Origin of the sequence: Streptomyces sp. SPB074, from assembly GCF_000154905.1 — a bacterium.
Lineage (GTDB): Bacteria > Actinomycetota > Actinomycetes > Streptomycetales > Streptomycetaceae > Streptomyces.
The window spans coordinates 1391598-1449268 of record NZ_GG770539.1 but is presented as its reverse complement, the minus strand read 5'-3'; the positions used below and the strand labels follow the sequence as shown (position 1 = coordinate 1449268).

The 57671-nt window shown below is 71.6% G+C and carries 38 protein-coding genes, 2 pseudogenes and 1 riboswitch (1 of these 41 only partly in view); of the genes and pseudogenes, 32 read left to right on the top strand and 8 right to left on the bottom strand.

Annotation, left to right across the window (positions count from 1 at the left end; translation table 11 throughout):
- The 5 genes and pseudogenes from SSBG_RS05795 to SSBG_RS05775 form a co-directional block, all read left to right on the top strand.
- Positions 1-137 (top strand): annotated as a pseudogene (locus tag SSBG_RS05795) (diaminobutyrate--2-oxoglutarate transaminase family protein) (it extends 1233 nt beyond the left edge of the window).
- Positions 138-222: 85 nt separating this feature from the next.
- Entirely contained in the window at positions 223-2451 is a 2229-nt protein-coding gene (locus SSBG_RS05790; RefSeq protein ID WP_008745272.1) for an IucA/IucC family protein, read from the top strand.
- Positions 2452-2586: 135 nt separating this feature from the next.
- Entirely contained in the window at positions 2587-3291 is a 705-nt protein-coding gene (locus SSBG_RS05785; protein ID WP_037869034.1) for a GNAT family N-acetyltransferase, read from the top strand.
- 215 nt (positions 3292-3506) lie between these two features.
- Positions 3507-5786, top strand: a complete 2280-nt coding sequence (locus SSBG_RS05780) for an IucA/IucC family protein (protein WP_037869032.1) — start codon at positions 3507-3509, stop codon at positions 5784-5786.
- A gap of 12 nt (positions 5787-5798) precedes the next feature.
- A complete protein-coding gene (locus SSBG_RS05775) occupies positions 5799-7850 on the top strand; it encodes an ATP-dependent DNA helicase (protein WP_008745269.1) in 2052 nt (683 codons plus the stop codon).
- A gap of 350 nt (positions 7851-8200) precedes the next feature.
- Here the strand turns inward: SSBG_RS05775 and lexA are convergent, their stop codons facing one another.
- Positions 8201-8989, bottom strand: a complete 789-nt coding sequence (lexA, locus tag SSBG_RS05770) for a transcriptional repressor LexA (protein WP_008745268.1) — start codon at positions 8987-8989, stop codon at positions 8201-8203.
- A gap of 851 nt (positions 8990-9840) precedes the next feature.
- Between lexA and nrdR the strand changes: the two genes are divergently transcribed.
- The 4 genes from nrdR to SSBG_RS05750 all read left to right on the top strand — a co-directional run bounded on the left by nrdR (position 9841) and on the right by SSBG_RS05750 (position 16077).
- The gene (gene nrdR, locus SSBG_RS05765; protein ID WP_078491223.1) at positions 9841-10317 is read left to right on the top strand and encodes a transcriptional regulator NrdR; all 477 of its coding nucleotides are present in this window, start codon (positions 9841-9843) and stop codon (positions 10315-10317) included.
- Between the two features lie 459 nt (positions 10318-10776).
- The gene (locus SSBG_RS05760) at positions 10777-13653 is read left to right on the top strand and encodes a vitamin B12-dependent ribonucleotide reductase (protein ID WP_037869030.1); all 2877 of its coding nucleotides are present in this window, start codon (positions 10777-10779) and stop codon (positions 13651-13653) included.
- 218 nt (positions 13654-13871) lie between these two features.
- A complete protein-coding gene (locus SSBG_RS05755; protein ID WP_008745263.1) occupies positions 13872-14987 on the top strand; it encodes a hypothetical protein in 1116 nt (371 codons plus the stop codon).
- A 715-nt stretch (positions 14988-15702) separates the two neighbouring features.
- Positions 15703-16077, top strand: coding sequence for an integrase (locus tag SSBG_RS05750; protein ID WP_234010389.1), 375 nt, complete (start codon positions 15703-15705; stop codon positions 16075-16077).
- A gap of 404 nt (positions 16078-16481) precedes the next feature.
- Here the strand turns inward: SSBG_RS05750 and SSBG_RS05745 are convergent, their stop codons facing one another.
- The gene (locus SSBG_RS05745; protein ID WP_008745261.1) at positions 16482-17018 is read right to left on the bottom strand and encodes a TerD family protein; all 537 of its coding nucleotides are present in this window, start codon (positions 17016-17018) and stop codon (positions 16482-16484) included.
- Between the two features lie 165 nt (positions 17019-17183).
- Here SSBG_RS05745 and SSBG_RS05740 point away from each other — a divergent pair, with 165 nt between their 5' ends.
- From SSBG_RS05740 to SSBG_RS05720, 5 genes are all read left to right on the top strand, one after another.
- Positions 17184-17789, top strand: coding sequence for a YdbC family protein (locus SSBG_RS05740; RefSeq protein WP_008745260.1), 606 nt, complete (start codon positions 17184-17186; stop codon positions 17787-17789).
- A 94-nt stretch (positions 17790-17883) separates the two neighbouring features.
- Positions 17884-18543 (top strand): histidine phosphatase family protein, encoded by a 660-nt coding sequence (locus tag SSBG_RS05735; protein ID WP_008745259.1) that lies wholly within the window; start codon positions 17884-17886, stop codon positions 18541-18543.
- Positions 18544-18631: 88 nt separating this feature from the next.
- Entirely contained in the window at positions 18632-19606 is a 975-nt protein-coding gene (locus tag SSBG_RS05730) for an ADP-ribosylglycohydrolase family protein (protein WP_008745258.1), read from the top strand.
- Between the two features lie 70 nt (positions 19607-19676).
- Positions 19677-20378 carry a ribonuclease HII gene (locus SSBG_RS05725; RefSeq protein WP_008745257.1) on the top strand — a complete coding sequence of 234 codons (702 nt, stop codon included), beginning with the start codon at positions 19677-19679 and terminating at the stop codon, positions 20376-20378.
- A gap of 67 nt (positions 20379-20445) precedes the next feature.
- A complete protein-coding gene (locus SSBG_RS05720; RefSeq protein ID WP_008745256.1) occupies positions 20446-21036 on the top strand; it encodes a hypothetical protein in 591 nt (196 codons plus the stop codon).
- Positions 21037-21140: 104 nt separating this feature from the next.
- On the opposite strand, the gene SSBG_RS05715 is transcribed toward SSBG_RS05720, so the two are convergent.
- A complete protein-coding gene (locus SSBG_RS05715) occupies positions 21141-21944 on the bottom strand; it encodes a hypothetical protein (RefSeq protein WP_420790263.1) in 804 nt (267 codons plus the stop codon).
- Between the two features lie 319 nt (positions 21945-22263).
- Complete coding sequence (locus tag SSBG_RS05710) at positions 22264-24429, bottom strand: RecQ family ATP-dependent DNA helicase (RefSeq protein WP_008745253.1); 2166 nt, start codon at positions 24427-24429, stop codon at positions 22264-22266.
- Between the two features lie 789 nt (positions 24430-25218).
- On the opposite strand from SSBG_RS05710, the gene SSBG_RS05705 reads away from it, so the two are divergent.
- From SSBG_RS05705 to SSBG_RS05680, 6 genes are all read left to right on the top strand, one after another.
- The gene (locus tag SSBG_RS05705; RefSeq protein ID WP_008745252.1) at positions 25219-27450 is read left to right on the top strand and encodes a DUF4192 domain-containing protein; all 2232 of its coding nucleotides are present in this window, start codon (positions 25219-25221) and stop codon (positions 27448-27450) included.
- Between the two features lie 403 nt (positions 27451-27853).
- Entirely contained in the window at positions 27854-29770 is a 1917-nt protein-coding gene (locus SSBG_RS05700) for a glycogen debranching N-terminal domain-containing protein (RefSeq protein WP_037869027.1), read from the top strand.
- Positions 29771-30164: 394 nt separating this feature from the next.
- On the top strand, positions 30165-30938 hold the full coding sequence (locus tag SSBG_RS05695) for an NUDIX hydrolase (RefSeq protein ID WP_037871151.1): 774 nt from the start codon (positions 30165-30167) through the stop codon (positions 30936-30938).
- 405 nt (positions 30939-31343) lie between these two features.
- On the top strand, positions 31344-32231 hold the full coding sequence (locus SSBG_RS05690) for a FadR/GntR family transcriptional regulator (protein WP_008745248.1): 888 nt from the start codon (positions 31344-31346) through the stop codon (positions 32229-32231).
- Positions 32232-33200: 969 nt separating this feature from the next.
- Complete coding sequence (locus tag SSBG_RS05685; RefSeq protein ID WP_078491222.1) at positions 33201-34745, top strand: RNA polymerase sigma factor; 1545 nt, start codon at positions 33201-33203, stop codon at positions 34743-34745.
- A 196-nt stretch (positions 34746-34941) separates the two neighbouring features.
- Positions 34942-35772: a S1 family peptidase gene (locus SSBG_RS05680; RefSeq protein ID WP_008745246.1), complete on the top strand. Its 831-nt coding sequence runs from the start codon at positions 34942-34944 to the stop codon at positions 35770-35772.
- A 273-nt stretch (positions 35773-36045) separates the two neighbouring features.
- On the opposite strand, the gene SSBG_RS05675 is transcribed toward SSBG_RS05680, so the two are convergent.
- The gene (locus SSBG_RS05675; protein ID WP_008745245.1) at positions 36046-36273 is read right to left on the bottom strand and encodes a DUF7455 domain-containing protein; all 228 of its coding nucleotides are present in this window, start codon (positions 36271-36273) and stop codon (positions 36046-36048) included.
- A 440-nt stretch (positions 36274-36713) separates the two neighbouring features.
- Between SSBG_RS05675 and SSBG_RS05670 the strand changes: the two genes are divergently transcribed.
- The 6 genes from SSBG_RS05670 (at position 36714) to SSBG_RS05645 (ending at position 44274) form a co-directional block, all read left to right on the top strand.
- The gene (locus tag SSBG_RS05670; RefSeq protein ID WP_008745244.1) at positions 36714-38837 is read left to right on the top strand and encodes a DNA gyrase/topoisomerase IV subunit B; all 2124 of its coding nucleotides are present in this window, start codon (positions 36714-36716) and stop codon (positions 38835-38837) included.
- A 465-nt stretch (positions 38838-39302) separates the two neighbouring features.
- Positions 39303-39839: a DUF1453 family protein gene (locus SSBG_RS05665; RefSeq protein WP_008745243.1), complete on the top strand. Its 537-nt coding sequence runs from the start codon at positions 39303-39305 to the stop codon at positions 39837-39839.
- The gene (locus SSBG_RS05660) at positions 39836-41338 is read left to right on the top strand and encodes a histidine kinase (RefSeq protein WP_008745242.1); all 1503 of its coding nucleotides are present in this window, start codon (positions 39836-39838) and stop codon (positions 41336-41338) included. Before SSBG_RS05665 ends, SSBG_RS05660 begins: the two co-directional genes overlap by 4 nt.
- Positions 41335-42114 (top strand): response regulator transcription factor, encoded by a 780-nt coding sequence (locus tag SSBG_RS05655; protein ID WP_008745241.1) that lies wholly within the window; start codon positions 41335-41337, stop codon positions 42112-42114. The genes SSBG_RS05660 and SSBG_RS05655 overlap by 4 nt, the downstream gene beginning before the upstream one ends.
- Positions 42115-42169: 55 nt before the next feature.
- Entirely contained in the window at positions 42170-42685 is a 516-nt protein-coding gene (locus tag SSBG_RS05650) for a DUF485 domain-containing protein (protein WP_037871148.1), read from the top strand.
- The gene (locus tag SSBG_RS05645; RefSeq protein ID WP_008745239.1) at positions 42682-44274 is read left to right on the top strand and encodes a solute symporter family protein; all 1593 of its coding nucleotides are present in this window, start codon (positions 42682-42684) and stop codon (positions 44272-44274) included. Before SSBG_RS05650 ends, SSBG_RS05645 begins: the two co-directional genes overlap by 4 nt.
- A 134-nt stretch (positions 44275-44408) precedes the next feature.
- Here SSBG_RS05645 and SSBG_RS05640 read toward each other — a convergent pair whose 3' ends face one another.
- Positions 44409-45347: a sucrase ferredoxin gene (locus SSBG_RS05640; RefSeq protein WP_008745238.1), complete on the bottom strand. Its 939-nt coding sequence runs from the start codon at positions 45345-45347 to the stop codon at positions 44409-44411.
- A 294-nt stretch (positions 45348-45641) separates the two neighbouring features.
- On the opposite strand from SSBG_RS05640, the gene SSBG_RS05635 reads away from it, so the two are divergent.
- Both SSBG_RS05635 and SSBG_RS05630 read left to right on the top strand, forming a co-directional pair.
- Entirely contained in the window at positions 45642-46649 is a 1008-nt protein-coding gene (locus tag SSBG_RS05635; protein ID WP_008745237.1) for a LacI family DNA-binding transcriptional regulator, read from the top strand.
- 168 nt (positions 46650-46817) lie between these two features.
- Complete coding sequence (locus tag SSBG_RS05630; protein ID WP_234010388.1) at positions 46818-48008, top strand: CobW family GTP-binding protein; 1191 nt, start codon at positions 46818-46820, stop codon at positions 48006-48008.
- 91 nt (positions 48009-48099) lie between these two features.
- On the opposite strand, the gene SSBG_RS05625 is transcribed toward SSBG_RS05630, so the two are convergent.
- Both SSBG_RS05625 and SSBG_RS05620 read right to left on the bottom strand, forming a co-directional pair.
- A complete protein-coding gene (locus SSBG_RS05625) occupies positions 48100-49353 on the bottom strand; it encodes an IS701 family transposase (RefSeq protein WP_037869003.1) in 1254 nt (417 codons plus the stop codon).
- A gap of 137 nt (positions 49354-49490) precedes the next feature.
- Complete coding sequence (locus SSBG_RS05620) at positions 49491-51959, bottom strand: DNA gyrase/topoisomerase IV subunit A (protein ID WP_008745235.1); 2469 nt, start codon at positions 51957-51959, stop codon at positions 49491-49493.
- A gap of 584 nt (positions 51960-52543) precedes the next feature.
- On the opposite strand from SSBG_RS05620, the gene SSBG_RS05615 reads away from it, so the two are divergent.
- The 4 genes and pseudogenes from SSBG_RS05615 to SSBG_RS05600 all read left to right on the top strand — a co-directional run.
- The gene (locus tag SSBG_RS05615; protein WP_008745234.1) at positions 52544-53917 is read left to right on the top strand and encodes a M16 family metallopeptidase; all 1374 of its coding nucleotides are present in this window, start codon (positions 52544-52546) and stop codon (positions 53915-53917) included.
- A gap of 20 nt (positions 53918-53937) precedes the next feature.
- A complete protein-coding gene (locus tag SSBG_RS05610) occupies positions 53938-55323 on the top strand; it encodes a M16 family metallopeptidase (protein WP_199781434.1) in 1386 nt (461 codons plus the stop codon).
- A 647-nt stretch (positions 55324-55970) separates the two neighbouring features.
- Positions 55971-56121, top strand: a riboswitch (cyclic di-AMP (ydaO/yuaA leader).
- 12 nt (positions 56122-56133) lie between these two features.
- Positions 56134-56892, top strand: a pseudogene (locus tag SSBG_RS05605) (M23 family metallopeptidase); the annotation flags it as partial.
- 269 nt (positions 56893-57161) lie between these two features.
- Positions 57162-57671 (top strand): GntR family transcriptional regulator (locus tag SSBG_RS05600; protein ID WP_037869021.1); only part of this gene is annotated, 510 nt, incomplete at its 3' end.

The following is a 57671-nucleotide window of genomic DNA, read 5'->3' as shown; positions in this document are numbered from 1 at the left end:
CGGCCGTGGTCCGGCTGCTCCCCCCGCTCACGATCACCGACGATCAGGCCACCGCCGTCCTGGACCGCTTCGCCGACGCGCTCGACGCCGTGGACCGCGATCCGCTCGTCCGGGCGCCGCGCACCCCGCCCGTCTGAGCGCGTCCCACCGCCTGACAGTCCCCCCACCGGCCCCGTCCCCTCAGCCGCGGGGCCACACGATCCGTCCCTCAAGGAAGCGCCCGTGAACCCGAACCCCGCACCCGACGGCCGGTACCCCCTCGCATCCGAGGCCGGAAGTACGAGTTCGGCATCCCCCGAAGACGGTGTCGTCCCCCGGCAGCACACCGCCGCTCCCACGGAACACCTCGACGGTGCCGCGGCCGATCTGCTCGAACACCCGGACGTGCCCACCGCCGCCGAGGCCGCGGCGCTGGAGTCGCTGCTGCGCTGCTGGGTGCGCGAGACGGGCGTCGAGGCGGCCGGGCACGGGCCCCTGCGCATCTCCCTGCCGGCACAGGAGGCGACCCTCGTCGTCCCGGTGCGGTACTGGTCGGCCGCCGGACTCCACCGCTTCGGGCTGCCGCGCCTCGAACACCACGGGCCCGCGCCCGCCCCCACCGGCACCGCCTTCCCGCGCGCCGTGGTCCGCCAGGGCAGGGCCCCCCGCCTCACCGCCCCGCTGGACGCGGCGACGGTCGCGGAGGTCCTGAGCGCGGAGGTCCGCGCGGGGACGCTGACGAACGGGACGGAGCCGGACGCGACGGGGACGGTGCCGGGCACCGCGACGCCGGGCACCGCGGCGGCCGGCGGGACGGCATCGGACGGTACGGCGCCAGGCGTCGCGGCCTCCGACGGTACGGTTCCGGCCGGTACGGCGCACGACGGGACCGACGGCGCCGCGCGACCCGCCCCCGTACCGCCCACCGCCCCTGACGAGGCCGTTCCCACCGTTCCCCGGCAGGCCGCGCCCGCCCCCGACGACGACCTCGTCGCCCGGGTGCGGGACTCGGTCCGCCGTACCGCCGTGTTCCTCTCCTTCCGCCGCCGCCACGCCGAGGACTCGCCCACCCCCTTCCTCGCCGCCGAGCAGGCACTGCTCCTCGGCCACCCGCTCCATCCCACGCCCAAGAGCCGGCAGGGACTCAGCGAGGCGGAGTCCCGCCTCTACTCGCCCGAACTGCGCGGCGCCTTCCCGCTGCACTGGCTGGCCGTGCACAAGGACGTCCTCGCCACCGACTCGGCCTGGACCGAACGCGGCAGGACCGTCTCGGCCGGACAGCTCACCGAACGCCTCGCGGGCCCCGGCCTCGCCCTCCCGCCCGGCACGGTCGCGCTGCCCCTGCACCCCTGGCAGGCCCGCGACCTCGCGCAACGCCCGGAGGTGCACGCGCTGGCCGACGCCGGGCTGCTCACACCGCTCGGCCCGCACGGTGAGCCCTGGTCACCGACCTCCTCGGTCCGCACCGTCTACCGCGCCGGGGCCCCGGCGATGCTCAAGCTCTCGCTCGGCCTGCGCATCACCAACTCGCGCCGCGAGAACCTCCGCAAGGAACTCCACCGGGGCGTCGAGGTCCACCGCCTGCTGCGCACCGGCCTCGGTGCGGAGTGGCACGCCGCGCACCCCGGCTTCGACATCGTGCGCGACCCGGCGTGGATCGCCGTCGACGGGCCCGACGGAACACCGCTGCGCGGCGTGGACGTCATGATCCGCCACAACCCCTTCGCCCCGGACACCGACGCCGCCTGCCTCGCCGGTCTCGTCTCGCCCCGCCCCCTGCCCCCGGTCGGCGGACGGCCAGCCGGACCGGCGGGGTTGCTCGCGCACGGGTCGCAGGACCAGCAGCCCATGCGCTCCCGGCTCAGCGAGCTGATCACCCGGCTCGCCCAGCGCACCGGCAGGCCCCGCGGCACGGTCGCCACCGAGTGGTTCCTGCGCTATCTGGAGCACGTCGTCCGGCCGATCCTCTGGCTCGACGGACACGCGGGCATCGCCCTGGAGGCGCACCAGCAGAACACCGTCGTCCTGCTCGACGCGGACGGCTGGCCCCACGGCGGCAGGTACCGGGACAACCAGGGCTACTACTTCCGCGAGGCGCACCGCGAGGCCCTGGAACGACGACTGCCCGGCATCGGCGCGGAGAGCGACACCTTCGTCCCCGACGACGTGACGGACGAGCGCTTCACCTACTACCTCGCCATCAACAACGTGCTCGGACTCGTCGGCGCCCTCGGCTCCCAGGGCCTCGCCGACGAGCAACTCCTGCTCGCCGCCCTGCGCGGCTTCCTCACCGAGGCGGCCCACGGCCCCGACGCCCTCGGCTCCGCGGTGCCCGCCCTGCTGCTCGACAGCCCCGTCCTGCGCTGCAAGGCCAACCTCCTCACCCGGCTGCACGGCCTCGACGAACTCGTGGGGCCCGTCGACACCCAGTCCGTGTACGTACGTTTCGGCAACCCTCTGCACAAACCCTGAACCCATGCGGGGCGGGACCACCCCGGCCCCGTCCCGCACCCGCACCGCCCGGCCAGGCCCGTACCGCTCAGCCCAAGCCCGCACCGCCCGGCCAGGCCCGTACCTCCGCACCCGCCCCCGAACCGAGGAGTGCACATGCCCACAGCGGACACCCCCGTCGCGGGGGCCGCACCGCCCGCGGCCGACAGCGAGGCACCGGGCCCCGGCATAGCCAGGGCCGGTCGTCCCGGCCCCCACCCCGCCCCTGTGACGCCGTCAGCCGCACATTCCGTCGCGGACACCGGGCCCGGCGACTGGCCGCCCGTCCCGACACCGCACGGCCTCTTCCGGCTGCGACCGGTCGCGCTGCCGCGTGATCTCGCCCTGCTCACCGGCTGGATGAACGATCCCGAAGTGGCCGCGTTCTGGGAGCTCGCGGGGCCGCCCGAGGTGACGGCGGCACACGTGCGCCCGCAGACCGCGGGCGACGCGGGCAGCCTGCCCTGCCTCGGGCTCCTCGACGGGCGCCCCATGAGCTACTGGGAGATCTACCGCGCCGATCAGGACGTCCTCGCCCCGTACTACGCCGCCCGCCCGCACGACATCGGCGTGCACCTGCTGCTCGGCGGCGGTACGGACCGCGGGCGCGGCCTCGGCACGACGCTGCTGCGCGCCGTCACCTCGCTCGTTCTCGCGCAGCGCCCCCACGCCACCCGCGTCCTCGCCGAACCGGACGTGCGCAACGTCCGCTCCGTCGCCGCGTTCCTGCGCGCCGGCTACCGCAAGGACCGTGAGCTGGACCTGCCCGGGAAGCGCGCCGCCCTGATGATCAGGGACCGCGCCCCGGCGCCGCCCGCCTGACCCGTACGCGTCCCACCGCTGCCACCTTCCGCAACGGTGCCCCGCCCGCGTGCTTCCTCGCGCGGCACGGGTAACCACCCGGCAGTCATCCGTACCGGCCGGGGCCCGTCGCGCGGGCCCCGGCCGCCCATGGCCCGCGCCCCGCCGCCGTACGCGCCCGCCTTCCGCCGTACCCCCGCACGTCCGCACACCGGTCGCCACCGAAGGAGCCCTCCGTGCAGAACGTCCCCGCCCCGCGCCCCTGGCCCCCCGCCGACGAGCCCGCGGGCCCCGTGCTCCCGCCCCTCACCGCACCCGAGGGCCCCCCGCCGCACGGCCTCCTCGCCCCGGCCGAGCTGACCCCCGAGCTGTGGCGCGAGGCGGGCCGGCGGCTCCTCGCCAAGATGGTCTCGGAGTTCTCGTACGAGGGCCTCCTCGCCCCGCGCCCCGAGGACCCCGAGTCGCCCGACATCCCCTTCCACCGACGCGCGTACCGCCTGACGCTGGCGGCGGGGGAGGGGGAGACGGTGCCGGAGCGGGAGGCGGTGCCGGGGGAGCGGGAGACGGCGCCGGGACCAGAGACGACGCCGAGGCGCGAGACGACTCCGGAACCCGAGGCCGACCCCGCACCGGACGCCGCCCCGGAACCCGGCGCCGCCCCCGAGCCGTCGGCCGCGCTTCTCTTCCACGCCGCCCGCAGCGCCTACGGCCACTGGGAGATCGACCCGGCGAGCCTGCGGCTCGACGCGATAGGCACCGGCGCCCCGCACGATCCCGCCGCCGACCCGTCCGCTCGCCCCGCTCCGCTCCCGGCCACCGATCCGCTCGACTTCCTCGTCCGCGCCCGCCACATCCTCGGTCTGGACGGCGCGACGCTCGGGCACCTGCTGCGCGAGCTCAACGCGACGCTCGCCGCCGACGCGCGCCTCCTCCACACCGCCGTGACCGCCGCCGAACTCGCCGATCTCGACTACGCGCGGCTGGAGGGGCACCAGACGGGGCACCCCTGGATCGTCCTCAACAAGGGGCGTCTGGGCTTCGGCGCCTGTGACGCCGCGCGCTGGGCCCCCGAGAGCCGCGTCGAGGCGCGCCTGCCGTGGCTCGCGGTCCGCACCCATCTCGCGACCTACCGCGGCGTCCCCGGCCTCGACACGCCCGAGCAGCTGTACGCCGCCGAACTCCCACCCGCCGTACGGGAGTCCTTCGACGCCGTTTTGACCGCACGCGGCCTCGACCCAGCCGATTACCTCTACCTGCCCGTGCATCCCTGGCAGTGGGACAGCACCGTGCTGCCCCTCCACGCCGCCGGCGTCGCGGCCGGGGACCTCGTGCCGCTGCCCTCCGACGGCGTCCGGCGTCTGCCGCAGCAGTCGATCCGCACCTTCCTCAACCTGGACGACCCCACGCGGCACACGGTCAAACTGCCCCTCTCGATCCTCAACACCCTCGTCTGGCGCGGCCTGCCGACCCGCCGCACGCTCGCGGCGCCCGCCGTCACGGCATGGGTGCAGTCGGTGCGTGACCAGGACCCCTTCCTCCGCGAGGAGTGCCGCGTCGTCCTGCTCGGCGAGGTGGCCTCCGTCGCCGTGCGGCACCCGTTCTACGACACGCTGCCCGAAGTCCCGTACCAGTACAAGGAACTCCTCGGCGCGATCTGGCGCGAACCGCTCGCCCCGCTTCTCGACGCGGACGAACGCGCGCGGACCCTCGCCTCGCTCCTGCACGTGGACCACGAGGGGCGCGCCTTCGTCGCCGAACTCGTGGCGCGCTCCGGCCTCGCGCCGCGCGACTGGCTGCGGCGCCTCTTCGGCGCCCTGCTGCCGCCGCTCCTGCACTTCCTCTACCGCCACGGCACGGTCTTCTCGCCGCACGGCGAGAACGCGATCGTCGTCTTCGACGCGCGCGACGTGCCCACGAGGCTCGCCGTCAAGGACTTCGTGGACGACGTCAACCTCAGCGGCCGCTCACTCCCCGAGCACGAGGACATGCCCCCGGAGGTGCGCGACACCCTCCTGACCGAGGACCCCTCCTTCCTCCCGCAGTTCATCCATTCCGGTCTCTTCGTCGGCGTCTTCCGCTACCTGGCCCCGCTGTGCCGCGCCCAGCTCGGCGTGCCGGACGAGGACTTCTGGGGCCTGGTCCGCGCCGAGATCCTGGCCTACCAGACGCGATTCCCCGAACTCAAGGAACGCTACGAACTCTTCGAACTGCTCGGGCCGGAGATCGAGCGACTCTGTCTCAACCGCAACCGCCTCCACCTCGACGGCTACCGGGACCGCGCCGAGCGGCCCCACGCGGCGGTGGACGGCGTCGTCGCGAACCCTCTGCACGTGGGCGCCTTCCGGCCGCGTGAGGCGTGGGGGCGCGAGACGGGGGACAGCGCGGAGAGGGACCGCCTCGCGACCGGCACCTCCGCCGGGAGCCCTTCGGGAGCGGGGATGCCCGACGCGGACAGGTCGCATGATCGGACCGGGCCTGTGAACGGAGCGGCGGGAGCTGTCGGTGCCGCGTCGTAGGGTGGTCGGGCTATGACGAAGCCCTCACTCCCCGAGCTCCTGCACGCCGCTGTCACCGCCGTGGGCGGTACCGAACGGCCCGGCCAGGTGGCCATGGCCGAGGCGGTCGAAGCGGCCATCGACGACGGTTCCCACCTCCTTGTCCAGGCCGGCACCGGCACCGGGAAGTCGCTCGGCTACCTCGTGCCCGCACTGGCGCACGGGGAACGGGTGGTGGTCGCGACGGCCACCCTGGCGCTCCAGCGCCAGCTCGTGGAGCGCGACCTGCCCCGCACGGTCGACGCCCTGCAACCCGTGCTGCGCCGCCGCCCCGAGTACGCGATGCTCAAGGGCCGCTCGAACTACCTCTGCCTGCACCGCGTCCACGAGGGGATGCCGAAGGACGAGGAGGAGGCGCTGTTCGACCAGTTCGAGGCGGCACCGTCCAGCAAGCTCGGGCAGGACCTGCTGCGGCTGCGGGACTGGGCCGACGAGACCGAGACGGGGGACCGCGACGGGCTGAGCCCGGGCGTCTCCGACCGCGCCTGGGCGCAGGTCTCCGTCTCCTCGCGGGAGTGCCTGGGGGCGAGCCGCTGCGCCTACGGCGCGGAGTGCTTCGCGGAGACGGCACGCGAGCGCGCCAAGCTCGCGGACGTCGTCGTCACCAATCACGCGCTCCTCGCGATCGACGCGATCGAGGGCGCGCCCGTGCTCCCCTCGCACGAGGTCCTCATCGTCGACGAGGCGCACGAACTCGTCGGCCGCGTCACGAACGTGGCGACCGGCGAGCTGAACCCGAACCAGGTCAACCGGGCCGCCCGCCGCGCCGCCAAGCTCGTGGACGAGAAGGTCGCGGACGCCTTTCAGGCCGGGGCCGAGGGCTTCGAACGCGTCATGGAACTCGCGCTGCCCGGGCGCCTCGAAGCACTCCCCGAGGATCTCGGGTACGCGCTCGCGGCGCTCCGCGACGCCGCCCGGCAGGTCATCACCGCCATCGGCAACACCCGCGATCGCTCGGTGCAGGACGAGGACGCGGTACGCAAGCAGGCGCTCGCCTCCGTGGAGACCGTGCACGGCGTCGCCGAGCGGATGACCGGCCTCTCCGAGTACGACGTGCTCTGGTGCGAGCGGCACGACCGTTTCGGCGCCTCCCTGCGGGTCGCGCCGCTCTCGGTCTCGGGGCTTTTGCGCGAGAAGCTCTTCGCCGATCGCTCGGTCACGCTCACCTCCGCGACACTCAAGCTGGGCGGCGACTTCAACGGCGTCGGGGCCTCGCTCGGCCTCGCCCCGGAGGGCGTGGCGGGCTCGGGCGCCCCGGAGACGGACGAACTGCCCGTCTGGAAGGGCATCGACGTCGGCTCGCCCTTCGAGTACCGCAAGCAGGGCATCCTCTACGTGGCGCGCCACCTGTCCCCGCCGGGACGTGAGGGCACCCGTACGGACATGTTCGACGAACTGGCCGAGCTGGTCGAGGCGGCGGGCGGCCGCACGCTGGGGCTCTTCTCCTCGATGCGCGGCGCGCAGGCGGCGGCGGAGGAACTGCGCTCCCGGCTCGACGTGCCGGTGCTCCTCCAGGGCGAGGAGACGCTCGGCGAGCTGATCCGCGCCTTCGCCGAGGACCCGCGCACGTGTCTGTTCGGCACGCTGTCGCTGTGGCAGGGCGTGGACGTGCCGGGGCCGAGCTGCCAGCTCGTCGTGATGGACCGGATTCCCTTCCCGCGCCCCGACGACCCCCTGATGAGCGCGCGGCAGAAGGCGGTCGAGCAAAGCGGAGGCAACGGCTTCATGGCGGTCGCGGCGACGCACGCGGCGCTGCTGATGGCCCAGGGCGCCGGCCGTCTCGTCCGGGCGACCGGGGACAAGGGCGTCGTCGCGGTCCTGGACCCCCGCCTCGCGACCGCCAGGTACGGAAGCTACCTGCGGGCCTCGCTCCCGGACTTCTGGTACACGAACGACCGCAACCAGGTCCGCCGCTCCCTGGCGGCGATCGACGCGGCGGCGAAGGCCGCACCGGCCGGAGGGGCGAGCGACCCGGAGCCGGGAGCGGATGCGGGGGAGCGGGTGACGGCCGAGGCGGGTGAGTGACGCGGACGACGGCCGGAAGGGCTTCCCGTCAGAGCACGGGCGGGCTTTCTACGGAGCCTGGGAACGGGTGGGGCGAGCCCGCGCAGCGGGCAGGCGCGCGTGCGTGGCGCCGGGGCGCCCGTACGCCCGGCCCCGGGGTACTCGTACGGGGATCGACCGGCTCACGCCTGGCGTCGCGCGCCCCGCTGGTCCCGTGCTCCCCGCGCTGGCACCCTGACTCCACGGCTTCGGGCCCGTGAGCGTGCGCGATTCCGCCGCTCGGCCCCGCGTGCGCGACGGGCCCCGAGACCGGCGCAGTGAGTCTCAGGGCCCTGCTGGGGGCGGCGGTGCCGTACCGCCGGACGTGCCGGTCAGATGCGCCGGAGGACAGCGACGACCTTGCCGAGGATGGTCGCCTCGTCACCGGGGATGGGCTGGTACGCGGCGTTGTGAGGAAGCAGCCAGACGTGCCCGTCCTCGCGCTTGAAGCGCTTCACGGTGGCCTCGCCGTCGAGCATCGCGGCCACGATGTCGCCGTTCTCGGCCACGGGCTGCCGCCTCACGGTGACCCAGTCCCCGTCGCAGATGGCTGCCTCGATCATGGAGTCGCCGACCACCTTGAGGACGAACAGCTCCCCGTCGCCCACGAGCTGGCGCGGAAGCGGGAAGACGTCCTCGACGGACTCCTCGGCGAGGATGGGGCCACCGGCCGCGATCCGGCCGACCAGGGGTACGTAGGAGGCGGCGGGCTTTCCGGCCGTGTCGGCCGGCTGCGGGCTCGGCTGGTCCGAGCCCCGTACCTCGTAGGCGCGGGGGCGGTGGGGATCGCGTCGCAGGAAACCCTTGCGTTCGAGGGCCATGAGCTGATGGGCCACGGACGAGGTGCTGGAGAGCCCGACCGCCTGCCCGATCTCGCGCATCGACGGCGGGTAGCCCCGTCGCTGAACGGAATCCCTGATCACCTCGATGACCCGGCGTTGCCGGTCGGTGAGTCCTGTGCTGTCCGCGCGGATGCCAGGAGGTCGTCCAGGGAGTGAGCGCGCGGGCTTCCCGCCCTCCTGGTGCTTGGCGCTCTCATTGCCGAGCGCCCGGGCCGGCTGGAATTGTCCCTGGGAGCGGTCCTGGGCAGTGATGGTGGCACTGTCGGCTGCGGTGGTCACATTGGGCCCCTCTCGAATGGTCTCCCTGGCTGCACAACGGTAGTGGCTTTCGAAAGGTTGCGCCAAACACACGTTCGAGTGAAAAAACCGTACTTACCTGTTGAGAACGGAGTTTCAGGTGTATAGAAGCGAGGCTATTTCGTGCAGGTAAAGGGGAATTGCCCGCAGCCGACCCCCCTTTCCGGAGCTCGCCCCTCGGTCGGTACTCGAACACCTGCGGCGGCGCTGAGCGCGTGAAGACCGAGCGCGAGGAGGGGGGGGAGGGCGTGGGGTGTTGACGAATGCGATTGCTCTCCTCCGTCGGCGCACGTCTCCCGCTGTTCCTGAGCGGACCCGGCGCTGCGGCGGACACGGCGGTGCTGCGGGAGCTGCGGGCGCGGCGGGAGAAAAAGGGCGACGTCAGTCTGTCACCCGCCCTGGCGTCCCCCCGTGCCGCCCCCGGCCTCGCGGCGCACCGCGCGCCGCGTACGCTCGGACCGCCCAGAGTGCGGCACGGCGTCACACTCCGTGCTCGCTGCGTCGTCGCGAGCCGGGCGGTGCGAGCGCTGCCGCCCGCGCGGTCCCGCCCTGCGCGGACGGCGAGTGCGCACCTGAGGTGGCCGGCGGTACTCGCGCGCCGTGCTTCGGCCCGCGTGCCGCGCGGGGGCGCCGCACGCGACACGCGGGGGTCGATCTCGTCCGCGAGGCCCCACGAGGCCCAAGATCTAGTGGTCAGTCGTGTGGAGCGACCTAGAGCTTGTGGTCCGGGTGCTCGGCCGCCCTCCGCATCACCTATGCTGGGGAGTGCTTCCAGGGGCTCAAGTTCCTGGTGAGCGCAGAGCGTCGTGTCGTCTTGGAGGGTGGGGAGTCCCGTGCACTGTCCCTTCTGCAGGCATTCCGACAGTCGGGTGGTGGACAGCCGGACCACTGACGACGGGGCGGCCATCCGCCGTCGCCGGCAGTGCCCGGATTGCTCCCGCCGATTCACCACCGTCGAGTCCTGCTCACTGATGGTGATCAAGCGGAGCGGTGTGACGGAACCATTCAGCCGTACGAAGGTGATCAACGGCGTGCGCAAGGCATGTCAGGGCCGCCCCGTCACGGAGGACGCCTTGGCGCTGCTTGGCCAACGGGTCGAGGAGGCACTGCGTGCGACGGGCAACGCCGAGCTGAGCACGCATGACGTCGGTCTCGCCATACTGGGGCCGCTCCAGGAGCTGGACCTCGTCGCCTACCTGCGGTTCGCGTCCGTCTACCGGGCGTTCGACTCGCTGGAGGACTTCGAGGCCGCCATCGCCGAACTGCGCGTGAGCCCCGAGGCACCGGCCCCCGCGGGCGCCGGGCAGTGAGAGCGCGAAGCCTGGCGGCCGGTCCCTGACACGGCCCCGGCGGACCGATGGCGGCATCGCGCCTGGGAGTCTTCCGGCGGGATGCCGGGAAACTCCGAGGTCACCCCTTGTCGTCGCCGTGCGTCTCTGGGTGATGGATTGCGGCTGATCCCGCCTCTGGTGACGGGGCGTGGTCGCGCGTGCGCCGGAACTCCCGGACGGCCGTATGCGTCGTGCGAGGAAGCGACACGTGCGGAGAGACATGAAAAGCGGGGGCCCGGGCCGATGACGAAGCCCGGGCAAGCGGTACGGAACGCTTCACCGGCGTTCCGCACCAGGTCGGGCTCCTGCGCGCCGCCCCGGCGGCGCGTCGCACGGGGCCCATGTTCCCCGGGAGGCCCCGGGGAAGGCGGAGAAAACCGCGCCAGGACGGAAGTCCGAGGCGCTACGAGGCGTTGAAGCCTGGTACGAGGAGGCGGCATGACAGAGACGGCGAGCGGTCCGGCACGCGGGACCCGCAAGAACGCGAAGGCGGGCAAGGGCCTCAAGGTCGAACGCATCCACACCACGCCCGGGGTCCACCCCTACGACGAGGTGAACTGGGAGCTGCGCGATGTCGTTATGACCAACTGGCGTGACGGGTCGATCAACTTCGAGCAGCGTGGCGTCGAGTTCCCCGATTTCTGGTCGGTCAACGCGGTCAACATCGTCACCAGCAAGTACTTCCGCGGCGCCCTCGGCACCCCGCAGCGCGAGACCGGGCTCAAGCAGCTCATCGACCGCATCGTGAAGACCTACCGGAAGGCCGGCGAGGACAACCAGTACTTCGCCTCCCCGGCGGACGCCGAGATCTTCGAGCACGAGCTGGCCCACGCCCTCCTCCACCAGATCTTCAGCTTCAACTCCCCGGTGTGGTTCAACGTCGGTACCCCGCAGCCGCAGCAGGTCTCCGCCTGTTTCATCCTCTCCGTGGACGACTCCATGGAGTCGATCCTGAACTGGTACAAGGAAGAGGGGATGATCTTCAAGGGCGGCTCCGGAGCCGGCCTCAACCTCTCCCGTATCCGCTCCTCCAAGGAACTCCTCACCTCCGGTGGCAACGCCTCGGGGCCCGTCTCCTTCATGCGTGGCGCCGACGCCTCGGCCGGCACCATCAAGTCGGGTGGCGCCACGCGTCGCGCGGCCAAGATGGTCATCCTCGATGTCGACCACCCGGACGTGGAGGGCTTCATCGAGACCAAGGTCAAGGAGGAGGAGAAGATCCGCGCCCTGCGCGACGCGGGCTTCGACATGGACCTCGGTGGCGACGACATCACGTCGGTCCAGTACCAGAACGCCAACAACTCCGTCCGCGTGAACGACGAGTTCATGACGGCCGTCGAGACCGCCGGGAAGTTCGGCCTGCGCTCCCGCCTCACCGGCGAGGTCATCGAAGAGGTCGAGGCGAAGAGCCTCTTCCGGAAGATGGCCGAAGCCGCCTGGGCCTGCGCGGACCCCGGCATCCAGTACGACGACACCATCAACAACTGGCACACCTGCCCCGAGTCCGGCCGCATCAACGGCTCGAACCCGTGCAGCGAGTACATGCACCTGGACAACACCTCGTGCAACCTCGCCTCGCTCAACCTCATGAAGTTCCTCAAGGACGACGGCAACGGCAACCAGTCCTTCGAGGCCGAGCGCTTCGCCAAGCTCGTCGAGCTGGTCATCACCGCGATGGACATCTCCATCTGCTTCGCGGACTTCCCCACCGAGAAGATCGGTGAGAACACCCGCGCCTTCCGGCAGCTCGGCATCGGCTACGCCAACCTCGGCGCCCTCCTCATGGCGACCGGCCACGCCTACGACTCCGAGGGGGGTCGCGCGCTCGCCGGAGCGATCAGCTCGCTCATGACCGGCACCGCCTACCGCCGCTCCGCGGAGCTCGCCGCGGTCGTCGGCCCGTACGAGGGATTCGCCCGCAACGCCACCGCCCACAAGCGCGTCATGAAGCAGCACGCCGACGCCAACGGTGCCGCCGTCCGCATGGACGACCTCGACACGCCGGTCTGGGCCGCGGCCACCGAGGCATGGCAGGACGTCCTCCGCCTCGGGGAGAAGAACGGTTTCCGCAACGCGCAGGCGAGCGTGCTCGCCCCCACCGGCACCATCGGTCTCGCGATGTCCTGCGACACCACCGGCGTCGAACCCGACCTCGCCCTGGTCAAGTTCAAGAAGCTCGTCGGCGGCGGCTCGATGCAGATCGTGAACGGCACCGTCCCGCAGGCCCTGCGCCGCCTGGGTTACCAGGAGGAGCAGATCGAGGCGATCGTCGCGCACATCGCCGAGAACGGGAACGTCGTCGACGCCCCGGCGCTCAAGACCGAGCACTACGAGGTCTTCGACTGCGCGATGGGCGACCGCGCCATTTCACCGATGGGCCACGTGCGCATGATGGCGGCGATTCAGCCGTGGATCTCCGGGGCCATCTCCAAGACGGTGAACATGCCCGAGTCGGCCACCGTCGAAGAGGTCGAGGAGATCTACTTCGAGGCGTGGAAGCTCGGCATCAAGGCCCTCGCCATCTACCGCGACAACTGCAAGGTCGGTCAGCCCCTCTCCGCCAAGAAGAAGGAGGAGAAGAAGACCGAGATCGCCGAGAAGTCCGAGGAGACCATCTGCGCCGCGGTCGAGAAGGTCGTGGAGTACCGCCCGGTCCGCAAGCGCCTTCCCAAGGGCCGTCCCGGCATCACCACCTCCTTCACGGTGGGCGGCGCCGAGGGCTACATGACCGCCAACTCCTACCCGGACGACGGTCTCGGCGAGGTCTTCCTCAAGATGTCCAAGCAGGGGTCGACCCTCGCGGGCATGATGGACGCCTTCTCCATCGCCGTCTCGGTGGGCCTCCAGTACGGCGTCCCGCTGGAGACGTACGTCTCGAAGTTCACCAACATGCGCTTCGAGCCCGCCGGTATGACCGACGACCCGGACGTGCGCCTGGCGCAGTCGATCGTCGACTACATCTTCCGGCGCCTGGCGCTGGACTTCCTCCCCTTCGAGACCCGCTCCGCCCTCGGCATCCACTCCGCCGAGGAACGGCAGCGCCACCTCGACACCGGTTCCTACGAGCCTTCGGAGGAGTCCGACACCGAGACGCTCGCCCAGTCCGCGCCGGTGCAGAAGACGACGGTCGTGACCGGCACCGACGAGGCCGCCTCCCCGGCCCCGCGCGAGGCGCACACGTCAGCCGAACTGGTCGAGATGCAACTCGGTATCAGCGCCGACGCCCCCCTCTGCCTCTCCTGCGGCACGAAGATGCAGCGCGCCGGCTCCTGCTACATCTGCGAGGGCTGCGGCTCCACGAGCGGATGCAGCTGACACCGGGCCCTTCCAGGGCGTGAACCAGCTGGTCAGGGCGGTGGAGCCGGTCTCGCGGCTCCACCGCCTTCGGCGTGCGACGCTCACTGTCGTGTGTGAGGCACGCTCTCGTATGTGAGGCGTCACGTCGCCGCCGCCGCGTCGAGGGCTCGTGGTGGCGATCGGTCTCGTGACAGGCTCCGGGCCATGATCAAGAGAATCGAGTCCTCCGTCCGCCGATGAGCAGGACGACCGGGACGGCACTGCCCGGATCACCAACAACACTGTTCGACCACGCGCTGCGGCTGCATCGACAAGCCCCGAATGAACGGCTTCCGCGCGACGGGTATCCCTTCCCCGACGACGCGTCGCACGCTCGCCGAGGCCCGGAGGCACCCGAAGACCGGTACTCGGCCGGCACGGAAATTGCGCTCATTCTGGATGCGCATTTCGCGAGGGCCGCTGCCCAGCCCAGCGAACTGGCCGACGCTTTTCACGACCTCTACGTCCCGATTCACCAGAACGAGCACATTGCCGCAGCCGCTTCGCGGGTGGACTCTGCACGCGCTCGTCAAACGGGCCGCTGGCTCGTCCGGCACGGCACCGATCGTTGTTCAGTGACCGTCGGGCTCGCCCTGCTCGCCGTTGTGGCAACCGCTGACGACACCCCACTGGTGCAGACCATCGGGCTCCTCTCCGATCACTTCGGGCCGCTGGCGGCGCACGCCTTGGAGCGGCAGGCAGGTGGAGTCGAAGCCCTGATCTGGCTCGCCGAGAGAGTTACTGGCTGGGGCCGGGTCTATGTCGTCGAAGCTCTCTGCCGACTCGACGACCCGGCTGCACGGCGATGGCTGCTGCGCAGGGCCTGTGACGGCGATTTCCTCAACGCGTACTTCGCCGGCAAGGTCGCCGCAGTCGCCAGACTCCATGAGGCGCTTGCAGAGCTGGACAATGACAGCGAGATGGTGGAAAACACCGGTCGACTGCTCCACCTCATGAGCGATTGCGGGGGGATGGGACTCACCCTCGCCAATTACCCCCATTCAGGAGTGGTCCTGGAAGCCCACGCTCGCCATGCGGGGCTGCTCCGCCCGACGATCGAGCGCTATTTCACGATCGCGGCGCTCGCCCAGCACCTGACGACAAAGCCTCCAGAGACCGTGGGATGCACCGCGGCGCAGCAGGAATTGCTCCTGACGACCTATCGTGAGGTGCTCGACCGTGAACAGTGGACCCGGGTCGCACGTGTCGGGCTCGTCCTGAATGACAACCGGATGCGATGGCTCGCCGACCACCGGGCACCACAGCTGAGGCTGCGTGCGTTCCCCGATCAAGAGCCGAATACCGAGGAGTAGCGCATGCCAGGAAGCAGTGCCCTCCGCCGGTACGCCGGTCGCAACACGCACCGGCCGAAGGTGCGCACCCGCCTCCGGAGCGATGCGCCGGGAGGATCGCCTGCGATGTGACACGCGGGCGAGCACGCACGCGGGTAGGAATGAGCTGAGCAGTGAGGGGGCCGTGCCGCCGGGACGGCCCCCTCCTGCGTGCTGTGAGCTGCCGCATTTCCTGCCACGACCGGTGGCCCGCTGACGGTCGGCGCTGGACCGTCCGAGGCCACTCGGGGGTGCGGGGCATCGCACCTCGGGGAAAGCGCGCACCACCGTTGGCCGGACGGTGGCCCGGTCCTCGCTTGCCGTAACCCTGCGCGGGTATCGACGTACGAGGCATTGACCGGCTGCGGGAGGGAGCGGGCGAAAGGCCGATCGGGCAGGGCAGCGCCGGCGAGGCCACCGCTCGCTCGCCCGCCTGCCCGGACGTGGCGCTGTACCGGGGAAGGTCCGGTCCCGTGCCTCACTCCTGTGCTCATTTCGCCACCCGGGACGGCACCCGCCACATAGGGCGGCTGGAAGACCCCCGGGGTCCGCAGCAACCCCGGGGAACGCCCCCGCCCGCCGATGCCCGCCACTTTGTATGACCAGCAGGTCAGCGCGCCGCCTGCGGGTGTCTTCTTTTGCGTGTCGCTCCTCCTTCCGGGCGTAACCACGCCCGCTCCCGCGCGTTGTGCGCGTCGTGACCAGTGCAGCCCACAGCCCCCATGCCCAGCCGGTTTTCGAAGCGATGCTGGACGGCTGGACACGCCAGCAACGGGCGGGCTCCCTGCCGTCGTACACCGTCCAGTCGCGACTCGACCTCGTCTATCGCTTCGCGGTCTACACCGACCGCTATCCCTGGGAGTGGGAACCGGGACAGGCGGACGCCTTCCTCGACCACCTGCTCTCGGCCCACCTCCGCACCGCCCAGCGTCCCATCGGGCTCTCCACCATCAGCACGTACCGGCTCGCGCTGCGGCTTTTCCTGGAGTACGTGACCGATCCCCGGCACGCATGGCTGCGGGAGTGCCAGGAGAAGTTCGGCCGTGTGCCCGTACCGATTCCGCCTGAGTGAGAGCGTCGGCTCACCGGCGTGCGTCGGGACGACCTCGGTGCGGGACCAAGGACCCCGGGAGGAGAAGCGTCGGCGGACCGGCTCCTCCCGGGGTGTACGAGGCCATGTCCACGGCGAAGGTTTCAACGTCCGCAGTGGCGCAGCGGGCCTCGTGAGAGCAATCCTGCCAGCGAAAAATCCGCTGAAACGGTCCTGCGATCGAATCCTCCTTCGAAAGGGTGACGGAGCGGGCGTTGAGGCAACGCACGGCTCGGCGCGGCGCGTCTTCGCCCCTCTTGTGTGCTGGGGAGCGCTCCCAAAGTGCAGGACCGGTCGCCTCCCACCGCTAGGTGGGGAGTGCCGGCCCCGCCTCCGCCTCCGCCGATACGCCGGCCGATCGGCCTCGGTGCGCGGAGCCGACCCGATCAGCGGGCCTCTGGCTTGCCGCTCAGCAACGCCATGAAGTCGGGGAGTTCGGCGTCGTACCCCCGCACCGTCGGGCGGTACTCCCACGTGCCCTCCTCGCCGCGCCAGAACTCGGCCACCACGGCTCCGGTGGCGTCTGCCAGGGGCGTGAAGTCCACCGGGCCGAGCTCGTCGTAGCCCTCGCGCAGCCGGATGCCGGGCTCGTGCACGTCGGCGAAGGTGCGGTGGCCCCCGTTCTGCTGGATCACCACGCCGACCGCGACCCTGCCGTACGCCTCGGAAAGCCGGTTCAGCTCCAGAACCATGATCTCGTCGAAGCCCAGGCCCTGCCCCGTGCGGCTGTCACGGTTGAGAGCGATCGTGCCGTCCGGAGCGCGGTGGTCGAAGTGCACGTCGTAGGCGGGCACCCCGTGCGGGTCGCTCAGGGTGAACACCGCCGCGACGAGGTCCAGGTCCATCGCGGGCGCACCGTGCGGACTCGGGTCCCATTTGAGGGCGACCTCGATCTTCGCGAGTCCTTTGCTCAAGCTCTCCATCGGGCCTTCCCTTCGCGTGGGACGGATGACACGACCGCAGTACTGACAGGTCGTCAGACAAGCGGTCGGCCATATTCGTTGTCCATGGTGGCACGAGAACCGAACGAACGTCGGGGCCGATGCGGAGGATGACCGGTACCTGTCCCACCGCCGTACGATGGCGCGGTGCTGCTGAAGTGGATTCGCTGCGATGTCGCCGACCGGAACCGGTTCGACCGAGGTCAGCGCCGGTGGGCGGAACTCGCCGACGTGCGGGGATTCAAGGGGCAGGCGGGAGGGTGGAGCCGCGAGAACCCCGGGCAGGCCCACATCTTCGGCTTCTGGGAGAGCCGGGCCTTCTACGACTCGTTCATGGCACGCGCCCACGACCGCCTGGCCGCCGCCCAGGCCGGCAGCTGCACACAGGTGCGCAGCACTCTCTTCGACCACCGTTTCGACGTGAAGACGGGCTTCGAACCGCTCTTCCACGACGTGGACCTGGTGCGGATCGCGCACACCCGCGTACGCCCCGAGCGGGTCGAGCACTTCACCCTCGCCCAGCGTCGCATCTGGAATCCGGCCATGGCCGGCTCGCCCGGGATGGTACGGGGCTTCTTCGCGGAAGCTCCCGGCAGCGAGTTCCTGGTCCTGTCCATGTGGCAGTCCGCGGCCGAGCGGGGCAAGTACCGCCCCGAGGGGCTGCGCCGGCTCTCGACCCGGGCCGAGGCGGAGGAGGACCTGCTCGGCCTGGACGGGGCCGTGGTCGGTCTGGAACCGTCCTGGACGGTCTGAGCCCGCCCGCCTCCCCCTCCCCGCGTTCGGCACTGCTCCGGATGGACCCTGCCCCGCCGCACTTGCACGCGCGGTGCGTCCTAGGCTGGAGGACATGGCACAACCCCGACGCATCGTTCTGGTCCGGCACGGTGAGTCCGATGGCAACGCCGACGACAGCGTGTACGAACGCGAACCCGACCACGCCCTGTGCCTGACCGCCGCCGGGCGCGCCCAGGCCCTCGCCACGGGGGACAGGCTGCGCGGCCTCTTCGGCGACGAACGCGTCAGCGTCTACGTCTCCCCGTACCGCAGGACGCACGAGACCCTGCGGCTCTTCCACCTCGACCCGGAGCACGTCCGGGTCCGGGAGGAGCCGAGGCTGCGGGAGCAGGACTGGGGAAACTGGCAGGACCGCGACGACGTGCGCTTGCAGAAGGCGTACCGGGACGCGTACGGGCACTTCTTCTACCGCTTCGCGCAGGGTGAGTCCGGCGCGGACGTGTACGACCGGGTCGGCGCCTTCCTGGAGAGTCTTTTCCGCAGCTTCGAGGCCCCGGATCACCCGCCGAACGTGCTCCTGGTCACGCACGGACTGACCATGCGGCTCTTCTGTATGCGCTGGTTCCACTGGACGGTGGCCGAATTCGAGTCCCTCTCCAATCCGGACAACGGCGAGACGCGTTGCCTCGAACTCGGCTCCGACGGCCGCTACCACCTTGACCGTCCCTTCGCGAAATGGCGCGAGCCGGAGCCGTACGGAGTCACCAGCTAGCCTCCCCGGAAACGTGCTGGCGGCCGAGAAGAGAAATCCTTTCTTCTCTCTCGGCGCGCGAGGCGTCACTGGATAGGGTGAAGCGGTCATGACCGCTGAACGCATCCCTTCACCCGTTTCCCCCTCTGCTCCCGCACGCCTCGCTCGCGCCCGCGCCAGTCTCTGCGGCCTGCGGATCGGCGACGCCCTCGGCTCGCAGTTCTTCGTCCCCGACAACCGGTCCCATCTCGCTGCCGAGGAGCTCCCCGCGGGGCCCTGGCAATGGACCGACGACACCGAGATGGCGTGCTCGGTCGTCACCGTCCTCGCCGGCGAGGGACGGATCGAGGAGGACGTTCTCGCGCACTCCTTCGCCCGCCACCACGACTTCGACCGCGGCTACGGCCCGGGCGCCAACCGGCTGTTGCGCCTCGTGCGCGAGGGAGGCGACTGGCGGGAACTCTCCACCGGGCTCTTCCGCGGCCAAGGCTCCTGGGGCAACGGCGCCGCCATGCGCGTCGCCCCGCTCGGAGCCTGGTACGCCGACGACCCGCGCGAAGCCGCCCGGCAGGCCGTGCTGTCCGCTCGTCCCACTCATCAGCACCCCGAGGGGATCGCGGGAGCCGTGGCCGTGGCGGTGACGGCCGCCCTCGTCGCGGCTTCGGGAACCACCCCGCCGGAGCCCGCCGCACTGCTCGACGCCGTGCTCGCGCTCGTACCGCGCAGCGCCGTGGAACTCGGCATCCGCCGAGCCGCGTCGATGCTCGACTACGACGACGTCGCGACCGTCGCCGCCGTCCTCGGCTGCGGTCGCCGCACGACGGCCCAGGACACCGTGCCCTTCACCCTCTGGGCCGCCGCCCGTTCGCTCGGTGACTTCGAGCGCGCGTTCTGGACGACCGCCCGCGCGGGCGGGGACATCGACACGACCTGCGCCATCGTCGGCGGGATCGTCGCGGCGAGCCCCTCCGGTGTCCCACCGCGCGCCTGGCACCGGCAGACCGAACCCCTGCCCGGCTGGGCCGAACCAGCCTGCGAGGAGCACGCCGACGAGGCTGCTCCGCCGGGGTCAGGTCTCCGCTAGGTCTCATTACGGCGGCGGAGGGGAGCCGGGGTTTCGTACCGGATGAAGGGCGCGTACGCTGTCATCCGCTATGCCGTACGAAGCACCCACCCACAGCGTCGAGCGCTCGCTCCGCGCCACGACCGGAGCCAAGGTCGTGGCGGGCATCGATGAAGTGGGACGCGGGGCCTGGGCCGGGCCCGTCTCGGTCTGTGCCGCCGTCACCGGTCTGCGGCGGGCCCCCGAGGGGCTGACCGACTCCAAACTCCTCACTCCCAAACGACGTGCCGCGCTCGTCGTGGAGCTGGAGAAGTGGGTCACCGCCCACTCGCTCGGGCACGCCTCGCCGGAGGAGATCGACGCGCTCGGTATGACGGCCGCCCTGCGGCTCGCCGCCGTCCGCGCACTCGACGGGCTCCCGGTACGTCCCGACTGGGTGATCCTCGACGGCAACCACGACTACCTCGGAGCACCGTGGAACGTCCGCACGGTGATCAAGGGGGACCAGTCCTGCGTGTCGGTCGCCGCCGCGTCCGTACTCGCCAAGGTCGCCCGTGACCGCCTGATGGCCGAACTCGGTGCCCAACACGAAGACTTCGCCTTCGCCGCCAACGCCGGATACCCTTCGCCGGCGCACAAGACGGCCCTGGCGGAACGGGGTCCGACCCCGTATCACCGCCTTTCCTGGTCGTACCTCGACGCGATGCCGCGGTGGCGGCATCTGAAGAAGGTGCGTGCCCGGACGGACGGGAGCCCGGCGGCGATCGAAGGACAGCTCGGTTTCGAGTTCTGATCGTTCGGTCGCCCGTACGGGCAGCGTCGCCGGGGCGGACCCCGGCGAACAGTTCACCAGCCATGTCATGCCTCTCAGTCCCGAGGAGCCTCAGATTCCCGAGAGTGCCCAGGGTCCCAGCGCCACCACGGCCCCAAGCCGCAGCGCCCAGACCCCCCGCCCCGTACCCGGCCCGCGTCCCGCGGCGCCGCCTCGCCCCGCCCGCCCGGGGCCCCCGCGCACGGCTTCGGCCCAGCGCGAGCAGCAGCCGAAGCCCCCGGCCCCGGCCGCCGCGCAGATCCAGCTCATCCCTTCTCCCTCCGACGGCGCGCTCGACGCAGCCGAAGAGGCGGTGGACCTGCTCCTCGACTCGGGCCGCGCGCCCGGCGAAGTGCTGGTGCTGACCACAGGGGAAGCGCACCCGTGGACCGTCCACGAGTTGTCGTTCGGCGAAGCCGCCTACTGGGCTCAGCAGGACGCCGGTGACGACGTCTTCTACGTCGACACCGCCCACGTCGCTCGCGTCGCCGCCCGTCCGGTCGTCGTCGTGGCCCTCAACGGTGGCGCGGAAAGCACCGTGGCCACGGTCCTGCCCTTCGCCCGTGAACGCGCCAACACCCTGCTGATCGTCTGCGGCGACCCGCAGCGCGTCAACGCGGTGCTGGGCGCGGGCGTCTGACCGACACCGCCCCCGCCCGGCCGTCACCGGCCGGGCGGAGCGGAGCCCGTCACCACCGTCCCCCGTTCCCGTACGGAACCCGCACGGCGGCGAGGACCTCGCTGTCAGCGTGCGGCGGTACGCGGCCACTGCTCCCGCGGCGTGTCGATCGGCCGCGACAGCAGCCCGGCTGCCCGCTCCGTGAGCGAACCCCCGCGTCCGGCGCGCTGCTCCGGCATTTCGTCGCCGGGCGCCAAGCGCTCCGCGCTCTCGACCCGTTGCTCCGGCAACGGCCCCAACTGCCCCGGGCGGGTGGGAACCTCGTCCGCAGCAGGTACGAACAAGGTCGTACGGGAGCCGAGCCGGGGATGGCGGCCACCACGTCCCTCCCCGAGAATTTGCCAGCCCGCGCCGGTGAGTGTCACGTACGCTCCGCAGCGCAGGCCGTGCAGTGTGCAGGCGTCTCGCAGCCCCCACATCCAGGCGCCGTCCTCCGCTGTCCAGCGCGACTCGCCCTCCCGGCAGTGCAGCAACACGGCCGTGCGTACCGGTACCCGGCGGCGAAGGTCGTGGGGGATGACCCTGCGCAGCTGGGCCAGCAGCGTATTGCGGAAGACCCAGCCGTCGGAGTCGCCGGGGCGGCGAGTGAAGGACGCGCTCGCCCGCAGCCGCTCGTCCGGGTCGAGCACTCCCACCACCACGGTCCCGGCCGCTGGGCTGTGACGTTCGTACAGTCCGGTCACGACCTCGCGCGGATTGCCGAGCAGGGGCACGTTGGCGGCGGTCCACTCCTGCGGACCGATCGCACGGGGTGGAGAGCTGGCCGGCTCGGCAGGCAGGGAAGGAACCGGCACCAACGGCGAGGGGGTGGTGGACGGGGGCGGTGGCGTCTTCCTCGACGCGGCGGACGGAGCGAATCCGAAGGTCACGGTCCTCCCTTCGGCTACGCGCCCGCGCTGCGGGCGGAATCGGGACGTGGGAGAGCGCACCACCGGACGGCAGCACCGGAGCCGGAATCGCCGTACGGGGAGCGACTTCAATTCTCGTACGCCGAGAGGGCTGCGGCAACGAGCATTCGTCAAGCCGCACCCATATCTGACGATGCATTCCCTATTTCCCCCTCTCCTGTCCGCCCGCTCAACCTGCGGCTGTCCGCCATGCGGTACGTCTCCCACGCCCGATGAGTGCTGCTGCCATCCAGTTCTTGGGAGCCGTCGGCCAACGCTCGCGAACCGTTGCCTCCCGGCCTCAGCCCTGAACCGCGAGTACCAGCGGCAGCACCTCCTTCGCGCCCGCGTCCTTGAGCAGGCCCGCCGCCACGGCGATCGTCCAGCCGGAGTCCGTGAAGTCGTCCACGAGAAGGACGGGGCCGGGATGCTCCGTCAGGGCCTCGGCGAGCGGGGCGGGCACCGCGAGAGTTCCGCGCAGTGAGAGGAGCCGCTGCGCGCTGTTCCCCCGGTGCGCTCGCCCGGGCTCGGCGTCCTCGCGCAGGACGAGTCCGCCGAGGAAGGGCAGTTGACCGATCCGGGCGACACGGGCGCCCAGCGAATCCACCAGCTCGGGGTGAGTCCGGGAGGGAAGTGTGACCACTCCGGCAGGCCGCGTGAGGGCGTCCTTGTCTCCCGAGGCCCACCCGCCCGGTCCCTTGGCCCAGTCGGCGAGCACCGCCACCGTCGCTTGGAGCACGTCGTCGGGTACCGGTGCGTCCTTCGCGTCGGGGCCGAGGAGCGGACGGAGCCTGTTGCCCCAGCCGATGTCCGAGAGCCTGCCGAGTGCCCGGCCGGTCTCGGCCCGCTGCGAGGCCGGAATGCGTCCCTTGAGAGATACGCCGACGGCACTCAGCCCCGTCGGCCACATACGGCGCGGCTCCACATCGACTCCGGGGCGCTCCAGTTCGCCGTGCGCGGAGGTGAGCGCGACCGGGGACACCTCCGTACCGAATCGCGGGCCGGCGCAGTTGTCGCAGCGGCCACACGGCGCGGCGGCCTCGTCGTCGAGCGCGCGACGCAGAAACTCCATCCGGCATCCGGTACTCGCCACGTAATCCCGCATCGATTGCTGCTCCAGCGCCCGCTGCCCGGCCACCCAGGCGTACCGCTCCGCGTCGTAGACCCACGGCCGCCCGGTGGCGGTCCAGCCACCCTTCTCCTTTTTGACAGCCCCATCCACGTCGAGCACTTTCAGCATGGCTTCCAGCCTGGTGCGCCGCAGATCCACGAGAGGTTCGAGGGCCTGGGTCGACATGGGCCGGGCGGAACCCGCCAGGACATCGAGGGTGCGCCTGACCTGTTCTTCGGGCGGGAACGCCAGAGACGAGAAGTACTTCCAGATCGCCTCGTCCTCCTTGCCCGGCAGCAGCAGTACCTCGGCGTGCTCCACCCCGCGGCCCGCACGGCCCACCTGCTGGTAGTAGGCGATGGGCGAGGACGGCGCGCCGAGATGGACCACGAAGCCGAGGTCGGGCTTGTCGAAGCCCATGCCGAGTGCCGAGGTCGCCACGAGCGCCTTCACGCGGTTCGCGAGGAGAGCCTGCTCGGCCTCCAGCCGGTCCGCGTTCTCCGTACGCCCGGTGTAGGCGGTTACTTCGTGACCCCGCTGGCGCAGATACGCGGCCACCTCGTCGGCCGTGGCGACGGTCAGCGTGTAGATGATTCCCGAGCCCGGCAGCTCCTCCAGGTGATCCGCGAGCCAGGCCAGGCGGTGAGCGGCGCCGGGAAGGCGCAGCACGCCCAGACTGAGGCTCTCGCGGTCGAGGGGACCCCGCAGGACGAGCGCGCCGTCCGCGGCCCCGCCGGTCCCGAACTGTTCCGCCACGTCGGCGGTCACCCGGGCGTTCGCCGTCGCCGTGGTGGCCAGCACCGGGACCCCGGCCGGCAGGTCGGCGAGCATGGTGCGCAGCCGACGGTAGTCCGGACGGAAGTCGTGCCCCCAGTCGGAGATGCAGTGCGCCTCGTCGACCACGAGCAAGCCCGTCGCCGCGGTGAGACTCGGAAGGACCTCGTCACGGAAGGCGGGATGGTTGAGGCGTTCCGGGCTCACGAGGAGCACGTCGACCTCCCCGGCGCGGATCTCCTCCTGCACGGCGTCCCACTCCTCGCGGTTCGCCGAATTGATGGTGCGCGCCTTGATCCCCGCCGCAGCCGCCGCCTCCACCTGATTGCGCATGAGCGCGAGCAGCGGAGAGACGATGACGGTCGGCCCGCCACCGCGCCGCCGGATGAGCGCCGTGGCCACGAAGTACACGGCGGACTTGCCCCAGCCCGTGCGCTGCACGACCAGGGCCCTGCGGTGGTGCACGACCAGGGCTTCGATGGCCTGCCACTGGTCCTCTCGCAGCCGGGCACGGCCACTGGCGTCCCCCACGAGTTGGGCGAGGATCGCGTCGGCGGTGGGACGGAGGTCTTCGTCGTTCATGCCCCCATGCAACCTGATGAGACCGACAACCGGCGAACGAGGGCTGCGCGGGCTGTGGATAACCAGCCCTCCGGGAGATCATCGGATGAGCGCGTGCGGGCTGATCTGTTTAATCCGATAAGGGGTTGTGCGAAAAAAAGCAATGCAACTAGTTATCCACAGGCGGGCAAGCGGGGAATTCGCTTTCCGTGCACAGTGCTCTCCATGACCCACCGCAACGAGAAATCCGATTCGGCCGCCCTCCGCTCTACGCAGCACCGCGCAGCCCCCTCGCCCGAGCAACCCGTCGTCCCTACCCACGAGCAGCCGCCCATCGCTTTCGCCGAAGAGCGCACCGCGCCGCCTGTGGGAGAGACCTCCGACCCGCCTACCGAAAAGATGTCGAGCGTCCCGCGCACGGCGGATGTGTCGCCCCCGCCCCGCTCCGACCCGGCTGGATGCCGGCCTTCAGCGCCCGCTCAGGTTCCTTCACCCGACACGGCTGGGGAAGGCGCCACTCGCTCGCGACGGGACCAGTCCTCTGTGTCCACGGACAACCCCGCCGTCGCTTCCGTTGAGAATCCGCCCTCCGCGTGCGCCGATAATTCGCCGCCCAGCTCTGCCGCCGAATCCTCCCGTGCCTGCCAGCCGCCCAGCCGCCCCGGGGCAGAGGGAAAGCCCGACGCCGTGATTCCCGCGCAACGTTCAGGGGGAGACCGCCCGGTGTCACCGGCCCGGGACACCGGCGTCCCCGTGCAACGACGCTCACCCGAGAACGACTCCTCGCGTGACGGGGAAGACCCCCGGTCTTTGGCGGCTGTCGGCGCCGGCCCCTCCGCCTCCCTGCCCGACGCGGAGCCCTTCGGGAAGGCCTTTCCGGGACGACAGGCGATCTCGCTGAAATCCATCGCTGACCTGGCCGATTCCCTCCCGTACCTGCTGGGCTACGTGCCGGGCAACAGCGTCGTCCTCCTCGCGTTGCACGGCGAGTGGGGCCGGCTCGGCCGGCGCACGGCGCTCCGCATCCCCGCTGATCCGACGCGGTGGCCGCAGGCCGCCGAGCGGGTGGCCACGATGCTCCTCGGTTCTCCCGGGCGCGGTCGCGGTTCCGGAGCGACGGCTCTCCTGCGCAGGCGGTGCGATGAATCCCTGCCCGATGGTGTCATCGCTTTCCTGTTCCAGGAGCCGCACGAGGCGAGGCCCGGCACCGTCCCGCAGCCCGGAGCCGCCGAGGTGCGCGAGGGACTGCGTCCCCTCGCCCAGCACATCCGCGTCGCCTGCGGCAGTCTCGATGTACCTGTGGTCGAAGCACTCTGTGTCTCCACCGGTCGGTCCTGGTCCTACGTGACCCCGCTCGCGGACCAGGAACAGTCGGGTGTCGCCCTGCTGCCCGTCGGCAGCTCTGTTCTCGCCGCGACCTCTGTGTACGAGGGAACGCCGGCTCCCCTCCCCGCGGCGCGTCTGGAGAGCAGGCTCCTGCCCTGGAGCACCGCCGCCGCGCGAGAACAGGAGCGGGTACTCGACCGGATCGCCCTCGACCTTCTCCCGCAGATCCTCGGCGGCAGGGAGAACGTGCTCAAGATCCGCAGGGGCACGATCGGGTTGCTCGACAACGTGCTGACACGATTCGCAACCGTCCCCGTCCCTTCGGACCGGCTCAAAGCCGACCTCGCGGACGACGCGGCACTTACCCACGAAGAGGCCGCGCGGCTCGTCATCGGTCTCCAGGACAGGGAGGCCAGGGACGAGGCGGCGAGTTTCCTCGCGTTCCCCGACGCCGCCCTTCGCTTGTGGCGCGCGCTCGCGCGCCGGTGTGTGCTCTCGTACAAGGAGCACGCGGCAGCACCGCTGTCGCTGGCGGGCTGGACGGCCTGGTCGCAAGGCGAAGAGAGCGAGGCACGGCTGTCCCTGCATCTCGCGCTCGCGGTAGACCCCCACTACGTCTTCGCGGCGCTGCTGGACCAGGCGTTCGACAAGGGAGTGGAGCCCGAGGAGATTCGGCAGCGCCTCTGCGGCTCCCCGAGGCGGCCGACCGCGCACCGTTCGTCCGCTCGTCCTGCGTCGGCACGTACCGGCTCCGCTGCCGACGGGGCGGGACGAGGGGCCACGAGTGAACAGGAAGCCGGAGTGTCCCGGAGCGCAGCGGGAGCATCGGAGGGCGCCCCGGAAGGAGAGGTGGCCGAGCCCGGGACCGGCGACGGGCGACGCCGCGTGCGCTCGGCATCTCGTACGGGTTCAGCCTCCCGTTCCGCTGCTTCCCGTTCTGGCGTCTCCGCTCGTACGGGTCCGACGGCGCGTCCGTCGACGCGGCGGCGTGACACCAGGCGCCCGGGCGGCCCCGCACAGGCGCGGCCCAGCAGTGGCAAGACCAACGGGACGGGGGACGACGCGGGGAGGACGGCGTACGCACGAGCGCGGCGGCGCGTCGCCGCATCGCCTCCTGGACGTGAGAGCACGCGAGCGAACGAGAGGGAAGCGGACCGCGAGAGGCACGAAGGGGAGAACGAGTTGATTGATGTGCGTGGTCGTCGGGCTGCCTCCGATCGCTTTCCGCTCGCTGGGCTCCCGCATCCGGAATCCGATGCCTCGGACGCCGTCATTCCGGTCAGGGCGGCGGTACGACCGGTGACGCATCGGACGGACCGCGCGGCGCCTTCGAACATGGGCGATTCACACGTGGGTGATTCACCGGTGGCCCGCAGTGGATCTAGCCCGGTGCTGCCTGTTCGGGAGAGCTCTGCGCAGAACGTGGAGGTACGCGAGGGCCAGGGGACTGTCCCGAGTGTGGGGCAGGAGGGCTCCGTGGTTCTCGCGACGGGTGCACGGCCGGGTAGTCAGGAGGCTTGTAGGCGCGCTCAGAGGCAGGGGAGCGGGACAGACAGCAGGACTGGTTCTGCGAATGCCGGTCAGGAACAACTTCCGGCCGGCCCGGAGGCGGGCAACGGGGGTGGGCTTGTAGAGACGCCTGCGTCCGTACAGGAGGCGGAAGCGCGCTGTTCGCGCCGTGGTGGTGGTTCCGAACCTGCGGGCGGCGCGGGGTAGCTGGGAGGTGCCGGGGGCGAGGAGGGAGAAAACGCGCGGACGTGGAACGGCCCCTCTCGCGGGACAACTGCTCGGCAGATCTGGGCGGGAGCCGGAACGGAGAGCGGATCGGGGCAGGCGCGTGGCGGAGAGGCGGAGGAATGTCGGGGCAAGTGGCCCGGCGCCCGTGACCCGTAGCCCTCTTCCGGCGTTCATTCGGTGGCGGAGTCGCCGGGGGCCTGCCCACCGGCCCGCCCCCTCCTCCCGATCGGCACGCGGAAGAAGCTCCCTGATGTCCTTGACCGCACCACGGCCCGGTGGTCGCGAGTACCGAGCGGCACCGGACAGATCGGTGCCCGTACCCGGTCCGGCGCGCGGCAGCGGGAGCCTTCCTCTTGCGGAACCGCCCGCGACGCACCGGACGTTGACCGCCGTCTCGCTGCCGGGGCTGGCAATTTCCGCCGAGCACGGGCAGTTGACCGGGCAGGGGCTGGAGGGCTTCTACTCCGCGGGGAAGAGACTGCTGTCGCTGTGCCGGCTCCGGATCGCGGGGCGGGACCCCCTGCCGGTGGAGGCGCGCGCGGTGGGGGCGGACCGCACGCGGTTCGTGGGAGTGCTGCGTGGGCTGGGAGGGCCTGGGCCCGACCCGGATCTGCTGGTCGAACGTGAGCGGCACGCCGAGGGCAGCGAGCGCATCATTCTGCGGAGCACGACGGCGAGCACGTTGCGGCTCGTGGTCGAACTCACCCTGGGCTGCGATCTCGCCGACCTCGGTGCCGTGGCCGCCGGACACAGAATTCCGGTCCTGCGGGCCTCCGTGCACGGTGCCGGCTTGCAGTGGTCGTCCCCTGCGGGGAAGGTCGCGCTCACCGCTGAGCCGCCTCCCGCCGACGTCGTGGCCGCATCGGGATCGCTCCGCTGGGAGCTGGAGATTCCGGCCGGCGGCAGACGATCCATCGAGCTGCGATTGAGGCCGGAACTGCTGGGCGGCGCGCGCTCGGTGGCACGTGGAGGAACGCCGGTCTTCACGGCGGCGGACGCCGCAGGGGACGATCCCCGGGCCGCCGCTCTCCTGCGGGCCTCCCTCGGTGATCTCAACGCGCTGCTGGCGCGGGAGCCGGGAGAGGCGGGGGAGGCGTACCTCGCGGCGGGGGCGCCCTGGCGCTGCGGCCTCGCCCCCGCGGAGGCGCTGGCCGCCGCGCGCATGGCCCTGCCTCTCGGTACCCGCCTCGCGGCGGGGACCTTGCGGGCCGTGGCCCGTACGCAGGTTTTGCAGGGGGCTGAACAAGGCCGTATCCCCGGCCCTTTGCGCGATGCCGGTCCTCACCTGCCGCCGGGAAGTACGAGTGCCGAGGCGACTCTGCTCTTCCCGGCTCTGCTGGCCGAGGCGTGGAGGTGGGGGCTCGACGCCTCCGTCGTGGACGAACTCGCCCCGGCTGCCGAGTCCTGCCTCGGGTGGCTGCGGCGCGAGACGGAGCGGCACGTCTACGTGCGGGACCGGGAGACCGGCGGCATGGCGCGTGTGGAGACACAGGCACACGCCTATCGCGCCGCTCTTCTCGGAGCGGGACTCCGGGACGGGCTCAACCGGCCCGGAGGCGAGGAACTCCGCGACTGGGCGGCGGAATTCGCCGACCGGTTCCGGGCGGACTTCTGGTGCGACGATCCGAGCGGAGGCCGTCCACCGGCCGCGCTCGACGCCACGAGGCGGCCGGTGCCACAGCTGGGCAGCGCGGTGGCGCACCTGCTCGACACCGGTCTGGGCGCGGCTGGCCAACTGGCGCCCTCCTTGCTCGACTCGACGCGGACGGGGCAGGTGGCACGGCTGCTCGGTTCCCCGGTCATGGACAGCGGCTGGGGGCTGCGGAGCCTCGGCGCGAAGGAGCACGGGTACAGCCCCTTCGGGCACCGGGGCGGGGCCGTGCGTGTCCACGAGACGGCGATCGCCGTGACGGGTCTCGCCGCTGCCGGCCACGAGAAGGAGTCCCACGCTTTGCTGCGCGGGTTGCTCGCGGCGGCCGAGACCTTCGAGTACCGCCTGCCGGAAATGTTCGCGGGCGAGCAACGGACGGAGGGAAGCCGGCCGTGGCCGCATCCTGCTGCCTGCCGCCCGGCCGCTGTGGCCGCCGCTGCCGGCGTGCACGTGATCGCGGGGCTCGTGGGTATCCGCCCGGATGTTCCAGAAGGGTCCGTCGCGCTGCGTCCGGTGCGCGGTGCTCCGCTCGGTGAGCTGGGGCTCACCGGACTCGGTGTAGCCGGGGAAAGCTTCTCCGCGCGAGTCACCCGGCTGGGGCTCGCGATGGTGGAGGAGGCGCCCGAGCGTCTGCAGTTGCGGGCGTGAGGGCGCGGTTCGCGGCCGTCGCTCCCGATGCCGACTCGGGAGCGACGGTTCGCGGCCACGCGAGACCGGTTTCAGGAGCTCGAAGCTGCGAGGTGTCGAGCTTCGGGACCTGCAGGGGCGGCGGCTGAGTTGGCGCCGGGCTCCGCAGCCGCTTCGGGGCAGGGGGCGCGCGGCAGTACTGAGCTGACTCGGGGTGGCCAAGAGCGCCGGATGGTGTGGGCCTGTGCCGGAGCGGCTTGAGGTTGTGCGAGATCGTTTCGCGTGACGGGCAGGAACCTGCTGTTGGGCCACGGCCTCATAGCTGGGGACGGAAGGGGCCGTTCAGACGGCTGTGCTGGCGTGGGCTTCGACGAACGACGTGCTTATCGTCAGGTAGACGACTATGATCAGCCGCATGTCTCCCTATGACCCCTCCGACTTCCCAGCCTTCGCTGTCACCGTGGATCTCGTGGTGCTCACGGTGCGGCACAACGGGTTGCGGGCGCTCCTCGTCCGCCGCGGGGAGGCCCCGTACCAAGGGCAATGGGCCTTGCCCGGGGGGTTCGTCCGTCCTGGCGAGGACCTTGCGTCCGCGGCAGGACGCGAGCTGGAAGAAGAGACCGGCCTGCGCGCGCACGACGGGGACGCGGTGGGGGCCTCCGGCGAGGAGCGGCACGGCGCGCACCTGGAACAGCTCGCCACCTACGGCGATCCGGAGCGCGATCCGAGAATGCGAGTGGTGAGCGTGGCCCACCTCGCGCTCGCCCCCGACCTGCCCTCGCCCATCGCTGGCGGTGACGCGAGCGGTGCCAGGTGGGCACCCGTTGAGCGGCTTCTGGGGGAGGAGAGCGCGGGACGTGACGACGAACAACTGCTGCCGCTCGCCTTCGATCACGCGCGCATTCTCTCCGACGGGATCGAGCGCGCGCGCTCGAAGATCGAGTATTCCTCGCTCGCCACCGCTTTCTGCCCCACGGAATTCACGGTCGGTGAACTTCGCCGGGTCTACGAAGCGGTCTGGGGGGTGGTGCTCGACCCCCGGAATTTTCATCGCAAGGTGACAGGGACGCCAGGTTTTCTCGTCCCCGCCGGTGGTACGACGACCCGGCAGGGGGGCAGGCCGGCGCAGCTTTTCCGCGCCGGAGGCGCAACTCTGTTGAATCCGCCCATGCTGCGTCCGGAGATCTGACGGAACGTCTCCGCGCCCCGCCTGCCGGTGGGGGCGCACGGCAGTTTGTCTGTGGCGCGCACAACAGTACGGTTTTTACGGAGAGTAGCGCCCGGTGCTTCCGAACAGGGTTTTCTTCTCGGGTGGTTTCTTTGCGTGATCTTGCGAGGGGCTGAGAGGGGCCCGAAATCAGGCGGGGAGCGGCTGTGTTGAGCGTCGCGGTGTCGTCGTGGTGCCCGAAGGGCGGGCACCGTACCGCAAGAAGCCTTCTGTGGGGGGAAGGTGAGGGGAAGCGCGCGCAACTCCCCGACCGTTGCTCGGTAATTTCCGATAAAGCGTCAATTGGCCAACGGTAAGCGATCACCCTTTCGTGTGCTTTTCACCAAAGAACTCAAGGCCGTTGAGGAGAGCGCCGACAAAGCTTTTGTGAGTACCGTTGCGCACACCATGATGACCGCCGCCCGTTCCGCCGACTCCGGCCTCGCCGGCCCGGGCGACATCGACCGCTACCCCTATGCCGAGGCCGCCCAGGACAGGATCGGAGTTCCTTCCTGGGGTGCCGCGGAGCCAGAACTCGGCCGGGTGCCGCGACGCGGCGGTGCCGGCCGGGGTCGCGGCCTCCACGGCCAACTCGTTCAGCAGCTCGGCCAGATGATCGTCTCCGGCGACCTGGGGGCGGACCGCCCCCTCGTTCCCGAGGAGATCGGCCAGCGTTTCGAGGTGTCCCGTACCGTCGTGCGGGAATCCCTGCGCGTTCTGGAGGCCAAGGGACTGGTCAGCGCCCGCCCCAATGTGGGAACGCGGGTCCGTCCGGTCAGTGACTGGAACCTGCTTGATCCCGACATCATCGAGTGGCGCGCCTACGGGCCCCAGCGTGATGATCAGCGCCGGGAGCTCAATGAACTGCGTTGGAGCATCGAACCCCTCGCCGCGCGTCTCGCCGCCGGGCACGGCCGTGAGGACGTGCAGCAGCGACTTGTCGACATGGTCGAGATCATGGGGCACGCGCTCGGGCAGGGGGACGGCATCACGTTCTCCCGAGCGGATGCCGAGTTCCACTCCTTGTTGATCCAGATCGGTGGCAACCGGATGCTGGAGCACCTGTCCGGGATCGTCAGCGCGGCCCTGCACGTGTCGGGCGGTCCCGCGATGGGTTGCGAACGTCCCAACGAGGCGTCCGTGGCCCACCACGCCCGCATCGTCGACGCCCTGGCTTCCGGAGACGGCGGTGGCGCCGAGACTGCGATGCGCCAGCTGCTCACCGTTCACCCCGAGGGCGAGCGTGTCGTGCCGGGGCCCCGCGAGCAGCACTAGTCGCGCGCCCACCTTGGCCCGGGGCCCCTCTCCGCGGTGGAGGAGGGGCCCCGGGCCAAGGTGGGCGGGGAGCGGAGAGACGTAAGGGGGAAGTGGGGAGCGGGGAGCGCTGGGCCGGGCAGTTCGTACCCGGTCGCCAAGGGCGCTCGGCGCCCCCGGCCTCGTTCACGCCCGGCCGTCCCGTCGCCCAGGCGCCCACCCGCCAAGCCTCGGTCGCCCCCCACCCGAGGGCCTGCCCCGGCCGCCCCCCCCGCCCGAGCCCTGAGCCCCGACCCCCGTCGCCCCACCGCCCCATCGCATTCGCCCCCTTGCCATGCCGCTGTGCGGTACGACCGCTCTCGGTCGCCTCGCCCGCCTCCCGGCCGTTTCCGCCGTCCCACCCGATTGGCAGCCCGACGGCGCGCGTCTCCCGACCCCCGATCCCGCGCTCCGCCCTCACGCACGCACACGGCTCGCAGGGAACGACGACCCCTGGAGCCCGGCCGTCTTGGCCCCCGGCCTCTCGGCTTGCGCACGCACCCCCGAAGCGGTGTCCACGCCATCCGCCCCCGGCCTCACCCCTGCACCCCACCCGTCTCCTGCGCTCTTCCCCGCCCGCTTCCGGCTCCCCTCCCCGCTTCCGGCTCCCCTCCCCGCCTCCGGCTCCCCGCCTCCGGCTCCCCTCCCCACCCCCGCCTCCGCTCCTGCCCACAACCGACCACTCTGGATCGTTTGCCGAGCGCATATGCTCGTCTATGTACCTCCTTGTGTCCTTTGGGTATGTGACTCGGGCCACGCAGATTGCGCGTAACGCTCCCGGGTACAGCGCGATGACCTAAGAGGTGAGAGTCGCTCAGGGGAATACGGCCACTGGTTCCGGTGCTGTGGTCCCCGCGGCGCCCGCCCGCGTCGTCGGTCATACCCGCCGACGGTCGTCGGTTCCCGCCCCCGAGGCGAGAGCCGGAAGCCGTTTTCCAACGTTCCGAGAGGTTGTTCGTGTCGGCCAGCACATCCCGTACGCTCCCGCCGGAGATCGCCGAGTCTGTGTCTGTCATGGCGCTCATCGAGCGGGGAAAGGCTAATGGGCAGATCGCCGGTGACGATGTGCGTCGGGCCTTCGAAGCTGACCAGATTCCGGCCACTCAGTGGAAGAACGTACTGCGCAGCCTCAACCAAATCCTCGAGGAAGAGGGTGTGACGCTGATGGTCAGTGCCGCGGAGCCCAAGCGCACCCGCAAGAGCGTCGCAGCGAAGAGTCCGGCGAAGCGCACCGCGACGAAGACGGTGGCCACGAAGGCGGCGGTCAAGAAGACCGCGGCGGCCACAGTGGCCGCTCCTTCCGCCGCCACCGCGGTGGCGGTCGAGGACGAGACCGCCGAGAAGAAGCCCGCTGCGAAGAAGACGACGGCGCGCAAGACCGCCGCCAAGAAGACGACGGCCAAGAAGACCACCGCGAAGAAGGCCGGGAAGAAGTCGGACGAGCTCCTCGACGAAGAGAGCACCGAGGAGACGCCGGGCAAGGGCGAGGAGGCCGCCGAGCCGGCCGCCGGTGGCGAGAGCCAGGGTTTCGTCCTGTCCGACGACGACGAGGACGACGCCCCGGCGCAGCAGGTGGCCGCCGCCGGTGCCACGGCCGACCCGGTCAAGGACTACCTCAAGCAGATCGGCAAGGTCCCGCTCCTCAACGCGGAGCAGGAGGTCGAGCTGGCCAAGCGCATCGAGGCCGGTCTCTTCGCCGAGGACAAGCTCGCCAACAGCGACAAGCTGGCGCCGAAGCTCCAGCGTGAGCTGGAGATCATCGCCGAGGACGGCGGCCGCGCCAAGAACCACCTCCTGGAGGCGAACCTCCGCCTCGTGGTCTCCCTGGCCAAGCGCTACACCGGTCGCGGAATGCTCTTCCTGGACCTGATCCAGGAGGGGAACCTCGGTCTGATCCGCGCGGTCGAGAAGTTCGACTACACCAAGGGCTACAAGTTCTCCACGTACGCGACCTGGTGGATTCGCCAGGCCATCACGCGCGCCATGGCGGACCAGGCCCGCACCATCCGTATCCCGGTGCACATGGTCGAGGTCATCAACAAGCTCGCCCGCGTCCAGCGGCAGATGCTCCAGGACCTGGGCCGCGAGCCCACCCCGGAGGAGCTGGCCAAGGAACTCGACATGACCCCCGAGAAGGTCATCGAGGTCCAGAAGTACGGTCGCGAGCCCATCTCGCTGCACACCCCCCTCGGCGAGGACGGCGACAGCGAGTTCGGTGACCTCATCGAGGACTCCGAGGCCGTCGTCCCGGCGGACGCCGTGAGCTTCACGCTGCTCCAGGAGCAGCTGCACTCCGTTCTGGACACCTTGTCGGAGCGCGAGGCGGGCGTCGTCTCGATGCGTTTCGGTCTCACCGACGGTCAGCCGAAGACCCTCGACGAGATCGGCAAGGTCTACGGCGTGACGCGCGAGCGCATCCGCCAGATCGAGTCGAAGACGATGTCCAAGCTGCGGCACCCCTCACGCTCCCAGGTGCTGCGCGACTACTTGGACTGATCCACCGGCCCCGCAGCGGGCCGCAGGTCCAGCTCCGCGAAGGCCCCACCGGTTCCGGCCTGCGGGGCCTTCGGCGTGCGCGGACGCGTCGCGCGCGTTGGGCCGGTTGCGCGAACGGCCACGCCTGGGCGTGCGCTCTTCGGGTGGCTGAATCACGCTGAGTGCGAGTTCGGTACCCAGAGTGAAGGAGTACGGTATGCCGCTTCGCGGACTTCGCACCCGGGTGAGCGCGGGAGTGCTCGCCGCCGCTGCGCTCAGCCCCGTCCTCGTCCCAGGACCCGCGGCCGCCGACGGAGTGATCGTCGGGGGCAAGCAGGTGGCGGTGGCCGATCACCCCTGGGCGGTGGCCCTGTCCAGCCGCAGCCGCTTCGGGGCGGAGCGCTCGGGCCAGTACTGCGGCGGGGTGCTCGTCGGGCCTCGTACGGTCGCCACGGCGGCCCACTGCCTCAGCGGGAAGGTTCTCGGCGTCCCTCTGAGCCGCCTCAAGGACCTGCGGGTGCTCGTCGGCCGCGACGACCTCTCGGGGCAGGCGGGCACGGAGGCCCGTGTCACGAAGACCTGGATCAATCCGGACTACGACCCGGACAGCAATTCCGGCGACGTGGCGACACTGACCCTGGCGGACGCCCAGCCGGAGAGCCACGTCCTGCCGCTCGCCCTTTCGGGAGACCCCGGCTACCGGGCCGGGACCCGCGCCCAGGTCTACGGCTGGGGGGACACGACGGGACGCGGCTCGTACGCCCGGACGCTGCACGCCGCCGATGTCCAGGTCCTCCCGGACAGCGACTGCGGCAGTGCCTACCCGGGCAGTGGGGGCGGCGCCTACGACGCCGACACGATGCTCTGCGCGGGCGAGCGCGAGGGCGGCAAGGACGCCTGCCAGGGTGACAGTGGTGGTCCGCTCGTGGCCGGGGGCAAGCTGATCGGACTCGTCTCCTGGGGCAGTGGCTGCGCCGAGGCGGGAAACCCGGGGGTCTACACGCGCATTTCCGCCGTGGCGGACACCGAGGGGCTGCGCGAGCGCTGAGCCCCCTTGGGCGCCCGGGGGCTTCCCCTCCGTCGTCCGGCGGGCCCGAGGGCCTGTCGGACGCCCTCCGGGCGGTCCTGAGGGCGGTCCCGGCCGCAGGCGGGCATCTGCGGGCGCCGCCCGGCCCCGTACCGCGGCCGCAGGAGCGAGGGGCGGTGGCCGCCTACGGAGTGCGCGGGCATACGAAAACGGGCGGGTCTCCCAGTGGAGGCCCGCCCGTTCCACCGGCTCACACCGGTGCCGGCTCGTCGTAGGTGGATGCGACCCGGAGGCTCAGTGCTCCTCGTCGCTCGCCGTGCTGGGAGCTGTCAGGCGATCGGTCTCGTCCTGTATCTCAGCGGCGATCTTCTTGAGTTCCGGCTCGAACTTGCGCCCATGGTGAGCGCAGAAGAGCAGTTCACCGCCGCTGGTCAGCACAACGCGCAGGTAGGCCTGGGCGCCGCACCGGTCGCAGCGGTCAGCGGCCGTCAGCTGGCTCGCGGGTGTCAGAACAGTAGTCACGTCGCCTCTTCTCTAGCTCGACGAGCTGTCGTACCAGGGTCAACATCCAACCAGGCCGAAAACGTTCCCGCTCGCGGCCTTTCTCGCGAAAAAACTTCGAGGGTGGCTGTCTGTTGCCGGTTGGCGGCGAATGTGCCGTATTACAGCGTGCGTGCTTTACGGTTTCGCGTGGTGTGCAAGGTCACATCCTCCCGGCTGGATTGCCGGTCTGTGCATGAGGACGTGCCCGGAGCCTAGATGGTTCATGCGTGGAAGGGAACGTGACATGAGAGTCACCGCCTTCCGTGTTCGAACGGGTGTGTGATTCTGCACTAGGGTGGGTTTGAAGCGAGGGTGGCGTCACAGCGGCTCTACCTGGCCTCGGTACCCTCTGAGCGGCGTCCCGGACGGGACGTTGAGCCAATAGGCCCCAGAAGAAAATTCAGCGAGGAGCGAACCGCGTGACCGCCGATACATCCGTGTCGTCGACAGCTCTGCTGGCAGGAGCAGATCGCGACGACTCCAACTACACCGCGCGGCACCTGCTCGTCCTGGAGGGCCTGGAAGCGGTGCGCAAGCGGCCCGGTATGTACATCGGGTCGACCGACAGCCGCGGTCTCATGCACTGCCTGTGGGAGATCATCGACAACTCCGTCGACGAAGCTCTTGGCGGGTACTGCGACCACATCGACGTGACCCTGCACGCGGACGGCTCCGTGGAGGTGCGGGACAACGGGCGCGGCATCCCCGTGGACGTCGAGCCCAAGACCGGCCTCTCCGGGGTCGAGGTCGTCATGACCAAGCTGCACGCCGGCGGGAAGTTCGGCGGCGGCTCGTACGCGGCCTCCGGCGGCCTGCACGGCGTCGGCGCCTCGGTCGTCAACGCGCTCTCGGCGCGTCTGGACATCGAGGTGGACCGGGGCGGCTCGGTGCACGCCACGAGCTTCCGGCGGGGGGTCCCCGGCCAGTTCAAGGGTACGGGCCCCGACGGCGCCTTCGAGCCCACGACGGGGCTGCGCAGGGTCAAGCGCATCCCCAAGACCCGCACCGGCACCAGGGTCCGCTACTGGGCGGACCGGCAGATCTTCCTCAAGGACGCGAAGCTCTCGCTGGAGACCCTGCACCAGCGGGCCCGCCAGACCGCGTTCCTCGTACCGGGACTCACCCTCGTCGTCCGCGACGAGTACGGCCTCGGCGAGGGCGGTGCCAAGGGCGAGGAGTCCTTCCGCTACGACGGCGGGATCAGCGAGTTCTGCGAGTACCTCGCCCGCGACAAGGCCGTCTGCGACGTGCTGCGGCTGAGCGGGCAGGGCACCTTCAAGGAGACCGTGCCTGTCCTCGACGAGCACGGGCAGATGACCCCCACGGAGGTCGTCCGCGACCTCGGCGTGGACGTGGCCCTGCGCTGGGGCACCGGGTACGAGACCACGGTGCGCTCCTTCGTGAACATCATCGCGACCCCCAAGGGCGGCACCCACGTCACCGGTTTCGAGCGGGCCGTCACCCGTACGGTCAACGACGTCCTGCGCGGCGCCAAGCTGCTGCGGGTCGCCGAGGACGACGTCGTCAAGGACGACGCCCTGGAGGGCCTCACGGCCGTCGTCACGGTGCGTCTGGCCGAGCCGCAGTTCGAGGGGCAGACCAAGGAGGTGCTGGGCACCTCGGCCGCCAACCGCATCGTCGCGAACGTCGTGGCCAAGGAGCTGAAGGCGTTCCTGACCTCGACCAAGCGCGACGCGAAGGCGCAGGCGCGCGCGGTGCTCGACAAGGTCGTCGCCGCCGCCCGCACCCGCATCGCCGCACGTCAGCACAAGGAGGCGCAGCGCAGGAAGACGGCGCTGGAGTCCTCCTCGCTGCCCGCGAAGCTCGCCGACTGCCGCAGCGACGACGTGGACCGCAGCGAGCTGTTCATCGTGGAGGGCGACTCCGCGCTCGGCACCGCGAAGCTCGCGCGCAACTCCGAGTTCCAGGCGCTGCTGCCCATCCGGGGCAAGATCCTCAACGTGCAGAAGTCCTCGGTCTCGGACATGCTCAAGAACGCCGAGTGCGGGGCGATCATCCAGGTCATAGGAGCTGGCTCGGGGCGCACCTTCGACCTCGACGCGGCGCGCTACGGCAAGATCATCCTGCTCGTGGACGCCGATGTGGACGGGGCGCACATCCGCTGCCTCCTGCTCACGCTCTTCCAGCGCTACATGCGCCCGATGGTCGAGGCGGGCCGGGTCTTCGCGGCCGTTCCGCCCCTGCACCGCATCGAGCTGAGCCAGCCGAAGAAGGGGCAGGACAAGTACGTCTACACGTACTCGGACCGTGAGCTGCGCGAGACGCTGCTCGACTTCGAGCGCAAGAACGTCCGGTACAAGGACTCCATCCAGCGCTACAAGGGTCTCGGCGAGATGGACGCCGACCAGCTCGCGGAGACGACGATGGACCCCAGGCACCGCACCCTGCGGCGGATCAGCATGAACGACCTGGACAGCGCCGAGCGGGTCTTCGACCTGCTCATGGGCAACGAGGTCGCGCCGCGCAAGGAGTTCATCACGAACTCCGCGGCGACGCTGGACCGCTCGCGTATCGACGCGTAGGCGGCAGGGGGTTTCGGAGAGGGGAGTGGGGGGCCTCGGCCTCGGGCGGAGGACCCCCCAGCGGGTGGAGGGCCGCGGCGGGTGGGCAGACCCGGCGGACGGGCGGGCGCGGCGGTCCGCCCGCCTCCGGCCGCATGGTGAGCCAACGGTGGCGGGTCGCGCGTGCGATGGCTCACCGGCCACCGGGCGAAGGCGCGGCGGGCTGCCGGCTTCGGACCGGGCCTGCGGCGTGTGGCCACCCCTCCTCCCGCCTGCGGCGGCGGGTTCTGCGCGCTCCCGCCCGCAGCGCCTCCCGGAGTCAGCGGGGCTTCGTTTCTCCACCCCGGCACTCCGGATCTTCCCGTTTCTCCACCCTGGGGTGGAGAAACAAGATCCATCCGTTTTCCACCCTGGCTCCGATGCCCTGACCAGGCGCCTTCCGTAGTTTCGATGGTGTCCGAGACACCCCGACCTACGGAGGCACACATGTCCGGGGCTCTGGAGATCCTGCTCGTCGCGGCGGCAGTCGCCCTCATCGCATTCAGGCTGTTCCGGGCTCAGCGCGTCGACAACCGTCGGCGCTGGTGGCTCCTGCCCGGCATCCTCGCCGTCGTCGCCCTGCGCGAGCCGGGCCTCGTCGACCACGCGCACTCTTCGGCGGCGGTCGCCCTCCTGCTGCTCAACGTGCTCGCCGGACTGCTCACCGGCGCCGCCTGGGCCTGGACCTCACGGGTCTGGCGGGCGGCCGACGGGAGCGTGTGGTCCGCCGGCTCGAAGGCGGCCGGTGTCGTGTGGTGCGGCGGCATCCTGGTGCGCGTCGCGCTCTACGGCGTGGGCTCCTCGCTCGGGATAGCGCAGCACGCACCCGTCCTCCTCCTGGGGCTGGCGGCCACCTTCCTCGCACGCGGGCTCCTCCTCAACCGCCGGGCCGCTCTTCTCGGACCGACGTACGGTGAGGGTTCCGCGGCCCCGAAGAGGGTCCGCGGGAACGACCGCGCATCCCGCTCGAAGGACCGTGTATGAGGAAGGACCTCTGGTCGGCCTGGCCCTCGCGCGAGGCACTCTCGCGGGAGAGCCGCCGCCGGGTGGAGAGCCAGGCCCGGGCCGCCGCGAACCGGGGTGTCCGGTTCGCGCTGCTCTGCTTCCTCGTATGGGTCAGCCACGCTCTGAACCCGCACGCCGGGCCGGCCCGGGTGATCGGCGGGCTCGTGCTGCTTAGCCTCGCGATCGCCGCCTTGCGACGGTTCTTCCGGGTGACCCGGGAACATCACCTCCGGTCCGCCGTCCCCTGCATGGCCGCCCTCCTGCTCTCGGGCGCAGGGGCCTGGGGTCTCGGCTGGCACCTCCTCTCCTCCGTCGTCTGGTGCCTGGCCGCCGTCATCGCGCTGGAGCGGCTGCCGCTGGGCTGGGGTGCTGCGGCGGCGGTGCTGGGGCTCGGGGCGTACTTCACGACGGACCGGGACAACTGGATCGCGACGCTGGGCACCTGTGGCGGCCTCTTCATGGCGGGGCTCGTGATGCGCCTCGACGCGGAGGCACGGGGAGCGGCGCACCGCCTGCTCATCGAGGAGCGGTCGAGTCAGGCGGCGCGAGCGGAGTCCGCCGCGCTGGCGGAGCGGGCCAGGATCGCCAGAGAGATACACGACGTGCTCGCCCACAGCCTCTCGGCACAGCTCGTGCACCTGGAGGCGGCGAGAATCCAGCTCGAACAGGGCGCGGACCGCGGGCAGATCATGGACCGGGTGGTGGCGGCGCGGGCGATGGCCCGGGAGGGGCTGGAGGAGACCCGGCAGGCGCTCTCCGCTCTGCGCGGCGACATGGCACCCGTGGCCGAGGCGCTCGCCGAGCTGGCCGCGCGAGAGGGCACGGTGCTGCGGGTGGAGGGCGAGGCGCGACCGGTCGCGGCGGAGGCGGGACAGACCCTGCGGAGGGTCGCTCAGGAGGCCGTGACCAATGTGCGCAAGCACGCGCCGGGCGCGCGACCACGACTGCGCCTCGTCTACGGTCCGGAGACCATCGAACTGGAGGTGCGCAACGGGCCCGGAAGGCAGGCGTGGGGCGAACGCGCGGCACGGAGCGGGAGCGGCGGACGTTTCGTGACCGGCGCGACCCACGCGGTGGAGGACTTCACCGGCACGGGACCGGGCGGGACCGACGACGCGGACCGGCGGGGCGAAGGGGACGGGTACTTCGAGGCGAGCGCGCGGGGCGAGCCGACCGGACGTGTCGAAGGAGCTGCCGGGCGGGAGAAGGCGACGGCCGGTAAGACAGGTGGAGCGGCGGGAGCCGTGCGTGCGCGGAGTGCGGGCGGCCGGGGAGATGGCGCGGGGGCGGAAGGCGGCGTGGGGACGGGGGAGATGGCGGCGGAGAGCGTCGGCGGGGCGGACCTGGCGGGTACGGGCAGCGGCTACGGTGTCCGGGGGATGCGGGAGCGGGCCGAACTGCTGGGCGGCACGCTGTCGGCAGGACCGCCTGGGGATGGTGAGGAAGGGTTCGTGGTGCGACTCAAGGTGCCGGCGTGAGCGCGCGGGTGGTGGTCGCCGACGACCAGTCGGTGGTCCGTGAGGGCATCGTGATGCTGCTCGGCCTGCTGCCGGGGATCGAGGTGGTGGGCTCGGCGCGGGACGGCGAGGAAGCGGTGCGCCTCGTGGGGGAGCTCGGCCCCGACGTGGTCCTCATGGACCTGCGGATGCCGCGGTGCGACGGGGTGGAGGCGACGCACAGAATCCGGGCGGAGCACCCGGGGACACAAGTGGTCGTCCTCACCACGTACGCGGACGACCAGGACCTCTTCCCGGCCCTGCGCGCGGGGGCCAGGGGGTATCTCACCAAGGACGCCGGGGGCGCGGAGATCGTGCGGGCCATCGAGGACGTGCTGTCGGGCGAGGCGGGGCTCGCGCCGGGGATTCAGCGGCGCCTTCTCGACCGGATCGCGGGCGAGGGCCCGGCCGACGAGCGGGGCCGGGCGGCGCCGGGCCGGTCGGGGGAGGACACCGCGGGCGCCGACCGGGGCGCGGCGTCAGGAGCAGCGGCGTCGCGGCCACGGGGCCTTCAGAAGGACGGGGCCGGAACTGTGCCGCCGGACGGGCTGACGGCGCGGGAGGTTGAGGTGCTGGTGCTCATCGCGCAGGGGCTGAGCAACGCGGACATCGCACGTGCGCTCCATGTGTCCGCCGCCACGGTGAAGACCCACATCAACAATCTGTTCGCCAAAGCGGGCCTTCGTGATCGCGCACAGGCTGTCCGATATGCCTATCTGCACGGGATGGTTACGCCACCGGGTTCCGCTCTCACCTGAAAGGGTGAAATTTCCGGTCCTGGGCGCCTCGGGTCTTTCCGCACTGCTCATTCTTGTGCTCGCGGCTCAGCTCGCCGCGGACAAGGAGAGTTCGGTGGAAAAGCACGATGGTCGTGAAGCCGGACAGGTCCGGCTCGACGACCCCTGGCGGGATTCCCTCGCCTCCGGCTGGAACGGAACGGACGGGGCCAGAGCCCCGGCACCCACCGTTCCCGCACCCGCCTCCGAGCCGGAGCCGGCCCGTCGGGCGGCGGACGTCTACCTGGAGGTGCAGCACAGCCCCGCTTTCCAGGAAGTGCGTCGCCGGTATCGCAGCTTCGCCTTCCCGGCGGCGGCGGCGTTCTTCCTCTGGTACGTCGCCTACGTGGTCGCCGCGACGATGGCGCCGGACCTGATGGGCCGGCCGGTCGCCGGGGTCATCAACATCGCGATGGTGGCGGGACTCGCGCAGTTCCTCACCACCTTCCTGCTGACGTGGGCCTACGCCCGTCACGCCAGGCTTCGCCGGGACCGGGCGGCGCTCGAACTGCGCTGGGACACACAGGAGATGACGCGAGGAGTGCGGCGTTGAGCAGCAACCACGAGACTCTGGCGCTGGTGCTGTTCAGCGCCTTCGTAGTGGTCACTCTGGGCATCACGACCTGGGTCAGCCGCAACAGGCACGGCTCCGCCGAGGAGTTCTACGCCGGCGGGCGGCTCTTCACGCCGATGGAGAACGGATTCGCCATCGCGGGCGACTACATGTCCGCCGCCTCGTTCCTGGGCATCGCGGGCCTCATCGCCCTCGTCGGGTACGACGGGCTGCTCTACTCGGTCGGCTTCCTCGTCGCCTGGCTCGTCGTCCTGCTGCTCGTCGCCGAACTGGTGCGCAACTGCGGCCGGTTCACCCTGGCGGACGTGGTGGCCGCGCGGATGAGCGCGCCCCGGCTGCGGGTCGCGACGGGGTCCGCCTCGGTCACCGTCTCGGTGCTCTACCTGGTTGCGCAGATGGTCGGCGCGGGCTCCCTGGTGGCCCTGCTCCTCGGCGGCACGAGTGGCGCGGCACGGGTGTGGACCGTCATCGGCGTGGGCGCGCTCATGATCATCTACGTCTCCTTCGGCGGGATGCGGGCCACGACGTGGATTCAGATCGTCAAGGCGGTGCTCCTGATGGCCGGGGCGATCACCCTGACCGTCCTCGTCCTGCTCCGCTTCCACGGCGACGTGAACCAGCTCCTCAAGAGCGCCGCCGAACGCAGCGGACACGGCATGGACTTCCTCAAGCCGGGCCTCCAGTACGGCGGGGACTGGACCTCCCGCTTCGACTTCATCAGCCTCGGTCTTGCTCTCGTCCTCGGCACGGCGGGCCTGCCGCACATCCTGTCGCGCTTCTACACCGTGCCGACCGCGCGCGCCGCGCGGCGATCGGTGGTGTGGTCGATCGGCCTCATCGGGGCCTTCTACCTCATGACGATCGTGCTGGGCTTCGGTGCCGCGGCGCTCGTCGGCTCGGACGAGGTGCGGCGGTCCAACGCGGCGGGGAACACGGCGATCCCGCTGCTCGCCCTCGACCTCGGCGGGGGCGAGAACTCCACGGGAGGCACGGTGCTCTTCGCCGTGCTCGCCGCGGTCGCCTTCGCCACGATCCTCGCCGTCGTCGCGGGCATCACGCTCGCGTCCTCCGCTTCCGTCGCCCACGACCTCTACGCGACGCTGCACCGCCCCGGACGCAAGCAGCGCAGCGAGGTCGCGGTGGCGAGGCTCGCCGCAGCCGGTATCGGCGTGCTCGCGATCGTGCTGAGCCTGCTCGTGAGCGATCTGAACGTCGCCTTCCTGGTGGGCCTCGCCTTCGCGGTCGCGGCCTCGGCGAACCTGCCGATCCTGCTCTACTCGCTCTTCTGGCGCCGGTTCACCGTGCGGGGCGGGGCCTGGTCCGTCTACGGCGGGCTCGCGCCCGCGCTGCTGCTCGTGCTCTTCTCGCCCGTCGTCTCCGGCGGCCCCGACTCCATCGTCTCCGGCGTCGACTTCCACGTCTTCCCGCTGGAGAACCCGGGGCTCGTCTCCATCCCGCTCGGCTTCCTCTTCGGCTGGATCGGGACGATCACGTCCAAGGAGACGCCGGACGAGGCGAAGCACGCCGAGACCGAGGTCCGTTCCCTCACCGGCGCGGGAGCGGTCTGAGCCCCATGCGCTGTCAGGCCGCGTCCGGGTGGCGGCCGCTGCGGCGGTGAGCCGCTGCCCCGCCCGGTCCGGGCCGCGCGAGGTACGGGTACGGGGCGTTCTCTCCTTCGTGGGGAGGCGCCCCGTAGGCGTGTTCAGCCTGCGGCGGGGGCTTCGGCCGTCAGCCGCACGACCTCGAAGCGGGCCGGGAGGCCGAGGGCCGCGCCGCAGCTCTCCGGGCGTGCCTCGCCGGTGGCCGTACGCAGCACGTCGGCCGTCCAACGGCGGCCGTCGGCGTGTGCGACGCGGACGCGACGCAGCGCGGGGTCCTCGCCCGGCGGCAGGCCGCACGCGGTCAGGACCTCCGCCCGTTCCTCGCCCGTCTCCGCACGTACCGTCAGTTCGGCCGCCTGCTCGGGGCGTTCCCACGAGGAGCGGCCCCGGCAGCCGTCGAGGAGCACGCGCCCCGAAGCGGCGGCGCGCTGGGCAGCCCGCGCGAGCGCGGCGTCGGCGCGACCGTAGGCGTAGCCGTACGGGAGGACGAGCAGGGTGGGGGAGAAGCGGTGACCGCCGAGGTGCGTCACCTCCCAGACGCCTTCGGTGTCGGCCGCGCTCAGCTCCGCCGCGAGGGGGCGGCCGAGGAGCGCGCAGCAGCGGTCCCGCTTGCCGTTGGCGCAGACGCAGACGAGCGGGGCGCCGGTGTACGGGGTGCCGCCGAGGCCGCCGGCCCGGCCGGTGAAGGAAGCTGCCGTCCCGCCGCCCAGTTCCTTGAGGTTCAGGCTCAGGAGCTGTTCCGGGTCCTCGATCCTTGCCTCGTGCACCCAGCCCTGCCCGGGCACGACGTGCGCGGCCAAGACCCGGCGGGTGGTCGCGGGCTCCGTGCGACCGGGGCGGCGGATGAGACCGAGACGCACCCCGGTGCCCCGCGCGGCCTCCTCCAGCCGTCGCCCGAGACCGGGATCGAGGCGGCTGGAGGTCAGTGCCTTGGCGCCCCAGGGGCCCGGCTGTTCCACGAGGAGCCAGGTGCGGGCGGTGGCCGCCGTACCGGCGACGGGCTCGTCGAGGACACGCGAGGCATTGGCACACATACTCACGAAGGTGAGCCTAACCGCACCGGAACGCGGTCGCGCCTCGCCCGCCGCACCACGAGCGCTGCCGCCCCGGTGACGGGCGCGCGGGGCGGGCGCGGTGACAGGCGCGCGCGAGCCGTAGCGACAGGCGTGCGCGCGGGCGCGGTGACAGGTGACAGGTGACAGGCGTGCGCGGCGGCCGTGGTGACATTCGTGCGCGGCGGACGCGGCAGGACGAGCAGAATCCGGCGGAAGTCGGCGGCGTAATTTTCAGTATCCCCGCAAACCGCTTGCGGCTCTTGCGCTAATCTTTCGGCCATGACACGTCGACTAGCCCAAGTGGCCCAGAAGGTCGGAGTCAGCGAGGCCACGGTCAGCCGAGTCCTCAACGGGAAGCCGGGGGTGTCCGAAAACACGCGCCAAGCGGTGCTCTCGGCGCTCGACGTGCTCGGTTACGAGCGGCCCACGCAGTTGCGCGGAGAGCGGGCCCGGCTCGTCGGCCTCGTCCTGCCCGAGTTGCAGAACCCGATCTTCCCGGCCTTCGCCGAGGTCATCGGCGGGGCGCTCGCGCAGCAGGGCCTCACGCCCGTGCTCTGCACGCAGACCAAGGGGGGCGTCTCCGAGGCCGACTACGTCGATCTCCTCCTCCAGCAGCAGGTCTCCGGCGTGGTCTTCGCGGGTGGGCTGTACGCGCAGGCCGAGGCGCCGCACGACCACTACCGCAGGCTCGCGGAGCGCCGGATTCCGGTCGTGCTCATCAACGCGGCGATCGAGCAGCTCGGCTTCCCCGGCGTCTCCTGCGACGACGCCGTCGCGGTCGAGCAGGCGTGGCGCCACCTGTCCTCGCTCGGCCACGAGCGCATCGGTCTGGTCCTCGGCCCGGCCGACCACGTCCCCTCGCAGCGCAAGCTCGCCGCCGCCCGGCAGCTCGCCGCGGCGGAGGGCCGCGAGCTGCCCGAGGCGCACGTGGTCCGGGCGATGTTCTCGCTGGAGGGCGGGCAGGCCGCGGCGGCCCGGCTCCTCGACCAGGGGGTGACCGGCTTCGTGTGCGCGAGCGACCCCTACGCGCTCGGGGTCGTCCGCGCGGCGAAGCGGCGCGGGCTGTCGGTGCCCGGCGAGGTGTCCGTGGTCGGTTTCGACGACTCCGCGTTCATGAACTGCACGGAGCCGCCGCTCACGACCGTGCGCCAGCCCATCGAGGCGATGGGGCGGGCCGCGGTGGATCTGCTCGCGGTGCAGATCGCGGGGGCGACGGCGACGGTCGAGGAACTGCTGTTCGAGCCGGAGCTGGTGGTGCGCGGCTCCACGGGCCAGGCGCCGCGCTGAACCGGCGCGGCGCACGCCCTGCGGGGCGGCGCGCCGGGCCCGGTCGTGGAGCGACGGCAGCGCGCCGGGCAGCGTGCGCGGTCGCCGCCGGTGCGGGCCGGACGTGGTGAGCGCGGGGCGTGCGGGGCGTGCGGGAAACGTCCGGCCGCGACTTCGTAGGCTGGGGCGGTGACAGCGGAAGAATCAGAAGGTGCCGCCGCGCGGCAGATTCCTGTCGTGGTGCTGTCCGGGTTCCTCGGGGCCGGGAAGACCACGGTGCTCAACCACCTGCTCCACAGCAGCCGGGGCAGCCGGATCGCGGTGCTCGTCAACGACTTCGGCAGCATCGAGATCGACGCGATGGCCGTCGCCGGCCAGGCGGGCTCGACGGTCTCGCTCGGGAACGGCTGCCTGTGCTGCGCCGTCGATGTGAGCGAACTGGACGAACAGCTCGCCCGGCTCACCGCGCCCGGGCTGCGTGTCGACCTCGTCGTCATCGAGGCGAGCGGCCTCGCGGAGCCGGCCGAGCTGGTCCGGATGGTCCTCGCCGGGGACAATCCGCGACTCGTCTACGGCGGGCTGGTGGAGGTCGTCGACGCGGCCGAGTTCCCGGCGACCCGCGCCCGCCACCCGGGGCTGGGCACCCGGCTCGCGGTCGCCGACCTCGTCGTCCTCAACAAGACCGACCGGATCACCGGCGCCGAACGCGCGGCCCTGCTCGCCGAGGTCCGCTGCCTGGCGCGCGGTGCGGCCGTCGTGCCCGTCACGCACGGACGCCTTGACCCGGAACTGCTCTTCGACCGCCGCCCCGTCACCGAGCGGCGCGGACAGCTCTCCTTCGACGACCTGCGCGCCGAGGAGGAGCCCGCCCCGCACCTGCACGAGGGATACGAGAGCGTGGCGCGGAGCTACGAGACGCCGCTCGACCCCGTCCGGCTCATGTCCTTCCTGGAAGGGCGCCCCGACGGCCTCTACCGGATCAAGGGATACGTGGACTTCGGCGCCGCCGATCCGCTCCACCGCTACGGTGTGCACACCGTGGGCCGCTTCCTCGGCTTCGTCCCCGAGCCCTGGCCCGAGGGCGCGCCCCGCCGTACCGAGCTCGTGCTCATCGGCGCGGGGATCGACGCCGGCCGCGTCGCCGCCGCGCTCGATGCCTGCCGCGAGGAGGAACTGGCCGCCGCGCCCGACGCGTTGACGCTCGCCGGGGGAGCGGACGCGGACGGTCAGCGCCGCATGTGGGGCGTGCTGCGGTACGTACGGGACCCGGAGGCGGACCTCGGCGACGGCACAGGGCCCGAGCACGAGCCCGAGCCCCCGCACGAGCGCGACCCCGACCCCGACCCCGGAGCCGAGTCCCGGGCCGGGCTCGCGTTCTAGTACTCCAGCAGCGGTTCGTGTCCTGAGCTGCGTTTTTGGTAGTGGCAGCGGCGGGCGGTGGCTTGGTGGTGTCTTCTCCAGGCTGACCACTTCAGTGCGTGGGTGACTGGGTCGGGGTGGGGTCGGGGGCGGGGAAGGAGAGTGTCCAGGAGGCGTCTGATTTCTGCCACGGTGAGCGGGGCGAGAGAGGTTCGTTTCCAAAGCCCCCTTTTTCGGGCTCGTCGGCGGCTTGGGCTGCGAGTGAGGTCAGGACGGCGTGGGCGAGCATGGCCAGGGTGATGTGCCGGTACCAGCCGACGTAGCGGCGGACCTCGTACTCGTCCAGGCCGCACTCGTTCTTCGCCGCCTGGAAGCATTCCTCGATCGCCCAGCGTGTGCCGGCCGCCCGCACCAGGTCGGCGACAGTGGTGCTCGTGGGCGCGTAGGCGAAGTAGTAGGCGGTCTCCTCGGGCCGTGCCACGCTGCGCCGGGCCAGCACCCATCGGTGGTGGGCTGACTCGTCGCCGTCGAAGAGGGCGATCGACGGCAGTCTCGCGCTCGCCCAGTCGTAGACCCTGGGGCCCTTGGCCCCGTTGCCGCAGGACAGCCGCTGCCAGGCATCCTGGGGCGCCTGGGCGATGAGCTCGTCGATCCGCCAGAACCCCGTCAAGCTCTTGACCTGCTGAGACTTCGGAACAGCGACGACGTAACCGACATCGAGTTCCTCCAGCAGGCGGCGGAACTTCCAGTCCTGCCCATAGGCCTCGTCCGCCGTCACCCACCGCGCCGGCAGACCGGCGGCCAGCGTCCGGGTAACCATCGCCCTCGCGAGTTCACCCTTGGTCGCGAACTCCCGCTCGTCGGGAACCTTCGCCGCCCGGCAGCGTTCCCGATCCCCTGTCCACGCCTTCGGGAGATACAGCTCCCGGTCGACCAGGGCACGTCCGCGAGACGTGGCGTAGGCGGCGAAGACCCCGACCTGACAATTGTCGATCTTGCCCGAGGTGCCGGTGTACTGCCTGCCCACACCCGCCGACGTGATCCCCTTCTTGATGAAACCGGTGTCATCGATGATCAGGACCCCGTCATCACCGAGCACCTCGGCCACATACTCGCGGACATCGTCCCGCACCGCGTCCGCATCCCAGACGCTGGAGTTCAGCAGCCGCTGGAACCCGTCAGGACTACGGTGCCCCGCCCACTCCGCGAGCTGCCAGCCGTTCTTACGCGCCACACGAGCCAGCAGACCCCGAACGTAATCCCGCATCCGCCACCGCAGATCCGCCCGAGCAAACCGACCCGCGACCCGAGCGAACACAGCCTCCAACTCCGCGGACCATACAGCTACTTCACCCAGCTCCCTCATACCAGGAGAACGACAAAGACCAGCTCAGGACACGAACCGCTGCTGGAGTACTAGCCGGGGCCCGCGGCCCTCGGCCGCCCACCCGCGGGCCCGTGCGCGTGGCATGACGCGCACGGCCCGCCGGTGGCGGCCTCCGGTCAGGCCGGTCCCGCCACCGCGGCGACGGGCTTGTCGAGCGAGACACCGGAGCCGTCGCGACGCGGGTCGGGCTCGGGAAGCGTGGCCGGGGCTCCGTTGCGCTGGGCGGCGCGGGCCGGGACCGGCCCCGCCCAGGCGAAGCTGAGGCAGTCCTCGCCCTTGAGGAAGCGCTGGCAGCGCACCCCGCCGGTGGCCCGGCCCTTGCGCGGGAACTGGTCGAACGGGGTGAGCTTGGCCGTCGTCTGCACCGAGTCGTCCAGGGTGCCGCGCGAGCCGGCCACCGTGAAGACGGCCGCGTCGACCGCCGGGTCGACCACGTCGAAGGAGAGGACCTTCGCGCCCTCGGTGAGCTTGACCCCGGCGACCCCGCCCGCCGGGCGGCCCTGGGCACGTACCGCCGACGCCGGGAAGCGCAGCAGTTGCGCGTCGTCGGTGATGAAGACGAGGTCCTCCTCACCCGTGCGCAGTTCGGCGGCGCCGACGATCCGGTCGCCCTCGCGCAGGGTGATGACCTCCAGCTCCTCGCGGTTGGCCGGGTAGTCGGGCACGACGCGCTTCACGACGCCTTGCGCCGTACCGAGCGCGAGCCCCGGCGAGGACTCGTCCAGGGTGCACAGGCAGACCAGCGTCTCGTCGCCCTCCAGGCGCAGGAACTCCGCCACCGGCGCCCCGCCCACGAGCGCGGGACCGGCGCCCTCGGCGAGCTGGGGCAGGTCCACGACCGTCAGGCGCAGGAGCCGGCCCGCCGAGGTGACGGCGCCGACCTCGCCGCGGGCCGTCGCGGGCACCGCCGAGCGGATCACGTCGTGCTTGGCGCGCTTGGCCGAGCCCTCCTGAAGCGGCTCGGTGCCCGGCGTCCGCGCGATGACACCGGTCGAGGAGAGCAGGACCCGGCACGGGTCGTCCGCGACCTGGAGCGGGATCGCCGCGACGGGGCTGTCGGCCGACTCCAGCAGCACGGTACGGCGCGGGGTGCCGTGCTTCTTGGCCACGGCCGCGAGTTCGGAGGAGACGAGCTTGCGCAGCTCGGCGTCCGATTCGAGGATCGCGGTCAGTTCCTCGATCTCGGCGTTGAGCCGGTCGCGCTCGGACTCCAGTTCAAGCCGGTCGAACTTGGTGAGCCGGCGCAGCGGGGTGTCGAGGATGTACTGCGTCTGCGTCTCGCTCAGCGAGAAGTGCTCGATGAGGCGCTGCTTCGCCTCGGCCGAGTTCTCGCTGGAACGGATGAGGCGGATGACCTCGTCGATGTCGACGAGCGCGACGAGCAGGCCCTCCACGAGGTGCAGCCGGTTCAGGCGCTTCGTGCGCCGGAACTCGCTGCGCCGCCGCACCACGGAGAAGCGGTGGTCGAGGTAGACCTCCAGCATCTCCTTGAGGCCGAGCGTGAGCGGCTGACCGTCCACGAGGGCCACGTTGTTGATGCCGAAGGACTCCTCCATCGGCGTCAGCTTGTAGAGCTGTTCGAGCACGGCCTCGGGCACGAAGCCGTTCTTGATCTCGATGACGAGCCGCAGCCCGTGCTCGCGGTCGGTGAGGTCCTTGACGTCCGCGATGCCCTGGAGCTTCTTCGAGCCGACGAGGTCCTTGATCTTCGCGATGACCTTCTCGGGGCCGACTGTGAACGGCAGTTCCGTCACGACGAGGCCCTTGCGGCGCGCCGTCACGTTCTCGACCGTCACGGTGGCACGGGTTTTGAAGCTGCCGCGCCCGTTCGCGTACGCGTCGCGAATCCCCCCGAGGCCCACGATGCGGCCACCGGTGGGCAGGTCCGGGCCCGGCACGTGCTTCATCAGCGCGTCAAGATCCGCGTTCGGGTACCGGATCAGGTGGCGCGCCGCCGCGACGACCTCGCCGAGGTTGTGCGGGGCCATGTTCGTCGCCATGCCGACAGCGATCCCGGAGGCACCGTTGACCAGCAGGTTCGGATAGGCGGCCGGGAGCGTGAGCGGCTCCTGCTCCTGGCCGTCGTAGTTGGGCGCGAAATCGACGGTGTTCTCGTCGATCGAGTCCGTCATCAGCATCGCCGCGTCGGCCATGCGGGACTCGGTGTACCGCATCGCGGCCGGCGGGTCGTCGTTGCCCAGCGAGCCGAAGTTGCCGTGCCCGTCCACGAGCGGGACGCGCATGGAGAAGGACTGCGCCATGCGGACGAGCGCGTCGTAGATGGAGGCGTCCCCGTGCGGGTGGAGCTTGCCCATCACCTCGCCGACGACACGGGCGCACTTGACGTAACCGCGCTCGGGCCGCAGACCCATCTCGTTCATCTGGTAGACGATGCGTCGCTGCACCGGCTTGAGCCCGTCCCTGGCGTCGGGGAGCGCCCGGGAGTAGATCACGGAGTACGCGTACTCCAGGTAGGAGCTCTGCATCTCGTCGACGACGTCGATGTCGAGGATTCTCTCCTCGAAGTCTGCCTCGTCGGCCCGGGAGGTGCCCCGAGACGGGGTTTTCGTGCTGCGGCGGGCCATCGCTGCTGCGGCTCCTTCGCGTTCTCGTCACGGCATCGGCTGTACTGCGGCTGTACTGACGCGGACCATTGTGGACCGCCGCGCGGACAGTCCCGACCTCGACCCGTCCGCAGACCGCCGCGCGGTCTCACGGAGCCGGGCCCGTGGGGTACTTCCGGCGGAGGCAGGCCCCTCCGTCCGGAGAAGGACCCGTCCCTCCCCGGACGGACCCGGAGTCGTCCGCCCCGGCGTGTCCTCCCCCGTGCGCCGGATGTGCCCGAGCGCGGCGGGCACCGCGTCCGGGCCCGTCCGGGACCGTCTCCTCCGTACGTACCGGAGCGGCGCGCGGGTACGTACCCGACCGGCGCGCGGCGCGGGCGCGGACCACCCCGCGCGCCCCCGCGCCGCACAGTCGCGCCGTATGCGCCGATCCGTGGGGAAGAAGTCCGGGGGCGGGAACTTCCCCGCTCGTCGGTGCGGTTGCATAGAGTGACAGCGCGAGGAGACAGCAGCGATTCCGACCGACAACGATTCCGACGCAACAGCTGTACGACGAGCCCCCCGGCGCCGCGCGGCGGCCACGAGCGGTTCGGCGACACGAAGGGATGTACATGCCCATGGGTGACACGGCCACCGAGCGGGCCGGCTCCGGCGGTCTGACCGCGACGGAGCACCGGCTCGCCAACGGACTGCGCGTGGTCCTCTCCGAGGACCACCTGACCCCGGTGGCGGCCGTCTGCCTCTGGTACGACGTCGGCTCGCGCCACGAGGTGGCGGGCCGCACCGGCCTCGCCCACCTCTTCGAGCACCTCATGTTCCAGGGCTCGGCACAGGTCAAGGGGAACGGGCACTTCGAGCTGGTCCAGGGCGCCGGCGGTTCCCTCAACGGTACGACGAGCTTCGAGCGCACCAACTACTTCGAGACGATGCCCTCCAACCAGCTGGAGCTCGCGCTGTGGCTGGAGGCCGACCGCATGGGCTCCCTGCTCACCGCGCTCGACCTGGAGTCCCTGGACAACCAGCGCGCGGTGGTCAAGAACGAGCGCCGCCAGCGGTACGACAACGTGCCCTACGGCACCGCCTTCGAGAAGCTCACCGCGCTCGCCTACCCCGAGGGCCACCCCTACCACCACACCCCCATCGGCTCGATGGCGGACCTCGACGCGGCGACCCTGGAGGACGCCCGCGCCTTCTTCCGCACGTACTACGCGCCGAACAACGCGGTCCTCTCGGTCGTCGGCGACATCGACCCGGAGCAGACCCTCGCCTGGGTCGAGAAGTACTTCGGCTCGATCCCGGGCCACGACGGCAAGCAGCCGCCGCGCGACGGCTCCCTGCCCGAGGTGATGGGCGGGCAGCTCCGCGAGACCGTGCGCGAGGACGTGCCCTCGCGCGCGCTCATGGCCGCCTACCGCCTCCCGGAGGACGGCACCCGCGCCGGGGACGCCGCCGACGTGGCGCTCACCGTCCTCGGCGGCGGCGAGTCCTCGCGGCTCTTCAACCGCCTCGTGCGCCGCGACCGTTCGGCCGTCGCGGCCGGTTTCGGGCTGCTGCGCCTCGCGGGCGCGCCCTCGCTCGGCTGGCTCGACGTCAAGACGAGTGCGGGCGTGGAGATCCCGGCGATCGAGGCGGCCGTGGACGAGGAACTGGCCCGCTTCGCGGAAGAGGGGCCGACGGCCGAGGAGATGGAGCGCGCCCAGGCCCAGCTGGAGCGCGAATGGCTCGACCAGCTCGACACCGTCGCGGGCCGCGCCGACCAGTTGTGCCGATACGCCGTGCTCTTCGGCGACCCGCAGCTCGCCTTCACCGCGGTGGACCGCCTCCTCACGATCACCGCCGACGAGGTGCGCGAGATCGCCGCGGCGCGGCTGCGCCCGGACAACCGCGCGGTCCTCGTCTACGAGCCCACCGCGCCTGAGCAGACCCCCGCCGCCGAGGAAGCGGCCACCGACCAGGACGAGGAGGCGGCGCAGCAGTGAGTGACGCCGTGCAGAGCACCATGGAGTTCCACCCGCGCCCCCAGCCGGGTCCCGCCAAGCCCTGGGCCTTCCCCGCCCCGGAGCGCTCCACCCTGTCCAATGGCCTGACCCTGCTGCGCTGCGAGCGCCCCGGTCAGCAGCTCGTCGCCGTGGAGGTGCTGCTCGACGTTCCGCTCGACGCCGAGCCGAAGGGCCTCGACGGCCTCGGTACGATCCTCGCGCGCGCCTTCACCGAGGGCACCGACAAGCACTCCGCCGAGGAGTACGCCGCCGAACTGGAGCGCTGCGGCGCGACGCTCGACGCGCACGCGGACCACGCGGGTCTCCGCCTCTCCCTCGAAGTGCCCGTCTCGCGTCTCGCCAAGGGGCTCGACCTGCTCGCCGAGGCGCTGCGTGCCCCCGCCTTCGCGGAGACCGAGATCGAGCGGCTGGTGCGCAACCGGCTGGACGAGATCCCGCACGAGGCCGCCAACCCGGCCCGTCGCGCGGCCAAGGAGCTGTTCAAGCAGCTCTTCCCGGCCGGCAGCCGCATCTCCCGGCCCCGCCAGGGCACGGCGGAGACCGTGGAGGCGATCGACGCGAAGGCCGTACGGGACCTCTACGAGCGGCACGCGCACCCGGCCACGGCCACCGTGGTCGTCGTCGGGGACTTCGCGGGCGCGGACCTCGACGCGCTGCTCGCGGAGAGCCTCGGCACCTGGCAGGGCTCCGCCCCCGCCTCGCCGCCCATGAGCCCGATCACCTCGGACGACACCGGCCGCGTCTACATCGTGGACCGCCCGGGCTCGGTGCAGACGCAGCTCCTCATCGGCCGTACGGGCCCCGACCGGCACGACCCGGTGTGGGCGGCGCAGGTGCTCGGCACCTACTGCCTCGGCGGGACGCTCACCTCGCGCCTCGACCGGGTGCTGCGCGAGGAGAAGGGCTACACCTACGGGGTGCGCGCCTTCGGTCAGGTGCTGCGCTCCGGGAGCCCGGCCGGGGGCACGGGGCTCGCGCCGGGGGCGGCGCTCCTCGCGATCAGCGGTTCGGTCGACACCGAGTCCACCGGGCCCGCGCTCGCGGACCTGTGGAAGGTGCTGCGCGACCTCGCGGCGGGCGGGCTCACCGACGCCGAGCGCGAGACGGCCGAGCAGAACCTCGTGGGCGTCGCGCCGCTCAAGTACGAGACGGCCGCCGCCGTCGCGGGGACGCTCGCCGACCAGGTCGAGCAGCGGCTGCCCGACGACTTCCAGGCCGCCTTCTACCGCCGTCTCGCCGAGACGGGCACGGTCGAGGCCACGGCCGCCGTCGTCAACGCCTTCCCGGCGGACCGGCTCGTGACGGTCCTGGTCGGCGACGCGGCACAGATCGCCGATCCGGTCCGGGAGCTGGGGATCGGGGAAGTGACGGTGGTGCAGGGCTGAGGCCCCGGGGGACGGGCGCGGCCGGGAGGGCGGCGGCGCCCGTCCGATCCGGGGTGTTCGCCGGGTGGCCCGGCGGCCTACTGGCCCGGTGGTCCGGTGGCCTGCTGGTCCGGTGGCCTGCGGTCGGCTCTCTCCGGGGCGCCGACGCGGCCGTCACGGTGCCGCCCCGCGCCTGGCCGCGAACCGTCCTTTCCCGACGCGGCCGCTCACCTACAGCCCGGAACGCCCGTTTCCCGTCCGGCTCGCTCGCCCGTCGGTGGCTGAGCCTCCGTCAGGTGTGCCCGCACAAGCGCTCACTCCGGCGACTGCCGGTCGGTCCTCCGCTTTCTGCCGGGAGCCGACACGGCCTTCATCGTGCCGCCCCACGCATGAACCCTTCGCCCCCGCCACCACGTGCGCGGCCCGACCCCCACACTCCGCCGACCACTCACCAGCCCCGACGCGCCCCGCCCCCGCCGCCCCGGCGCTCCACCTCGGCTCCGTGAGCCGCCCCCCCGGGCCCCCGCCACCATGTCCGGATTGGGCGCATGACGCCCCGTCTGGGGTGTGGCATGGGCAACAAAGGAGCGGTTGCGTTTGATGCGGAAGTCTTGTCCCGCTTAGCGTCACTCGGCTGTTCGTCGGGTATGCGCCGCGACCGCGGCAGCGGGCAGCCATCGCCGAGTTCCGGGGCTCGTACCCGGGAGCCGGGGACCCATGTGTCCCATGGGGTGAATCGGGCGCCGTCCGCGGTGGCCGTAGGAGACCTTCCTGCTCCGAACCCGTCAGCTAACCCGGTAGGCGAGAGGGAAGGAAAGGAACAACCGCTTCATGGCGTTCACGCGCCCCGCGGGCCGGCACCGCCGCCCCGCCGCAGCCTCCCGTGCCGGGGTGAGGGCCGCGGGCCTCGCCGCGCTCACGACCGGTTCCGTCGTCGGGACCCTCGCGGCCCCCGCCCACGCCGCGGCTCCGGACGGCCCCGATACCGGCCTCACCCGCGTCATCGCCTTCGACAGCGTCGCCGGCGAGATCGCCACGCAGGCCTCCCTCGTCCACTCCGCCGCCGAGCAGGACGCCGCCGAGGCCAGGGCCGCGGCCGAGGCGAGCAAGCAGGCCGAGCGGGCGAAGCTTGAGGCCGAGCGGAAGAAGGAAGCGCGGGAGCGGGCCGCGCGGGCCGCCGAGCGCAAGCGCCTCAACACCTTCGTCGCGCCGGTCACCGGCTCCTACGTCTCGACCGGTTACCACGCCAGCAGCTCGCTGTGGTCCTCCGGCAGCCACACCGGCATCGACTTCCACGCCGCGAGCGGCACGAGCGTCCACGCCGTCGGCGCCGGGACGGTCGTCAAGGTGGACTGGGGCGGGGCGTACGGGAACGAGGTCGTGCTCCGGATGCACGACGGGACGTACACGCAGTACGGGCACCTCACCGCCGCCACCGTCGCGGTCGGGCAGACCGTGACCGCCGGTCAGCAGATCGCCGTCTCCGGCGCCACGGGCAACGTCACCGGCCCCCACCTCCACTTCGAGGCCCGCACGAGTCCCGAGTACGGCTCCGACATGGACCCGCTCGCCTACCTGCGCGGCCACGGGCGTCGAGGTCTGACCCCCACCCCCGCGCCACCCCGCGTCCCCCCGACGCTCCCCGAAGCCCCCGGCCCGCCCGCGGGGGCTTCCGGCGTTCGCCCGCCCTTTCCACCCCGAACCCCCCGTAAACAGCGCATCGAAGCCCGGAACAATCCGGTGGACGCGCCCTGTCGTACTGAATTCTTCGCTGTTCTCATAAGCTCACTGCTCTAATGGAGTCACCTCGCGGACGTTCAACGGCAGCGATTCGCGGTGATGAATGCGGAGGTCGGGTCATGAGCATTCCCGCGCACTCGGTATGCACGGCGATCAGGGACGACATCGTGTCGGGTGTGTACGAGCGGGGGAGCCGGCTCACGGAGGAATCGCTCGCGCGGAGATACGGGGTCTCGCGGGTCCCGGTGCGGGAGGCGCTGCGCACGCTGGAGGCGGAGGGCTTCGTGGTCACGCGCCGGCACGCGGGGGCGCAGGTCGCCGAGCCGGGGGCGCAGGAGGCCGTGGACGTCCTGGAGACGCGGCTGCTCCTGGAACCGCTGTGCGCGGCGCGCGCCGCGCAGCGCAGGACCGAGGCGCACCTCAAGGTGCTGCGCGGCCTCGTCAGGCTGGGGCAGGAGCGGGCGCGCCGGGGCCAGGAGGAGGACCTGCGCTCGCTGGGCGCCTGGTTCCACGAGACGCTCGCCCAGGCCAGCGCCAGCGAGACCCTGACCTCGCTCCTGACCCTGCTGCGGCACAAGATCGCGTGGATGTACGTGGTCGAGTCGCCCGACCGCCCGCAGGAGTCCTGG

Coding starts and splice junctions, on each gene's coding strand:
- SSBG_RS05785 (WP_037869034.1), top strand. CDS start 2,587: ATGCCCACAGCGGACACCCCCGTCGCGGGGGCCGCACCGCCCGCGGCC.
- SSBG_RS05775 (WP_008745269.1), top strand. CDS start 5,799: ATGACGAAGCCCTCACTCCCCGAGCTCCTGCACGCCGCTGTCACCGCC.
- SSBG_RS05760 (WP_037869030.1), top strand. CDS start 10,777: ATGACAGAGACGGCGAGCGGTCCGGCACGCGGGACCCGCAAGAACGCG.
- SSBG_RS05755 (WP_008745263.1), top strand. CDS start 13,872: ATGAGCAGGACGACCGGGACGGCACTGCCCGGATCACCAACAACACTG.
- SSBG_RS05745 (WP_008745261.1), bottom strand. CDS start 17,018: ATGGAGAGCTTGAGCAAAGGACTCGCGAAGATCGAGGTCGCCCTCAAA.
- SSBG_RS05735 (WP_008745259.1), top strand. CDS start 17,884: ATGGCACAACCCCGACGCATCGTTCTGGTCCGGCACGGTGAGTCCGAT.
- SSBG_RS05730 (WP_008745258.1), top strand. CDS start 18,632: ATGACCGCTGAACGCATCCCTTCACCCGTTTCCCCCTCTGCTCCCGCA.
- SSBG_RS05725 (WP_008745257.1), top strand. CDS start 19,677: ATGCCGTACGAAGCACCCACCCACAGCGTCGAGCGCTCGCTCCGCGCC.
- SSBG_RS05720 (WP_008745256.1), top strand. CDS start 20,446: ATGCCTCTCAGTCCCGAGGAGCCTCAGATTCCCGAGAGTGCCCAGGGT.
- SSBG_RS05710 (WP_008745253.1), bottom strand. CDS start 24,429: ATGAACGACGAAGACCTCCGTCCCACCGCCGACGCGATCCTCGCCCAA.
- SSBG_RS05695 (WP_037871151.1), top strand. CDS start 30,165: ATGTCTCCCTATGACCCCTCCGACTTCCCAGCCTTCGCTGTCACCGTG.
- SSBG_RS05680 (WP_008745246.1), top strand. CDS start 34,942: ATGCCGCTTCGCGGACTTCGCACCCGGGTGAGCGCGGGAGTGCTCGCC.
- SSBG_RS05665 (WP_008745243.1), top strand. CDS start 39,303: ATGTCCGGGGCTCTGGAGATCCTGCTCGTCGCGGCGGCAGTCGCCCTC.
- SSBG_RS05660 (WP_008745242.1), top strand. CDS start 39,836: ATGAGGAAGGACCTCTGGTCGGCCTGGCCCTCGCGCGAGGCACTCTCG.
- SSBG_RS05635 (WP_008745237.1), top strand. CDS start 45,642: ATGACACGTCGACTAGCCCAAGTGGCCCAGAAGGTCGGAGTCAGCGAG.
- SSBG_RS05625 (WP_037869003.1), bottom strand. CDS start 49,353: ATGAGGGAGCTGGGTGAAGTAGCTGTATGGTCCGCGGAGTTGGAGGCT.
- SSBG_RS05620 (WP_008745235.1), bottom strand. CDS start 51,959: ATGGCCCGCCGCAGCACGAAAACCCCGTCTCGGGGCACCTCCCGGGCC.
- SSBG_RS05615 (WP_008745234.1), top strand. CDS start 52,544: ATGTACATGCCCATGGGTGACACGGCCACCGAGCGGGCCGGCTCCGGC.
- SSBG_RS05610 (WP_199781434.1), top strand. CDS start 53,938: ATGGAGTTCCACCCGCGCCCCCAGCCGGGTCCCGCCAAGCCCTGGGCC.